The sequence below is a fragment of the Streptomyces sp. NPDC051243 genome (assembly GCF_044455405.1).
Taxonomy (GTDB): Bacteria; Actinomycetota; Actinomycetes; order Streptomycetales; family Streptomycetaceae; genus Streptomyces.
In genome coordinates, this window is the sequence record NZ_JBITES010000024.1 from 1 (window position 1) to 57,671 (window position 57,671).

A 57,671-nucleotide genomic window follows, 5' to 3' on the forward strand; every position below is an offset into this window, starting at 1 on the left:
CTGGCGTTGATTTTTGGCACGCTGTTGAGTTCTCAAGGAACGGACGCTTCCTTTGTACTCACCCTCTCGGGCTTTCCTCCGGGCGCTTCCCTTCGGTCTTGCGTTTCCGACTCTATCAGATCTTTTCTCGATCCGATTTCCTCGGTGCTTTCCAGGTTTCCGCTCTCGCGTTTCCCTTTCCGGCGGTTCCGACTTTATCAGATCCTTTCGGGCCTGACTCCCAGTCAGCGGGGCTTGCCTTCACGGCTGTTGGGCCGTTCCGACGTCTCAAACCTTAGCGGATCCGCTCGGCGATTCCCAATCGGGCCGCCGAGTCCCAATTCGAATTGAATTCGGGCATGCCGAAATCGACCCGGTCGGGAGATCGTGCTGGTGGTTTGGTTGCCGCTTTCGCGGCGGGAGGTGCTGTCGCAGAACCGTTACGGCTCCGCGGCAACCCGAAGAACTTTACGGATCCGGCTGGGGGCTGTCAAGCGTCCCCTGCCAAGATCTTTTGTGTCGGTGCCGGGGCCTGCGTCAGTCCAGGTCACTGAGGCGTCCGCCGGCGTCCGGCTGGGCGTGTTCCACCCTGCGGAGCAGGCGGGTGAGGACCTCGCCGAGGGTGGTGCGCTCCCCTGCTGAGAGGTCCTGGAGCAGGTCCTCCTCGAACACCGACGCGAGGCGCATCGCCTCCAGCCACTTCTCGCGGCCGTCAGCGGTGAGCTCGACGATGACGCGGACGCGGTTGGACTCGTCGCGCTCCCGGGTGACCAGACCCTCGGCGACCATGCGGTCGATGCGGTGGGTCATGGCGGCCGGGGTGAGGCCGAGGCGCTTGGCGAGGTCGCTGGGGCCCATGCGATAGGGGGCGCCGGAGAGGACGAGGGCCTTGAGGACCTCCCACTCGGCGTTGCTGATGCCGAGGGCGGCGGTCTGGCGGCCGTAGGCGACGTTCATGCGCCGGTTCAGGCGGGACAGCGCCGAGACGATCTTCTCGACCTGGGGGTCGAGGTCCTGGAACTCGCGCTGGTAGGCGGCGATCTGTTCTTCGAGTGTCGGCTCGCTGATGCCGGGGGTGTCGCCCATGGGCCGAGTATGGCACGGGCTTGCTTGGCGTTGAAGTTCTTTGACGTGTACTGTTTAGCTTCGAAGTTTAGCTTTGAAGTCTTCAGGTCTGCATGCAAGAAATGAGAGAGGTGAACGTGACCAGGGCGATGGGCGCAGCGATGCGCCGGATCCACGTGGGCAACGCACTCAGCGCGTTCGGGCTCGGTTTCACCGTCCCCTACCTGTACGTCTATGTGGCGCAGGTGCGGGGGCTGGGTTCCATGACGGCGGGGCTCGTCCTCGCCGTCTTCGCCGTGGCCGCGCTGGTCGTGCTGCCGTTCGCCGGGCGGGCCATCGTCCGGCGGGGCCCGCTTCCGGTACTGCTCGCCGCCCTGGTCACCGCCGCGCTGGGGGCACTGAGCCTGGGGCTCGCGGGGAGTGCGGGGGCCGTACTGCTCTCGGCGGCCGCGCTCGGGGCGGGGCAGGCCGTGATGCAGCCGGCGCTCGCGACGATGATCGTGGACTGCTCCTCGGCCGGGACGCGGTCGCGTGCGTTTGCGATGCAGTTCTTTCTGCAGAACCTCGGGCTGGGCGTCGGCGGGCTCATCGGTGGTCATCTCGTCGACGCGTCGAGCGTCTCGTCCTTCACTGTGCTGTTCGCGATCGAGGCGGCGGTGTTCCTGCTGCTCGTCGTGGTGATGTCGACGGTGCGGATGCCGCGGGCGCCGCGGATCGAGGGAGCGCCGGGGGCCGGTTCGGCGAAGGGCGGCTGGAAGCAGTTGCTCGGGAACCGGGCGATGGTGCAGCTGTGTGTGCTGGGGTTCGTGCTGTTCTTCGCCTGCTACGGGCAGTTCGAGTCGGGGCTGAGTGCGTACGGTGTCGAGGCCGCCGGGGTGTCGACGTCCGCGCTCGGGACCGCGCTGGCCGCGAACACCGCGATGATCGTGGTGGCGCAGTTCGCCGTGCTGAAGTTCGTCGAGCGGCGGAGGCGGTCGCGGGTGATCGCGGCTGTGGGCCTGATCTGGGCCGTGGCGTGGGTCGCTGCGGGGTACGCGGGGCTCGGGCACGGGAGTCAGGCGATGGCCACGGCTGCCTTCATCTCCACGTATGCGCTGTTCGGGCTGGGTGAGGCGATGTTGTCGCCGACGGTCGCCCCGCTGGTCGCGGACCTGGCGCCGGAGGGGATGGCGGGGCAGTACAACTCCGCGTTCGCCCTGGTGAAGCAGCTCGCGCTGGCGGTTGGGCCGGCCGTGGGCGGGCCCATGGGGGCCTCGCTGCCCGGGCCGTACGTCGTGACGTTCCTGTTGTTCTCGTTGGGGATCACCTTTCTCGCGCTGCGGCTGGGGCGTGAGCTCAACGCGGTGCAGGACCGGCCGTGGCTGGGGAAGAGCCGGGTGGTGGCGCAGGGCGCGGCCTCACCGGTGGGCCAGTCCCAGGCGCATGCCTGACACATGCCCTGCCCGCTGAGTGGCGCCCCTCGCTAGCGGCCCGCCCCCTGCGGCAGTGCGAACTCGCACCACACCGCCTTTCCACCCCCCGGCGTCCGGCGTGAGCCCCAGGCGGAGGCGATGGTGGCGACGATGGCGATGCCTCTGCCCGACTCGTCGGCCGGTTCGGCCCGTCGGCGGCGGGGGAGGTGGTCGTCGCCGTCGGTGACCTCGATGATCAGGCGGCGATCGGTGCGGCGCAGGCGCAGTCGCATGGGTGGGGTGCCGTGCTGGAGGGAGTTGGCGACCAGTTCGCTCGTCGCCAGGACGCCCAGGTCGTGCAGGTCGGTCGGGAAGCGCCAGCTCGTCAGGACGCCGGAGGCGAAGGCACGCGCGCGTGGGGCCGCTTCCACGCCGCCGAGGAGTTCCAGGGCGGCGTTGCGGAAGAGGTCGCTGTCGGGGCCCGTGCGGGCCGGGTGCTGGAGGACCAGGACGGCGACGTCGTCGTCGTGGTCCGCGGTGACGCCCGCTGTGCGGACCAAGCGGTCGCAGATCACCTGGGGGGTGCCGGTCGCGCCGGCCAGGGCGCGTTCCAGGGAGGCGATGCCCTCGTCCAGGTCCTCGTCGCGGCGTTCGACGAGGCCGTCGGTGTAGAGGACCGCCGTGGAGCCGGGGCTCAGGGCGATCGAGCCGGACGCGTGCATCCAGCCGCCCGTGCCGAGGGGCGGGCCGGTGGGTTCGTCGGCGCGCTGGACCGTGCCGTTCTCGTCGCGGACCAGGATCGGGAGGTGGCCGGCGGAGGCGTACACCAGGCGGCCCTCGTTCGGGTCGTGGACGGCGTAGACGCAGGTGGCGATCTGGTTGGCGTCGATCTCCATCGCCAGGCCGTCCAGGAGTTGCAGGACCTCGTGCGGGGGGAGGTCCAGGCGGGCGTACGCCCTCACCGCCGTACGGAGCTGGCCCATGACCGCTGCCGCGCGGACGCCTCTGCCCATGACGTCGCCGATCACCAGGGCCGTGCGGCCGCCGCCCAGGGTGATCACGTCGTACCAGTCGCCGCCGACCGCGGCCTCCGTGCCGCCGGGGTGGTAGGTGGCGGCGATGCGCAGGTCGTCGGGTTCCTCGAGCTCCTGGGGGAGGAGGGAGCGCTGGAGGGTGACGGCGGTTTCGCGTTGGCGGCGTTCGCTGGCGCGGAGGCGTTCGGCGGCTTCCGCGTGGTCGGTGACGTCGGTGGCGAATACGAGGACACCGCCGTCGCCTTCGGTCACCGGGGTACAGGTGAACGTGTAGGAGCGGCCGTCGGGGGCCTTGCGGGACTTGAGGGTGCGGGGCTTGCCGCTGCGCAGGACCTGGTCGAGGAGGGGGAGCAGGCCCAGTTCGGCGAGTTCGGGGAGGGCCTCGCGGGCCGGTTCGCCCGGGGGGCGTACGCCGAAGGCCGTGACGTAGGCGTCGTTGACGTACGCGAGTCGGTGGTCGGAGCCGTGGACGAGGGCGACCAGGGACGGGACGCGGTCCAGGACCTCGCGGACGGGCAGCTCGTCCAGGGCGGGGATCGGCTTGGCGTCGTCGGTGAGGTGTTCGGCGCGGGCCGCGGGGACGGCGCCCGGGTTCTCCCCCCGGCGGTCCTGGGTGACCGCCGCCGTGCTTTCGGTCCGCGCTGCGGCGCGGCGCTGCGTTCCGGGGAGCCGGGCGCTCCAGCGCGTGAAGTTCACGAATCCTTGCCTCGTGTCGTCGTCTTCTGCCGGCTCCGGACCCGGCCTGGGTTCTGAGGGGTGGCACCAGCACCCCGCGGTTGCAGCACTGTGGGAGAGCCTCGCGGGTCGAGGGCGGGCGGGTGCCCGTCCGGGGTCGTCCAGGGTCGGGATCGGTTCGGGGATCAGTCTGGCAGTGCGGCCGACCTGGCCGACACCCGTCAGACGCCTGCCCCGTCGGTGGAGTTCCTGGGTCCGGTCAGGACGACCCCTTCGTGTCGTCTCCCGGGTTGAGGTGATGCTTTCCACCGGCCGCGAGTTCGAACTCCGCTCGGGGATGTTCGAGTGATCCGAGGGAGACGACCTCCCTTTTGAAGAGCCCCGACAGGGTCCACTCGGCCAGGACGCGGGCCTTGCGGTTGAAGGTCGGCACCCTGCTGAGGTGGTAGACGCGATGCATGAACCAGGCAGGGTAGCCCTTCAGCTTGCGGCCGTAGACATGTGCGACGCCCTTGTGGAAGCCGAGGGAGGCGACCGAGCCCGCGTACTTGTGGGCGTACGTCTCCAGGGGTTCGCCGCGCAGGGTGTGCGCGATGTTGTCGCCGAGCACCTTCGCCTGGCGCAGGGCGTGCTGGGCGTTGGGGGCGCATTCCTTGCCCGGTTCGCCGGCGGTGACGTCGGGAACGGCGGCGGCGTCTCCCGCGGCCCACGCGTGCGTGGTGCCCTCGATCGTCAGCTCGGGGGTGCACCTGAGCCTGCCGCGCTCGTTGAGTGGCAGGTCCGTCGCGGCGAGGATCGGGTGGGGTTTGACGCCGGCCGTCCAGACGACCGTACGGGTCGGGAAACGCGCGCCGTCGCTGAGGACGGCCACGCGGTCCGCGCAGGACTCCAGGCGGGTGTGCAGGCGTACGTCGATGTTGCGGCGGCGCAGTTCGGTGACGGTGTAGCGGCCCATGTCCTCGCCGACCTCGGGCAGGATGCGGTCGGAGGCCTCGACCAGGATCCACTTCATGTCCTCGGGCCGGACGTTGTGGTAGTAGCGCGTGGCGTAGCGGGCCATGTCCTCGAGCTCGCCGAGCGCCTCCACGCCCGCGTAGCCGCCGCCCACGAAGACGAAGGTGAGGGCGGCGTCGCGGATCGCGGGGTCGCGGGTGGAGGAGGCGATGTCCATCTGCTCGATGACGTGGTTGCGCAGGCCGATGGCCTCCTCGACGGTCTTGAAGCCGATGGCGTGGTCGGCGAGGCCCGGGATGGGGAGGGTGCGCGAGACGGAGCCGGGGGCGAGGACGAGTTCGTCGTACGACAGCTCTTCCGTGCCGGTGCCCTCCTCCTCGGTGGCGAGGGTGGTGAGGGTCGCGGTGCGCCCGGCGTGGTCGATGGCCGTGGCCTCGCCGATGACGATCCGGCACTGCGGCAGGACGCGGCGCAGCGGTACGACCACATGGCGCGGGGAGATGGAGCCGGCGGCGGCTTCCGGGAGGAACGGCTGATAGGTCATGTACGGGTCGGGAGTGACCACGGTGATCTCGGCTTCGCCCCGCCCGAGTTCCTGTTTCAGCCTCCGCTGAAGCTGCAGGGCCGTGTACATCCCGACGTAGCCGCCGCCGACAACGAGAATGCGCGCACGTTCCTTCACCATCCCATGACGCACCCGGCGCTTGCGTTTGTCCACAGGCTCGACAATTTGTGTGACCGGAAGCCGTCGACCTCACGGTTTGGCCGAATTGCCGGAGTGCGCGAAAACTTCCCAGGTCAGTGGGTGTGCGCCGGGGGGTCGAGGGTGGCTCAATCGGGACGTAAACGACTCGTACTCCGATCGAGGGGCGCTCCGTGCGGAACGTGCCCCTTCTGAATTGACCCCCGCTCAACTATGTTCGTGTGTCGACGGGGTGTAGGGGGATGCGCTCTTCGGGTCCGTGAGTCACGCACGGCGGACCCGGGGTCCGGGCTTGTTCCGCGACGCTCCGGCTTTGCAATGACGGGGAGTGTCTCCGGGGGGAGACGTCATTACCGGGGGATCGCTTATGCATGTTCAGGATTCACGATGGTCTTCCGCGTCCGCCATCACAACAGGCGGCGGAGCGGTGGGCGGCACGATGAGCGCGGCTGCGGGCAACGGACGCGCGGACGCGCGGACGACGCCGCTGCGTGTGGACGCACAGCGCAATCTGGAGCACGTTCTGCGTGCGGCGCGCGAGGTCTTCGGCGAGCTGGGATACGGCGCGCCGATGGAGGACGTGGCGCGGCGCGCGCGGGTCGGCGTCGGGACGGTGTACCGGCGCTTCCCGAGCAAGGACGTCCTGGTGCGGCGGATAGCCGAGGAGGAGACCTCCCGGCTGACCGACCAGGCGCGTGCGGCGCTCGGGCAGGAGGACGAGCCGTGGTCGGCGCTGTCGCGCTTCCTGCGCACTTCGGTGGCGTCGGGCGCGGGTCGGCTGCTGCCGCCGCAGGTGCTGCGGGTCGGGGTCGCCGAGGACGTTGCCGGGGTCGACGAGGCCCGGGTGCCGCAGCAGCGGACGCAGCCGGGCGCGGGTGAGCTGCGGCTGGTGCCGGAGCAGTCCGCGGCGGTGCCGGCGGACGACGCGGGTGCGGCGGCGCTGCTCGACGTGGTGGGCCAGCTCGTGGAGCGGGCGCGCGCGGCGGGTGAGCTGCGGGCCGATGTGTCGGTGTCGGACGTCCTGCTGGTGATCGCGACGGCGGCGCCCTCGCTGCCGGACGCGGCGCAGCAGGCGGCGGCCTCGGCGCGACTGCTGGACATCCTGCTGGAGGGGCTGCGGTCGCGGCCTCAGGCGTGAGCCGGCCGAAGTGACGACCGTGAGCCGTTCGAAGTGACGATCGTTAGCCTTCGAAGTGACGACCGTTGCCTCGCGCACGAGCGTGACTTCGAAAGGGTGACCACGAGGCGGGGTGCTGCGCCGCCCTCGCCTCGGCCACCATCACTGGAACATGCCTGACCTCCCGGGCGCCGCACACAACTCCCGTCGGGAGAAGGCTGTTTGAGCCCTCCCCGTGCGGGCGAGGGATGTTACGACGGTGCCGGAAGTGCCCACGGACGAGTGGATGTACGCACGGGTGGGTCCTGACCAAAAGCCGATGTGGCACCCTGACCCGGTGTCCGGGACTTGTGGAGCTGGCGGCGGGGGCTTTCCGCGATGAGCGTTGACGGGTGGGACGAGTCACGCGGTGACGGGGACTCGGCGACTCCACAGGTGCCGAGTCAGGGCGGACGCGCGGATGTGCCGTCGGGCGGCTACCCGGTGGAACAACCGCAGGCCCGCGCGGAGGGCAGCGTCCCGGCACAGCGCGACCGACGCGAGGACGGCGCGCTGCCTCCGCCACGCGAACTGCCACGGTCCGACGCCGACCTGATCGGGCGGATGCGAGCCGGCGACGACACCGCGTACGAGACGTTGTACCGGCGCCACGCGGAAGCGGTGCGCCGGTACGCGCGCACCTGCTGCCGTGACGCCCACACCGCCGACGACCTCACGGCCGAGGTCTTCGCCCGCATGCTCCAGGCGGTGCGCGGCGGCTCCGGTCCCGAGCACGCCGTACGCGCCTATCTGCTCACCTCCATCCGGCGGGCCGCCGCGGACTGGACGAAGTCGGCGCGGCGCGAGCAACTGGTCGACGACTTCGCGGTGTTCGCCGCGCAGTCCGCGCGCGTGCCCGACGTGTCGGACGACGACACACTGGACCTGGGCGCGGACGTGCGGGCGATGCACGAGGCCGAGCAGTCCATGGCCATGCGGGCCTTCCGGTCGCTGCCGGAGCGCTGGCAGGCGGTGCTGTGGCACACCGAGGTCGAGGACGAGTCGCCGAGCGAGGTGGCCACGCTCTTCGGGCTCGACGCCAACGGCACCCGCGTGCTCGCCAGCCGAGCCCGCGAGGGCCTCAAGCAGGCCTATCTCCAGGCCCATGTCAGCGCCAGCCTCGCCGGCGACGAGGCATGCGCCCGCTACGCCGACCGGCTCGGTGCCTACGCCCGCGGCAGCCTGCGCACCCGTGCCGAGCGGGGTCTGCGCAAGCACCTGGAGGAGTGCGCCAAGTGCCGGCTGGCCGCGGGCCAGATCAAGGAAGTCGCCAGCGGTATCCCCGCCGTCGTGCCGGTCGCGGTCATCGGCTGGTTCGGTGCCGCCGGGTACGCCAAGGCGGCCGGGCTCATCGCCGGCGGTGCCGGGGCGGGTGCGGCCGGAGCGGCGGGGGCGGCCGCGGCGGCGAGCGGCGGATCGTCGAGCGGTGCCGGTGCCGCGGGTGGCGCCGGAGCCGCGGGCGGAAGTTCATCCGGTGGCGTCGGGGGCGGTGCGGCGGCCTCCGAAGGGCTGGGGGCGCCGCTGAAGGCCGGTATCGCGGCCGGTGTGGTCGCCGTGGGCGTGGCGGCGGCGATCGTGCTCGCGCTGGCCGGCAACGACCGGCCGGCCGACCGGGAGGACGCCAAACAGCCTCCCGTGCCCTCCCCCATCGTCGAGGAAACGCCCACTTCCGAGCCGCCGGAGAAGGAGCCCGCTCCACAGCCGCCGGCGATCGTCCCGGCCGTGAAGCCGAAGCCGACCCCCACCCCGACCCCCACCCCGACTCCGACGCCGACTCGCACGCCGAGTCCGACGCCCACTCCCACCCCCTCCGTCACGCCGACGCCCACTCCTGCACCGACGCCCCCGCCCACCCCGACTCCGACGCCCCCGCCCGCCCCGGTCGTCTACCAGTGGAGCGAGCTGTCGTACGACGTCGCGGGCGACGGCACCGAACCCGAGATGCGGATCGGCGAGAGCAGCTGGGTGTGGCAGCGATACGGCGTCTCGATCGCCGACGAGCGCTACGCGCACGGCGTCACCGTGCACGGCCGGTCCTCCGTCGCCATCGACCTCAACCGGGAGTGCTCCGCCTACGACGCGTTCGTCGGCGTCGACGACAGCACCCTGGGGCTCGGCAAGTTCTCCTTCTCGGTCTACGCCGACGGCGTCCGGCTGTGGCGGTCCCCGCTGCTCGAGGGCGGGGACCCGGCGGTGCCCGTCCATGTGAACCTCGCCGGGCGCGAGACCGTACGGCTGGTGGTCGAGCCGCACAGCACCGTCGACACCCTGCTGCTGGCGGACTGGGCGGAGTCGAAGTTCAGCTGCGTGTAGGGGTGTTCAACGCGTTCAACCCGCGCTCGCTGGGGCTCACGGCATCTGTCGGGCGGTGACATGGAGGGCGCACACGGCCTCGTCGAGGTCGCGCAGAATCTCCTCCTGGGTGAGGGCGGCACCCCGGCTGTGCTCGGCGGTGAACCGCCCGGCCCCCAGAGCGGTGCGCGCGACGGCCTCGGCCCGCTCGGCGTGCGCGCGTTCCGGCAGGAGGCGCGGATGGCCACCGCGCCAGTGTTCCGAGGCGGCGAGCAGACGTACCGCGCGCGGGTGGTCGCCGAGGCGGGTCAGCAGGTCCGCCGCGGCGTCCGCGAGGGTCGCCGCGATCAGGTCGGAGCAGCGCTTCTCGACGGCCATGCGCAGTGTGTCGGCCAGGCGGGGCAGGCCGTGCCTCGGGCCCGACTCGGCGGTCACCGTCAGCGCGTCGAGCGTGCTGAGCATCACGAGGAACTGGGGTGGTGGCGTGGCACGCTCGGTCTCCACGCGGGCCGCCTCGCACAGCGCACGCGCGCGTGCCGTGTCCTTGTCGTCCAGCGCGATCTGAGCCCGCAGCAGCAGCACGAACGCACGTGAGTCCGCCACGCCGAACCGGTCGGCCGCCGCGCCGGCCTCGTCCAGCGCGGTCAGGGCGGCCGTACGGTCACCCGAGCGGTAGGCCAGCTCGCCGAGCCTGGCGATGAGGAACGGGGTCTCCGCGTACGCGCCCACCTCATGGGCGAGACGCAGCGCCTCCTCGTACTCGCCCCTGGCCTCCTCGAAGCGGCCGCGCGACACGGCCGTCTCGCCGGCCGCGCTGCACACCTGGGCCCGCATCCAGCGGTCGCCGGCCCGGCGGCTGAGGATGCGCAGCTCTGCGAGGTCGTCGTCGATCCTCGCCAAGCCGCCCGGTGAATCGACGAGCATGTGCGTGCGGAACATCAGGATGCAGCCGGTCTCCCAGTCACCGCCGTGCGCACGGCAGTTGGCCAGCACGGCGTCCATGACAGGCCCGGTGTTCGCCGTCTCGCCCAGCATGAAGTGGGTCAGCGGCCAGACCAGGCCCGGAAGGCGGGCCGCTTCGGGGCCGCCCCGCGCGAAATGCGCCCGCACCTGGTCGAGGTACCGCCTCAGTCGATCGTCCTGCCAGTGCTCGACCGGTTCGAAGTCGATGGCCAGGAACAGATGCAGCAGGCGCAGGCTCATCCGGGGCGCGTGCCGCGGGTGGTGCTCCTGCTCCTCCCGGGCGGTGAGGAAGGCGTCCACCGGGTCGGCAGCGGGCGGGGTGCCTCGGTGGGCGGCGTCCAGGGCGAGGCACAGGCGCAGCACCCGGTCGACCCAGGCGGCGCCTTCGACGCGGTAGTTGCGCAGCCACCAGAACCAGCCCATGGCGAGGCAGAGGGACGTGGCGTCCGCTTCGTCGTCCGCCGTGAGAGCGCGGTCGAGGGCGGCGCGGATGTTGTCCAACTCCGTTTCCAGGCGGGAGATCCACGGGAGCTGGTCGGCTGAGCGCAGCAGCGGGTCGGCCTTCTCCACGAGCGCGCGCGCCCACGCGCGGTGTCTGCGCTCGGCCGCGAGGCGCAGCTCGGGGAGCTCGGCGGCGCGCTCCACGGCGTACTCGTGGATGGTCTCCAGCATGCGGTACCGCATGCCGTCGGAGCCGTCCCGCTCGCACGGGGTGGCCACGATCAGGGACTTGTCGACGAGCGCGCCGACGACGTCCGCGGTCGTCGGCCCGGCGCACACGGCCTCCGCCGCCGCGAGGTCCCAGCCGCCCGCGAAGACGGACACCTCGCGCAGCACCGTCCGCTCCGGCTCGTCCAGCAGGCCCCAGGACCAGTCGACGACGGCACGCAGGGTCTGCTGGCGGGGCAGGACCGTACGGCTTCCGGAGGTGAGGAGGCGGAAGCGGTCGTCGAGGCGGTCGGCGATCTGGCGGGGGGTGAGCAGCCGCAGCCGGGCCGCCGCCAGCTCGATGGCCAGCGGCAGGCCGTCGAGGCGGCGGCAGATCTCCGCGACGGCGTTCTCGTCGCGCAGCACGGCTTCGGCGTCGGGGCGGACGGCCGCCGCGCGCTCCGCGAAGAGGCGGTGCGCCTGGTCGGGGAGCAGGGGCTCGACCGGGCGCACCGACTCGCCGGGAACGCCCAGGGGTTCACGGCTGGTGGCGAGGATCGTGAGGCCCGGGCAGTGGGTGAGGAGGGTTTCGGCGAGGGTGGCGGCCGCGCCGATGACATGTTCGCAGTTGTCAAGGATCAGGAGCCGGCTGCGCGGGGCGCAGTGCTCGATCAGCAGGGCGACCGGGTCGTCCTGCGGGCCCGCCAGCTCGTTGGTCATGAGCACGGTCTCGCGCAGACCGAGCGCGTTGACCACCGCGCCCGGCACCGCCTCCGGCCGGTCGAGCGGGGCGAGCTCGACGAGCCATGCCTGGGGGAGCCCGGCGGCGGCTTCCTCGGCGAGGCGGGTCTTTCCAGAGCCGCCCGGTCCGGTGAGCGTGACCAGTCGGGCCCTGTGCAATTCGGAACGGATGGCGTCGAGTTCGAGTTCCCGGCCCACGAAAGAGGTAAGGCGGGGGCGGAGGTTGCCGGTGAGTTCGGGATGGGGGTTGTGGTGTGGGAGGTGTGGTTGGGGCAGTTGGTGCCTGTGGGGCGGCAGCTCGGTGGCCATGGGGTGGTGTTGGTGGTGCGGCGGCTCGGTGGGTGCGGGGTGGTGCCGGTGGTGGAGAGCCGCGCGGCCCGGCGGGCGTGGGTGCGGCTGGGTTTCCGCTTCGGGCGTGGTGTCGGTGCTCGGCTTCCAGCTCCGCTCAGGTGCCGCCGGTGTCAGCAGCTCGGTGTGCAGGGCGCGGAGTTCGGGTCCGGGGTCGGTGCCGAGGCCGTCGGCGAGGGTGCGGCGGGCGGATTCGTACGCGGCGAGGGCGTCGGCGGGGCGGGCCGTGTCGCGCAGGGCGCGGATGAGGAGGCCGTGCAGCGGCTCGTCGTACGGGTGAGCCGCGGTCAGTTCCCTGAGTTCCGGTACGACGTCCTGGGCGCGGCCGAGTCGAAGCTCCGCCTCGATACGCGCGCGGGTCCCCTCCAGGCGCAGGGCCTCCGGGCGGGTCGCGGCGGCCGTGCGGTCGGGGAGGTCGGACAGGGCCGGGCCGCGCCACAGGCTGAGGGCGGCGGCGAGGTCGTGGGCCGCGCTGGACGGGTCACCGCGGTCGAGGGCTGAGGTGCCCTGACGTACGAGGCGTTCGAACAGGAAGAGGTCCACGTCGTCCTCGGCCGCCGCGAGCCGGTAGCCACCGGGAGCGGAGGTGACGCTCTCCTTGCCGAGGGCACGGCGCAGGCGGCCGACCAGGGCGTGGAGAGCGGCCGGGGCGTCCTGGGGTGGGTCGCCGGCCCAGATCTCGTCGATCAGGGTGTCGGGGGTGGTGGGACGGCCGGGGCGCAGGGCGAGAGCTGTGAGCAGCGCGCGGAGGCGGGGGCCGCCGATGGGTATGGCGGTGCCCTGGTCGTCCTCGGCCTGGGTGACGCCCAGGATTCTGTACCGCACCAGGTCATTGTCGCGGGGGTGGATGGTGAGGGCACGGGTTTTGGTGGCGTGGGCGGGGCGGGGCGTCGGTGGGGCGGAGCGAGGGCGTGGGCGGGGCGTGGTGCGGTGTCGGTCGGGTGCGGGCCGGGAGAGGTCTCGCCCCCGCCGCCCCTACCCGTCCCATCCTGAAGGGGCTCCACCCCTTCCACCCCGCCAGGAGGCTCCGCCCCCTGGACCCCCGTCGGCCCTGAAAGGGCCACGCTGAGAGGCCCCGCCCCCTACGCGCGCCGCGCCCCCGCCCCCAACGCCCCTCTCTGCGGCGTGATCCCCGCCGGTACCGCACGCTGTCGTGCCGGCGTTCCCGTCCAGCAGGTGCCCCGGCGGGCGAGCAGGCGGCGTAGCCAGAGTTCCAGGGCGACCAGGTCGGCGAGGCCGTCCAGGGGGAGGGGCTCGCCCTCGGCCGCCGCGCGCAGGGCCTTGCGGACGACGCGGGCCTCCACCAGGCCCGCCTGCGCGAGGAGGGGGGTTCCGAAGAGGGCCATCAGGGAGTCGGCCGCCACTCTCATGCCCGTTCGTGCCGCTACCGCCGCCGACGCGTGGGACGGAGTGCCCCAGCCGGGCGGGAGGTCGGCGACTCCGGCGCCCTCCAGGACCGTACGGAGTATGGCGGCGCGGGCGCCGGGCTGGACGCGCAGCGCCTCGGGGAGGGCTCGGCAGGCGCGGACGACCTGGTTGTCGAGGAAGGGGGCGTGCAGGCGCTGGAAGCGGATCTCGGCGGCCTGTTCCAGGACGCGGATGTCCGCGGCGTGGCGGGCCAGGGCCGCACGCGCGCGATAGTCGCCGGGTCGCTGGCCGGGGCCCACGCCGTTGCGGTTTGTCGCGGCTTGCAGGCGAACCGATACTTCAGCCAGCGCCTCACCGGTCAGCCAGCGTGCCGCGGGGCCCGGTCTGGCCCAGGTGAGCGCGGCGAGCGACGCCCCTACGGCACCTCCGGGTTCGTCGAAGCGGCGGTGCATGAGGCGGTCCGCCAGGGTTTCGAGGCCTGTTCGGTACGGGGTGCGGGCCAGTTTGCGTGCCGCGCCGTACACGCGCGCGGGGACCAGCACCGAGCCGTCCGCCTTCGCCAGCGCCGCGACCGGGCGGACCAGATGACGCCGTTTGCGGTCCATCAGGAGATCCGCGAGGCGGGCCGGGTGGGCGTCCAGGACCTGGCGGGCGCCGTAGCCGGTGAAGTGGTCCGCGCTGCCGGAGGCCAGGCGCACGCGGTGCCTCGCCGCCGTCACCAGGCTCGGGCCCGGCTCGTCCGTCAGCGGGCCGTCCAGGTCGGCGTACGGCAGCGTGTCCTCGCCCCCGGTCACCACCACGTGGTGCAGGCGGGGGTTGGCCGCCAGTGTGCCCGCCCGCTCCAGCTCGGCTTCGCGGCCGCCGACCGCCAGGTCGTTGAAGGTGACCGCCAGGAGGCGTTCGCCCGCGCCTGTGCCGTGGCCCAGTACCGTGCCCGGCATGCCCGGGAGGCCTGCGGCGAGCAGGGCCAGGGTGCCGGAGGCGGGGCCGCCGGACAGGTCCGCCCCGATGCCCGGTACCGGCATCCCGCGCGCGGCACGCCGTTCGGCCGGGCCCATCCCCGGGACCGGGCCTGGGTCTATGTCGGCGCCGGGGACATGGCGGGGCGCGGACAGACGCGCGCGTACCGCCTCCACCAGGGCGTCGCGTACGGCGTCCACCGCGCTGTCCGGGTCGGCCGTGGGCGCCGCCACCGCCAGCGAGGCGACCGGCTCGTACCCGGCGATCTCGCGTGCTCCGGCGCGCAGGATCAGCGCATGCCCCGGCGGAATGCGCCGTACGCCGTCGTACGGGGTGGAGTCGTGCAGGGCCGCCGGTACGTCGGGGGCGGCGAGCAGTGCCGCCAGGTGTCCGAAGTCCAGGTTGGCCTCGATGAGGTCGGCGAGGGGGAGCGCGGCCGTCGCATACGCCGTACCGCCTGCCCAGGGGGTGTAGAACACCGGCCGCGCGCCCGCCAGATCGCCGCACACCGTGATCCGGCGGCCGACCTGGACGACGGCCGTGTAGCTGCCGGACCACGCCGTCAGATGCCGAAGTGCCCCTCCGCGAGCGGCGAACAGGCCGACCCGCAGCTGCTCGTCGCTGGCCCCGCAGGTGCCGAGCACCGCGATCCGGGTCTGCTCGTCGGCCTTCACGACGCGGACCTCGTCCGGGCGCCAGTCGCCGACCGCCCACAGCGGATCGGGGTCGCCCCACAGCAGTTGGGACCCCACCGGGTGGACGGTCTCGCCGTCGCTTCCGGTGGCCCCCGCGGAGCCGGTCCCGGCGGCCACCGCGGCGGTGCTGCTCCATCCCACCAACCACCGCATCGACGCCTCCACAGGCTGTGGACAACCAGTGCACCGTACGAACCGGTTCACCATGCTGCCATGAAGGACGCGCGCGGGAGGGGCGGCGGAGCCGCTCGAGCTCCGGGAATCGCGCCCGCGCGAGCGCCCCCGGGCCGACCGCACCACCCGAACACCCGGGCTGGGCAAGGAGATCCGGCCGGGCGGATCGACGGTATCCGTGCGGACGGAGCAAGAAGGATCCGTGCGGAGGGAGCAAGAAGGATCCGTGCGGAGGGAGCGAGGAGATCCCTGCGGCCGGAGCAAGAAGGATCCGTGCGGAGGGAGCAAGAAGGATCCGCGCGGAGGGAGCGAAGAGATCCCTGCGGGCGCGGCAAGGAGATCCGTGCCGCCGCACCGAGGGGATCGCATGACGTCTGCGACGCGAATGCGCCCCCGATACGCTCCCCCAGAACGCCCCCTGCGCCCTCAAGTTCCGTGGTCGGAGCGGTAATTACCCGGGAGAACCGGGGTCGATTTTCAGCCAAATCGGCGTCGTAGGGACAGGCTCGCGCACGCTCCGTACAAGCCCTCCGCACTACTCGCCGTGCTCGACTTGCGCGCAGTCCGGGGAACGGAGTGCGCCCCCCGGACCGTTCCGCCGCCCGCGGGGATGAAGGCGGCGGAATCCCCCAGCCCACTGGATCCAGTACAGCGGGCCGACCCACGCAGGAGCCATGGAACCGCTCCCCCGATGGCTGGAGAAGAGCGCACGGACGGGCGCACAGCCACACAGCGGGAGCACGGCACAACTGTGCGTACAGGGTGCGCACTTGAGTGCGGACCACAATCCCGCCATCCGGAAGAATGCCCCTTAACGCTTGGGATGCGGCGAACTACGCTGGGTTTACGAATGCCGCATGGTTATGCCAGCGCGGCAGCCGTCTGTGTCGAGGGGTGGCGCATGTCCAGGGAGCAACGCGGGCCGAACGAAAAGCTCGGCGCCGTTCTCGCCCTCGCGGGAATCAGCAACGCAGGACTCGCTCGACGCGTCAACGACCTTGGCGCTCAGCGGGGCCTGACTCTTCGCTACGACAAGACGTCGGTGGCGCGCTGGGTGTCGAAGGGCATGGTGCCGCAGGGTGCCGCGCCGCACCTCATCGCCGCCGCGATCGGCCAGAAGTTGGGCCGCCCGGTGCCGCTCCACGAGATCGGCCTGGCGGACGCGGACCCCGCACCCGAAGTGGGCCTCGCCTTCCCCCGGGACGTCGGACAGGCGGTGAAGTCGGCGACGGAGCTGTACCGTCTCGACCTCGCCGGACGCCGCGCAGGCTCCGGCGGCATCTGGCAGTCGCTGGCCGGCTCGTTCGCAGTAAGCGCATACGCAACGCCTGCCTCACGGTGGCTGATAACCCCGGCCGACAGCTCGGTCGCGCGCGAAGCAAGCCCCTCCGAGGGCTCCGGCGCACCGCTCAAAGTCGGCCACAGCGATGTGCAGAAGCTGCGGGAGGCCGCCGAGGACGCCAGGCGCTGGGACTCCAAGTACGGGGGCGGCGACTGGCGTTCGTCCATGGTGCCCGAGTGCCTGCGGGTGGAGGCGGCACCGCTGCTGCTCGGCTCGTACTCCGACGAGGTGGGCCGCGCCCTGTTCGGGGCGAGCGCCGAACTCACCCGTCTCGCCGGGTGGATGGCGTTCGACACCGGGCAGCAGGAGGCCGCGCAGCGGTACTACATCCAGGCACTGCGTCTCGCGCGCGCGGCGGCCGACGTGCCCCTCGGTGGGTACGTCCTGGCGTCGATGTCGCTCCAGGCGACCTACCGGGGCTTCGGCGACGAGGGCGTCGACCTCGCCCAGGCCGCTCTGGAACGCAACCGCGGCCTCGCCACCGCCCGCACCATGAGCTTCTTCCGCCTCGTCGAGGCACGCGCACACGCGCGCGCGGGAGACGCGCAGGCGGCCGGTGCCGCGCTGAAGGCGGCGGAGGGCTGGCTGGAGCGGTCCAGAGAGGGCGACAACGACCCGTCCTGGCTCGGCTTCTACTCCTACGACCGCTTCGCCGCGGACGCCGCGGAGTGCTACCGGGACCTGAAGGCACCGCGTCAGGTACGCCGGTTCACGGAACAGGCCCTCTCCAAACCGACGGAGGAGTTCGTGCGCTCGCACGGACTGCGGCTCGTCGTCTCGGCCGTCGCCGAGCTGGAGTCGGGCAATCTCGATGCGGCATGCGAGCAGGGCGTGCGGGCGGTGGAGGTCGCGGGGCGGATATCGTCCGCGCGCACCACGGAGTACGTGAAGGACCTGTTGCACCGCCTGGAGCCGTACGGCGACGAGCCCCGGGTCGTCGAGCTGCGGGAGCGGGCACGGCCGCTGCTCATGGCACCGGCCTGAGCGTGCCCGCACGCGCGTGGAGTGCGCGGCGGCTCGGCAGCCCCGAGCCGCCGTCGCACCCGTCGGCAGCGGCACGCGAGCTGACGACGTCGGCCTTCTCCCTGCCACCGGGCCGGCGGCGGCCCGCCGGAACAGCTCCAAGCAGCCACCGCTCCATCCGCACGACCGTGTCGTGGATCCCCCGCGTGCCGCGCGCCGCTGAGGCCGCCGTCGCCCACGCAGCTCATGGCGTTCTCCTCAGGGCCTGCCCAGGCAGTCCGGCGGCCGCAGCGGCTGCTCGCGGCCGGCCCTCCGGCTGCTCGGGCGACCCTCCGGCCTGCTCGGGCCGCGCTCCGGGTTTGAGGGCGTTGTCAGTGGCGCAGTGCATTATCGAAACCGGGAGGTGGAGCAGGTGCGGACGATCGCTTACGACTGTGACGTGCTCGTGGTCGGCGGTGGGATCGTCGGGCTGGCCACGGCGTATGCGATCACGCGTGCCGCGCCGGGTACGCGCGTGACCGTGCTGGAGAAGGAGCCGGGACCCGCCCGGCATCAGACGGGACGCAACAGCGGGGTGATCCACAGCGGGATCTACTACCGGCCGGGGTCCCTGAAGGCGCGCTTCGCGGTGCGGGGAGCCGCCGAGATGGTCAAGTTCTGCGCGGAGTACGGCATCGCGCACGCCGTCACCGGCAAGCTGATCGTCGCGACAGAGCGGCAGGAGCTGCCGCGGCTGCACGCGCTGGTGCAGCGCGGGCGGGAGAACGGCATTCCGGTACGGGAGCTGGGCGTCGCGCAGATCGCGGAGTACGAGCCGGAGGTGCGGGGGCTCGCCGCGATACACGTCGGGACGACGGGCGTGTGCGACTTCGTCGGGGTCGCCCTGCAGCTGGCCGAGGCGTCGGGGGCGGAGATCCGGTACGGCGCGCAGGTCGAGCGGATCGACCGGCGGGCGGACCTGGGGGTCGCCGTACGGACCACGCGCGGGGACGTCGTGCGGGGGCGGGTGCTGGTGAACTGCGCCGGGCTGTACTGCGACGAGGTGGCCCGGATGACCGGGGACGAGCCGGGCGTGCGGATCGTGCCGTTCCGGGGGGAGTACTACTCGCTGGCGCGGCCCGAGCTGGTGCGCGGGCTGGTGTATCCGGTGCCGGATCCGGCGTTTCCGTTCCTCGGGGTGCATCTCACGCGCGGGATCGACGGGGATGTGCACATCGGGCCCAACGCGGTGCCGGCGCTGGCCCGGGAGGGGTACGGGTGGGGGGTCGTACGGCCGCGGGAGGTCGGGGCGACGGTGGCGTGGCCCGGTGTGTGGCGGATGGCTCGGCGGCACTGGCGGTACGGGGCCGGTGAGCTGCGGCGGTCGGTGTCCAAGGGGGCGTTCACGGAGGCGGTGCGGAGGTTGTTGCCCGCGGTGGAGTCCGATGACCTGGTGCCCGCGGCGGCGGGGGTGCGGGCGCAGGCCGTGCTGCGGGACGGGGCGCTGGTGGACGACTTCCTGATCCGGGAGGGGGCTAGGGCCGTGCATGTGCTGAACGCGCCGAGTCCTGCGGCGACCGCGTCGCTGCCCATCGGGCGGGAGGTGGCGCGGAGGGTGTTGGCGGTGCTGGAGACGGCGTGAGGGGGCGGGACGGGCGTGCGGGACGTGGCCCGAAGTCTGTCGGGGCTGCCTCGCCGTAAAATCGGTCTCACTGTGTCTGAGTCTCTCAACGCCTCCGAAGTCCCCCGGCCCGGTACTCCCGAGCCGCCCGGCACCGACGGCGCGCATCCCCGCCATGTCCCCGGTGTGTCCGTCCGGCACACCCGGGCCAAAGGTGAGCCCCGGTTCCCGGACGGGCCCAAGGCCGATCCCGCCGGGTCGCACTTCGAGCGGCGGATCCGGAGTTTTCAGCCGCGGCGCAGCAGGGTGACCGCGGGGCAGGCGGACGCCTTGCAGCGGCTGTGGCCCAAGTGGGGGCTCGACATCGACGGGCAGCGGGTCGTCGACCTCGGTGAGCTGTTCGGGAACGGCAATCCGGTCGTGCTGGAGATCGGGTTCGGGATGGGGGAGGCCACCGCGCAGATGGCCGCCGCCGACCCCGACACCAACGTCCTCGCCGTCGACGTGCACACGCCGGGGCAGGGAAACCTGCTCAACCTCGCCGACCAGCACGGGCTGAGCAATGTCCGCGTGGCCAACGGGGACGCCATCATCCTGCTGCGCGAGATGCTCGCCCCCGACTCGCTCGACGGGCTGCGCGTCTACTTCCCCGACCCCTGGCCCAAGAAGCGGCACCACAAGCGGCGTCTCATCCAGCCCGAGTTCCTCAGCCTCGCCGCGACCCGGCTGAAGCCCGGTGCCCTCGTGCATTGCGCCACCGACTGGGAGCCGTACGCCGAACAGATGCTCGAAGTTCTGACCGCTCATCCCGACTTCGAGAACACCCGGGCCGACGGTGGTTTCGCGCCCCGTCCCCGGTTCCGGCCGCTGACCCGTTTCGAGGGGCAGGGACTGGACAAGGGTCATGTGGTGAACGACCTGCTCTTCCGCCGCGTACAGCCGTAGGAGCAGCGGGAAGAACAACCGGAGGCCGGAAGGCACCCGGAGGCCGGAAGAAAACCCGGACGCCCGGAAGGAACACCCGGACGCCTGGAAGAAACACCCGGAAGACATCTGGAAGACGACCGGGAAAACCAGCAACCGACAGCAAACCCCCATCGGCGCCAGAGCCCCTCGCGCTGCTGCGGGCGGCGCCCCTGTCTCGTTAGGGTCGATGACGTGGCCACCAGTCCCCCGTACCCGACGCACCCCACCGGTCCCACCGGCGGCGCACTGCGGCACGCGCACTGGTGGCAGAAGCGGTGGGTGCGTTACGGCGCGCTCACGACGCTGCTCACGCTCTCCGGGCTGGTCATCCTCGCCCTGGTGCGCGAGCAGACCGGCACCGAGGGGTTCCTGGTCGGGCTCGGACTCGCCGTGCTGCCCGTGCCCCTGCTCGTCGCCTCCTTCCGCTGGCTGGACCGGGTCGAGCCGGGCCCTTGGCGGAATCTGGTGTTCTCCTTCGCCTGGGGCGCCTTCGCGGCGGCACTGATAGCGATCATCGCCAACAGCTTCGCGACCCGGTGGATAGCGATAGCGACCGCCGACCCGTCGCACGCCGACACCCTCGGCGCGACCGTCATAGCGCCCATCGTGGAGGAGACGGCGAAGGCGGTCGCCGTACTGCTCGTCTTCCTCTTCCGCCGACGGGACTTCACCGGGATCGTCGACGGCGTGGTCATAGCCGGGATCACCGCAACCGGCTTCGCCTTCACCGAGAACATCCTCTACCTCGGTACCGCCTTCGGCACCGACCAGCTCTCCGGCGACCGCGGCATCGCCTCCGTCACAGCGGCGACCTTCTTCGTCCGCGTGATCATGTCGCCCTTCGCGCACCCCCTCTTCACGGTCCTCACCGGCATCGGCTTCGGCATCGCGGCGCTGTCGGGTCCGCGCCAGCATGTGCGCCGCGTTCTCCTCCCGATCTCCGGGCTGCTGCTCGCCATGGGCATGCACGCGATGTGGAACGGCTCGTCGGCCTTCGGCGAGTACGGGTTCTTCGCCGTGTACGCGGCCTTCATGGTGCCCACGTTCGGACTGCTGACCTGGCTGGTGATCTGGACACGGCAGCGCGAGCTGCGCACCGTGCGCGAGGAACTGCCCGCGTACGTCATGGCCGGATGGCTGGCCCCGAGCGAGCCCTTCGCGCTCGCCTCGATGCGGGCACGGCGGATGGCCCGGCAGTACGCACGGCGGCGCGGGGGGCCGACGGCGGCCCGGGCGGTGGCGCAGTACGAGGCCTACGCCACGTCGTTGGCGTTCCTACGGCACCGGGGGCGCCGCGGGCGGGCCGGCGCGGACTTCGCCGTACGGGAACGGGAGCTGTTGCACGAGCTGTGGGGGCGGCGGGGTTTCGCCCGCCCGGCGCTGGAGCACGCGGTGACGGCTGCGCAGGCTTGGCCGGCCTACCGGTACGCGGCGCCGGTGCCGGGCCATTGGCAGCCGCAGCCCCAGCCCCAGCCATACGGGCAGGGTTACAGCAGTCCGGCGGCGCCCTACCCCGCGTACAACCCGTACCGGACGTAGTGAAGGGCCGCGCATCGCGGCCCCGCTCAGTCAGGCGGACGCCGCCGTCAGCCTGCCCACCTCCTCCTCCGTCAGCCGCAGCTCCCCCACGCCCAGCAGTGCCGGCAGTTGCCCGACCGTGCGGGCCGAGGCGATCGGGGCCGCCACCGTCGGCTGGGCGGCCAGCCAGGCGAGGGCCACCGTGGCCACCGGGACCTCGTGGGTCTGGGCGATCTCGTCCAGGGCGGCCAGCACCCGGCGCCCCCGCTCCGTCTCCAGGTGCTTGCCGGCGCCCGCCGCGCGGGGGCTGCCCACCGTCGTGCCGGCGCGGTACTTGCCCGTGAGGAAGCCGGCCGCCAGGGCGTAGTACGGGATCGCCGCGAGGCCCTCACGCTCGGCGAGGTCCTGGAGGGCGCCCTCGTAGGTGCCACGGGAGACCAGGTTGTAGTGGGGCTGGATGGCGACGTAGCGGGCGAGGCCCTCGCGGTCGGAGAAGGCGAGGGAGGCCTCCAGTCGCTCCGCCGAGATGTTGGAGGCGGCGATGTGCCGTACCTTGCCGGCCCTCACCAGTTCGTCCAGCGCGCCGATGATCTCCTCGACCGGCACTTCCGGCTTGTCGAAGTGGGTGTAGTAGAGGTCGATGTGGTCGGTGCCGAGGCGGCGCAGGGAGGCGTCCGCGGCCGCCTTGATGTTGGCCGCGGTCAGGCCCTGGAAGTCGGGGTGCTGGCTGACCTTGGTGGCGATCACGACGTCCGAGCGGTTGCCCCGCGCCTTCACCCACTTGCCGATGATGGTCTCGGACTCGCCGCCCGCATTGCCCTCGACCCACGCCGAGTACGAGTCGGCCGTGTCGATGAAGTTGCCGCCCGCCGCCGCGTAGGCGTCGAGCACGGCGAAGGACTGGGCCTCGTCGGCCGTCCAGCCGAAGACGTTGCCGCCGAGGCAGAGTGCGGAGACCTCGAGACCGGAAGAGCCGAGCTTGCGAAGAGAAGTCATGCTCTACGTCAACCGCCGTGCTGGAGCGCCCCATTCCGGCACGGCGACAAAGTTCCCGTAAACCCTGTGGGCACCCCCCCGCCAAGCGGAGCATCTAGGCTGGGGGAAGGTTTCTTCCGTACGGGGTGAGGGCCGGTCAACTGGCCCTGGGGGGACGGCGATGAGCCGAAAGAAGGGCGTCCTGTGGCTGCTGGCCCTGGCCGCCGTCGCGTTCACCGTCACCGTCGTCTGGGGCTTCATCCGGCTCGACAACGACGTCGACAACCCCGAGGGCGGCTTCTCGGGCTGGCAGTGCGCGAGCCGGTCCGGCAGCTGCGATCCCTGACCGCTGCCACGAGCCCGAAACGCCGACGAGGGCAGACTCTGCCTCGCCGGCGTTCACGACGCGTCCTCCCGCCGGTCCGCACGACCGACGTCTCCAAGCGATCAGGAGATCGCCCCCGGGGTCAGACCGAGAGTCCCTTGCCCTGCAGCCAGGCCATCGGGTCGATGCCGTTCGTGCTGCCGTCGGGGTGGACCTCGAGGTGCAGGTGGGCGCCGGTCACGTTGCCGGTGGCGCCGACGCGGCCGATGACGTCGCCCGTGTTGACCTTCTGGCCGACGCTGACGCTGATCGACGACTGGTGCGCGTACCAGATCTCGGTGCCGTCCTCGAGGGTGAGCACCGTCTTGTAGCCGTAGGAGCCGTCCCAGCCGGCGAAGGTGATCGTGCCGGTGTGCACCGCCTTGATCAGCGTGCCCGACGGGGCGGCGAAGTCGAGGCCCGTGTGGTAGCCGGAGGACCAGTAGGCGCCGGCCTGGCCGAAGGTCGAGGTGACGGTGTACGAGGAGGTCGGCAGCGCGTACTGCTTGGCCAGCTCGGCGAGGCGCTCGGCCTCGGCCTTCTTGCGGGCCTCCTCCTCGGCGGCGGCCTTGGCGGCGGCGGCCTTCTCCTGGGCTTCCTTCTCCGCCTTGGCGGCCGCGGCGGCGGCCTCCTTCTCGGCGGCGGCGATCGCCTCCGCGGCGGCCTTGTCGTCGATCTGGTCCTGCTGCAGCTCGGCCTGCGCGATGATCCGGCTGCGCAGCGCCTCACCGGCGTCGGTGCTGGTGCCCTGAACGCTCTCCTGGGCCGTCTCCCCCATGGTGCTGAGCGCGGTGGTCGCGTCCTCGGCGGCCGCGGCGGAGTCGTCGTCGGAGATCAGCGGCAGGTCCGGCATGGTGATGGCGACCGGCGGCTTGCCGCTGTTCGCGCTGGCCATGCCGCCCGCGCCGACGGCGGCTATGACGCCGACGCCGAGAACCGTGGAGCTGCGGGCGAGTCCCCCGCCACGCTGCTTGGCGACGCGGTGCCTGCCACGTACGGGACGAATGGACTCCGCGGTGGGGTTCCACTCCTCGAACGGGCCCTCGTCGGTGCGGTAGCGGTCGTAGCCGAAGGTGTCGGTGCTGCGCTGACTCGGCACGAACGGGGCTTGCGTAGCAGGCCTGTTGGACGCCACGTGGGCGTACTCCTTTCCTTCCTTCTCGCCTACCGGGTTAGCTGACGGGTTCGGAGCAGGAAGGTCTCCTACGCGCGTATACCAACCGTGACTTCACGGTGGAATCCGCGCGATTCACCCCAGGGTGGTGGTTCCCCGGCTCCCTTGCGGGACTCGGCGCGTGAGCACGGAGCCGCCTCTTGTGACGGCTGGGACGACCGCGCTGCGTTATCGAACGTTAATAGACCCGGGGTGCGGATTCCAAGCTGTTCCACTTGATCATTAACGATTTTCGCCTGGACTTACGGGTCATGAGCGGGCCAAATCGGGCGAGTTGGCCACGGCTCAGGAGGCACACAGGTATTGACGGTATGTCAGTTGTTATCGGAGGGCGGTCGCCTGCTCACGGCAGGTGACAACGATCAAGGGCGCCGTACGACGACTTCGACGGAGACGGGGTGGGAAACACTCAGGGCCGGAACTGACTGATCAGTTCCGGCCCTGAGTCTTCAGTAGCGGGGACAGGATTTGAACCTGCGACCTCTGGGTTATGAGCCCAGCGAGCTACCGAGCTGCTCCACCCCGCGTCGGTGACTCCATAGTACGCCATCGGCGGGACCCGAAGCACACGGCTTTCCGTGACCCCTCTCTCATCGGAACGACAGGTGCGTGTTCGGCGCCTTGGCCCGCTCCTCGTATTCCGGCAGCACCACGACATCCACTCCCTCGGCCGCCAGCACCCCGGTCCCGTCCGCCCCCGTCACGAACGTGTCCGGCTCCCGCCAGGCCGTCACCACCCGCCGGACCCCCGCCGCCAGGATGAGCCGCGCGCAGGGCATGGGCCTCGAGGCGCGGCGGGTGCAGGGTTCGAGGCTGCTGTACACCGTCGCGGACGCCAGCCGAGGATCGTCCGGCGCGATCTTCGCGAGCGCCGCCTCCTCCGCGTGCACCACGAGGTCGCCGCCCTCCCTGGAGTACCCGCGCGCCAGCTCGGTCCCGTCGGCGGCCACCACCACCGCCCCGACACTGAACGCCGTCTCCGACGGCGGGCACTGGGCCGCGAGGTCGCACGCCCGGGCCAGCCAGTGCCGGTCGGCGGCGGAGGGCAGGACACCGCCTCCCGGCGCCGTGGGCTCGTAGCGCATCAGCACGACGTCCTCGATGCGCCGTGTCTCCAGCAGGCGCAGCCGTCCGCCCTGATATCCGCCCGGCCCGAACAGCCGCGGCGCGTCCGGGTCGCCGACGAACAGCGGCGCCAGCACCAGCTGCAGCTCGTCCGCGAGCCCCTGCTGGAGCAACTGCGTGTGGATCGTGCCGCCGCCCTCGACCATCAGCCGCTCGACGCCGCGCGCCTCGCGCAGGTGCGTCAGCAGAGCCCGCCAGTCCAGCTCCGCGCCCAGCGCGACCACGTCCGCCGCGACCGGCGTCCGCCGCAGTCGCTCGGCGCCCTTCTCCGTCGTGTAGACGATCTTCCCGCCGCCCGTGTGCCAGAAGTTCGCCGCCGGATCCAGCTCGCCGGACGCGCTGACCGTGACCTTCAGCGGATACTCGGGGCTGCCGGAAGCCACCCGCGTGGCCCGGCGCTCGGCCGAGTTCACCAGCAGCCGCGGGTTGTCCGCCCGGATCGTGCCGGCGCCGACGAGGATCGCGTCCACGGAGGCCCGCACCTCGTCGACCCGGTCGAAGTCGGCGGGGCTGGACAGGAGCAGGCGCTCGGCGGTGGTGTCGTCGAGGTATCCGTCCAGGGAGACGGCGGCGGAGAGCAGGACGTAGGGGTACGACGAGGGCATCGGCGCGCTCCCTTTCGGAGCCGGAGTGGAACCGGGGCAAGGCGGGGCTTGGTTCAAGTTTGAAACAAACCTACACTGGTGGCATGACGACTCGCTGGCTCACCCCCGATGAGCAACGCGCCTGGCGCGCGTACATCGCCGCCGCCATGCTCGTGGAGGACGCGCTGGACCGGCAGCTCCAGCAGGAAGCCGGCATGCCCCACCTGTATTACTCCATCCTCGCCACCCTGTCCGAGGCACCGGAGCGCCGGCTGCGCATGACCGACCTCGCGGAGGGACTGAAGATCACCCGCAGCCGGCTGACATACGCCGTCTCGCGCCTGGAGAAGGACGGCCTGCTGCGGCGCGAGAACTGCCGCTGGGACAAGCGGGGCAGCATCGCGACGCTCACCGACGAGGGGATGCGGGTCCTGGAGAGCGCGGCGCCGGGTCATGTCGAGACCGTACGGGCGCTGCTCTTCGACCGGCTGAGTCCGGAGCAGGTCGGGCAGCTGGAGGAGATCTTCACGGTGGTCGGCGAGGGGTTCCAGGAGGAGGGCGCGGGTGCCGCCGCGGATGACGTGCCGTGGCGTCGGCGTTCCTCCAAGTCCTGTTCGTGACTTGGGCGACTTGGTGACCCGCACGACAAACTTGTTGCTTCAAATTTAAAGCATGGGGTAGGGTCCTGGTCCGAGGAGCTGCTTCAAATCTGAAGCAGACGGCCACGTACGGAACCCGGAGAACCCGCATGCCCGACTTCACCGCCGCCGCCACCCAGCGCGCCCGCGTCCGGGTCCCGCTGCGCTTCCACGACGGCTACCGCGTCGACACCGAGTTGGTCACCTTCCACGGCCTCGCCGACGGCCAGGAACACGTGGCCGTCGTCCTGGGCGACCCGGCCCCCGGCACCACCCCGCTGGTCCGTCTGCACTCCGAGTGCCTGACCGGCGACGTCTTCGGCTCGGCCCGCTGCGACTGCGGCCCCCAGCTGCGCGAGGCCGTCGAGCGCATCGCCGAGCGCGGCGGCGTGCTGCTGTACCTGCGCCAGGAGGGCCGGGGCATCGGCCTCTACAACAAGCTCGACGCGTACGCCCTCCAGGACCAGGGCCTCGACACCTACGCCGCGAACGCCGCCCTGGGCCTGCCCGAGGACGCCCGCGACTACACGGCGGCCGCCCAGATGCTGACCGCCCTCGGTATCGGCGAACTCGACCTGCTCTCCAACAACCCCGACAAGGCCGACCAGTTGCGCGCCCTCGGCATCGATGTCCGCGACCGCGTCCCGACCGGCGTCTTCGCCACCCCGGACAACGTCCGCTATCTGCGCGCGAAGGTCCTGCAGACCCAGCACACGCTGCCGCTGGGCGAGCTCGCGGGGCTCAACGCGGGCTGAGCGACGGCGAGACGGCAAGACGAAGGGGCGGGCGCCCGGCATCGGACGCCCGCCCCACAGTCGTAGGTACGACGACTACGGCGTGACCTTCTCGATGGTCACCCCGCCCACACCGGCGGTCGTCCCGCGCGTGTTCACCAGCCGTACCTCACCGAAGAGCTGCCGGCCCTCGGGCACGGCCCGCGCGACGGTGACGTTCGCCGACACCTTCGCGGTGTCGCCCGTGCCGAGCTTCACCGGCGACTCGTCGACGGTGACCGAGCCGAGCGCGGTGGAGAAGAACGCGTCCCGGTAGTCGAACTCGGTCGAGCCGGACGGCACCTCGAAGCCGACGACCTCGACGGTGTACGTACCCGCGGCCGGGTTCGCGACCGAGACCGCCTCCTCGGAGTCGCCGTCCGCGGACTGGCCGACGAGCTTGCCCGCGGCGTCGTACACGTTCAGGTCGAGGTCGGAGCCCAGGTCGGAGACCTTGCCGATGGCGACGTCCAGCGACGTGGTGCCCTCCGGCACCTCGACGGTGCTGGTCTGCGTGGCGCCGTGCGCGATGGTCGGCCGCGCGGTCTTCGACGAGCCGAGCGCACCGCCCTTGAGCTTGCCGTCGACGGCCTCCAGCTTGTTGGTCACCGTCCAGGAGGCGGCGACCGGGGTGCCGACCTTGGCCTCCGGCACGGTCACGGCGGCCGGGTCGAAGGCCGCGGCGTAGACGGTGGCGTTCAGCTTGTACGGGTTGTCCAGCAGAGCCGACGTACGGCGCGCGTCGGCCTCGATCTCCCAGACGCCGGGCAGCGGGTCCTCGTAGGAGGCGATGTCCGTGGTGTTCGGGTCGTTGTCGGGGACCGTGACGCCCCACGGGCTGATGGCGCTGAACTTCGCCAGGCTGCCGTCCTTCAGACCGCCCAGCGTGACCTCGAGCGACTTCGCGCCCTCCGGGACGGTGACGAAGTACGACTTGAAGTTGTTGCGCTGCACCGAGCCGGAGGCGGTGAAGGTGTGCTGGACCGGCGTGGAGACCACGACGGTGTTCAGGATCTGCTTGTCGACGCCCACCGTCCTCGGGTCGTCGGCCTCCAGGATCACGCTCTTGATGCCCGCGTGCTTGGGCGCGGCCTGCACCTTTACGGTCACCGCCTTGTTCAGCGGCAGGTCGACGATCCTCGGGCCGACGATCGAGAAGGTGCGGGCCTTGTTGTTCGCCAGGCTCAGGATGTGCGGGAGCGACCCTGCGGGACCGGACGTACGGGTGATGGTGACGTCGTACGTCTTCTTCTGGCCCGCCTTCAGGCCGCCCTCACGGTCGTAGACGCCCGTGCCGAAGCCCGGCGTCTTCAGCGCCTGGTCGAGCGCGGTGTCGACCGGGGCCTTCACGGCGTAGTCGTGGGCGGTGGCACCCGCCTTGATCGCCTTCCAGGCGTCGACGACGTCGATGAGGCCGGAGCCCTCCTCGTACGCCTGAAGTCCCTCGATGTGCCTGGCCGTCGAGGTGAGAGCCGTGCGCAGCTTCTCGGGCGTCACCTTGATGCCCCGCTGCTTGGCGGCGCTCAGCAGCAGCGCGCTCGCGCCCGCGGCCTGCGGGGACGCCATCGAGGTGCCGTTGTACATGGCGTAGCCGGCCGGCAGCTTCCAGCCCGCCTCGGCGATGGGTGCGCCGGGCATCCAGGCCGGGATCGGGCTGACCGCGGAGCCGGGGGCGACGATGGTCGGCGTGAAGCCGCCGTCCTCACGCGGGCCGCGCGAGGAGAAGTTGAACAGCTGGTACTCGTTCGCCACGCCGGTGCCGTAGTTGGCGGCGAAGGTCTCCTTGGAGACGCCCGCGCCGACCGAGACGACCTTGTCGGCCAGACCCGGGTCGCCGATGGTGTTGGCGCCGGGGCCGGAGTTGCCGGCGGAGATGACGAGCTGGACGCCGTAGGTGTCGATGAGCCGCGTGTACAGCTCGGCACGGGCGTTGTTGCCGTCGTTCAGCGGGGGCAGGCCGCCGATGGACATGTTGACGACGTCGACGCCGCGGTTGGCGACGAGGTCGATCATGCCCTCGGTGAGCGCGACGTTGGAGCAGCCGGGGCCGAAGACGCAGGCCCGGGACGACACGATCTTGGCGCCGGGGGCGGCGCCGTTCATGTTCTTGCTGCCGAGCATCCCGTTGGCGGCGGTGATGCCGGCCACGTGGGTGCCGTGCGCGCCCGCGGTCAGGCCGATGTTGACGAAGTCGGCCTTCTTGCCGACCCAGTCGCCGCCCAGCGGGTCCATCGGGACGTCCTTGCGGACCTCCACGACGAAGTCCTGGCTCTCCGGGATGTCCGTGGCCGGGTTGTCCGTGCCGAAGTGGCCGACCTGCTGGCCGTCCTTGTACGGCTTCATCGGGGTGTCGTCGGTGAAGTCGCCGTTGTCGTTGACGTCGACGGTGACCGTGCCGGCGGCGGGGTTGTAGAGAACACCCCAGTCGTCGGTCGTGTCGCCGTCGCGGTTGACGTCACCGTCGGCGTCGCCTTCCTCGACCTTGCCCTGGTTGGTGACGGCCTCGCGGAAGGTGCTGACCTGGTACGAGCCCTCGGGGGCCTTCCAGCTCTTGCCGCCGAAGGTGAAGGACGGCCCGGAGACGGAGGTCGTCATCGCCCGCCAGGTGCCGTCGCCGTCGACGATCGGGTCGGTGGCGGTCACCCAGTCGACGATCTTGCGCTCGCCGGTCGTCGTCTTCTGAAGGGCAGGGCTGGCGAGGTCGACACCGGTGTCGAGGACGCCGATGGTGACTCCGCGCCCGTCCGCCTTCGGGTTCTTCTTCACGAAGTCGACGGCGCCCGTCTCGAAGGACGGGTTGTACGGGTTCTTCGCGGGGGTGTTCTGGTCCGGGCCGGGGTAAGTGGCCGCGGAGGCACTCGACTTGCCGCCGCCGTCGAGGTGCGGCTCCTCGAGGGGTATCTCGTCCCGCAGGTCGATCGCCTGCACGGAGGAGAGCTTGGCGGCGGCCGCGATGGCCGAGTCCGCCTTGCCGGTCGGCACGGTGGCCCGTACGTAGCCGAGCTTGTCGTACGTACGGCCCACGGAGCCGCCCTTGATCGCGTCCAGCTCCGCGGCGACCTTCTCGGTCTGGCCGGGTGCGGTGGCGATCATCATCGTGACGGTCTTGTCGCGCTGTGCCTTGGCCTCCGCGAGGAGGTTGGCGTCGTCCGAACCGAGCTTGTCGTGGGCGGACTTGACGCCGGGGTCGGCCGCGGGAGCCTGCTGGCCGTCCGCGGCGAGGGCGAGGGGTATGGGCCCGGCCGCGGAGAGCGCGGCGACGAGGCCTGCGGCCACGGCGATACGGGCGATGCGTTTCGCGCCCGATATCGGGGCCGGGTGGGGGGTGGTGGGCATGGTGATCCCTGGTGCTGAAGGAACGTAGACGTCGGCGGCCGGATCGAGCACCTTCGACCGCCGCGGTCCGGAATGTGATCCCGGATGATCGCCTAGCTTCCCTCAAGGGACCGATTTCTGTTGATAGTTCACGGAGGGGAGATCGCGGGCTGGCACATACTCGCCATACGCCACTGGGGACTTAACGGACCAGGCTGTGACATTCCTGTGTGACGAGGGGGGCTTGTGAGATCCATGAGCCTTGTCAGCCACGTGACGGCAAGTCGGTCTACACGGGCTTCACCGCACGGACGACGGCCGAGTGCATCCCGTCGGCCACGGCGTGCGTCGGGGCGATCTCCACATCGGTGAACCCGGCCGCCTCCAGCCCCTCCCGGTACTCCGCGAAGGACAGCGCTCCGGCGATGCAGCCGACGTAGTCGCCGCGCTCCCCCCGCTGGGCGGGGGTGAGGGTGTCGTCGGCGACGACATCGGTGACGCCGATCCGGCCGCCGGGCCTGAGCACACGGAAGGCCTCGGCGAAGACGGCCGGCTTGTCGACGGACAGATTGATCACGCAGTTCGAGATCACGACGTCGATCGTGGCGGCGGGCAGCGGGACGGCCTCGATGGCGCCCTTGAGGAACTCGACGTTGGTGACTCCCGCCTTCGCCGCGTTGGCGACGGCCAGGGCGAGCATCTCCTCGGTCATGTCCAGCCCGTACGCCTTGCCGGCCGGGCCGACCCGACGGGCCGAGAGCAGGACGTCGATGCCGCCGCCGGAGCCCAGGTCCAGAACGCGCTCGCCCTGGCGCAGTTCGGCCACGGCGGTGGGGTTGCCGCAGCCGAGGGAGGCGGCGAGGGCTTCGGCGGGGAGGGTGTCGCGGTCGGCGGCGGCGTAGAGCGTGGAGCCGAAGTTCTCGTCGACTTCGACGGGCTCGGGGCCGCACCCGTCGGAACCGCAGCAGTCGGAACCGCAGCAGGCGGCGCCGCCTTCGGTGACCTTCAGGGCCGCGGCGGCGTACCGCTGGCGGACGGTTTCGCGCAGGTCGGTGGGCTGATCGCGCATGACTCACTCCTGGATCCCGTGGCGTGCTGTATTGACATCTGTCTATACAAGGTTGCGCCTTGCATAGACAGATGTCAACATAGAAGTATGTCGAAACAAGAGCTGGAGGTGCTCGGCCAGGACGCGGCCGACGCCTGCTGCGCGGGCCTGACCTCCGCCCCCCTGGACGACGACCGGGCCACCGAACTGGCGAAGCTGTTCAAGGCCCTGGGCGACCCGGTGCGGCTGCGCCTGCTGTCGATGATCGCCTCACGGGACGGCGGCGAGGTCTGCGTGTGTGAACTGACCCCGGCCTTCGAACTGTCCCAGCCGACGATCTCCCACCACCTCAAACTCCTCCGTCAGGCAGGACTCATCGACTGCGAGCGGCGGGGCACATGGGTCTACTACTGGGTGCTGCCCGACACGCTCGACCTGCTCGCACAGTTCCTGAAGACGCCGCAGGCCGCCGGAGCGCCCGCGTGAGCGCGCCGCTTGCCCGGCGGGTGGCGGCCGAGGCCGTCGGCTCGGCGGCGCTGGTCGCGGTGGTGGTCGGCTCCGGCATCCAGGCCACCGAGCTGTCCCGTGACATCGGAGTGCAACTGCTCGCCAACTCGCTGGCCACCGTCTTCGGCCTGGGCGTACTCATCACGCTGCTCGGCCCGGTCTCCGGCGCCCACTTCAATCCGGTCGTCACGCTCGCCGTCTGGTTCAGCGGACGCCGGGGCGGGGACGGACCGACGGGGCGGGACGTGGCCGCGTACATCCCTGCTCAGGTCGCGGGCGCGATCACGGGCGCGATGCTGGCCGACGCCATGTTCGGCAGGCCGCTGGTCCAGTGGTCCACGCACGACCGCTCGGCCGGCCAGCTGTGGCTCGGCGAGGTCGTGGCCACGGCCGGGCTGATCCTCCTCGTCCTCGGCCTGACCCGCGTGGGCCGCGACCGACTCGCTCCCGTCGCCGTGGCCTCGTACATCGGCGCCGCCTACTGGTTCACCTCCTCCACGTCCTTCGCCAACCCGGCGGTGACGGCCGGCCGGGCGTTCACCGACACGTTCGCGGGGATCGCACCGGCGTCGGTCGGCGGTTTCGTGGCGGCGCAGTTGGTCGGTGGCCTGCTCGGACTGGCCCTGGTGGCAGGGGTGTTCGGCCGCCGGGGCACGGCCGTACGGACATCGCCCCCCGCTCACCGAGAGGCATCCGGCGCAACCTCGAACGCCGCCGCGCCCACGACCGCGACCACCACACCCTGAGCCACGCTCAACGGACCACCGCCACCGCCACCGCCCGGACGGCAACACAGAAAACAGAAGGTCACCGCCATGAGCACCCCAAACCCCAACCCCGCTTCCGACCCCACCCCCGCCCCAACCGCCACCAACACCCCCACCGAGCGCCCGTCCGTCCTCTTCGTCTGCGTCCACAACGCCGGCCGCTCCCAGATGGCCGCAGCCTTCCTCACCCACCTCGCCGGTGACGCGGTCGAGGTCAGGTCGGCCGGCTCGGCGCCCGCCGACACGGTGAACCCCGCGGTCGTGGCGGCGATGAGCGAAGCGGGCATCGACATCTCGGCCGAGACCCCGAAGATCCTGACCAGCGAGGCGGTCCAGGCCTCGGACGTGGTGATCACGATGGGCTGCGGCGACACCTGCCCGGTCTTCCCCGGCAAGACCTACCTGGACTGGACACTGGACGACCCGGCGGGCCAGGGCGTGGACGCCGTACGGCCGATCCGCGACGAGATCGAGCGCCGGGTCCGCGCATTGCTGAGCGACCTCGGCGTGCCCGCCGGCAAGGCGCTGTGACCTCCGGTCACCCCCACTGCACGCGGTCGATCAGCCCCGCCGAGGTGAACGCCGCCACCAACTCCTCGCATCCCTCGGTGAAATGGGCTCAGCTGTCGAAGTGGACGGGAACGATCCGCCGGGCCCCGAGGATCCGGGCGGCCGCCGCGGCCCGCGCGTTGTCGAGGGTGAGCGACTGACGGTCGAGGACGGCGGTACGGGCGGCGCCCGCGAACAGGACGGCGGTGTCGACGGGCCCGAACCGCTCGGCGATCTCCGCGACCGGCCCGAGCTGGGCGTTGTCGCCGCTGACTTAGACGGTGGGCAGCCCTTCCCCGCTCAGCACGAACCCGACGACCTGCCCGACGACCGCTTCGAGCTCCGCCCGCTCCCCCGGCCCGTGCAGCGCGGGCACCCCGGTCACGGAGACCGCACCGCGAGAAGCGGACAGTCGGCCCGGCGCCCTCGCTCCGGTTCCACATCGGACGACTTCCCGCAACTCACCAACGCCGGAGACCCCATGAACGCCGCACTCACCCGCCTCACCCACTTGGTCACGCCCCCGTCCGAACCAGGAACACGGACTGGGATGCGGCGCAGACACGGCTGGGCGTCGCCCTCCCCACCGACTACAAGCAGCTGATCCACACCTTCGGGGGCAGCAACTGGGACGACTACCTGTACGTGCTCGAGCCGGACTGCCCGAACCGCCACTACGACCTCATCCAGTGGGAGGACCAGCAGACCGAGGCGCTGGAATGGCTCTGGGAGGTCGAGACCAAGCCCGCTGAACTGGCGGACGGTCGGAGTCGGGTGATCCCCTGGGCCACCACCGACAACGGCGAGTGCCTCTACTGGCTGGTCCGGCCGGACCGGAGCCCCGACGAGTGGACGGTCATGGTGAACGAGGCCCGCGGCGACCGCTGGGAGCACTTCCCGATGAACTGCACCGGGTTCCTCGCCGCCGCGCTCGCCGGAGACCTGCGGTCGGCGGTGCTCTCCTCGCGATTCCCGCTCACCGAGCACGAGTTTCGCCGGCTGACGGCCACCAGAGCAGGCCACGCGCCGACGTGACCCACACCTGCCCATGAAGGCCGTCCCGACGGCCCGGGCGGAGGTCGACGCGGACCCTTCCGGGACCACACGGACCTCCTGCCATCCCCCGTCGCCTGCCCATCGACGCCGGGCTCAGCCGGGTGGTTCGGTTCCTGCCGCGTTGGACGGTGTCGGTACCACGCCGGGCAGTGGGGCCATCACCCAGTTCCCGTCCTCCCAGGCGACCGTCTCGGTGACGCGGACGGGTTTGTCCTCGGTGCGAGCGGTGCCGGTCATGTCGACCCGCCATACCCCCTCGAACTCCGAGATACGGCTCCATCGGACGTCCCAGCCCTGTCCGCCGTACGCCTTGATGCGGGCACGGGCGTCCTTGCCTCCCTGAGGATGGGCGTCGAGAAGCCGGGCCAGGCCGCTCTCGTCCGACTCGTTGAGGTACTCCACGTAGTCGTGCAGGAAACGGTCCTGGTCCGCCAGATCGGGGGAGTTCGCCTCAGCGCCGTCCCCGCCACCGCACGCGGTGAGCCCGGTGAGCAGTACCGCGCAGAGCACGGCCATGAGCAGCCCGGCGCGACGCCGCCACGAGCGGTGGCCCTGCCTCTCAGGTACGGAAGGCGCAATACGTCGCCTTCGGGTACTGCGCCACAATGCCCCTCACCGACTTCCGGTAGGTGTTCGTCGAATGCTGAGTGAGGGAGGGGACTCCACCACTCCTGCCCAGCGGCCCACGCAGTGGCTCGAAACCGAAGCAGCGCCCGACCCGACCGAAGCCGACTCAGGCGCTGCACAGCAGGTCAGAGGGTTTACACCCCGACCACCACCGGTAGGCCCTGTGGGACTCGAACCCACAACCAATGGATTAAAAGTCCACTGCTCTGCCAATTGAGCTAAGGGCCCAGGCGATGTTGCCACCCCGAGCATAGCCGGACCCGGCCGTGTCTCCGATCGGGTATCGGGGTCACGGCCGCGTCGGGGGCCACGGACGGGTGCGGGCGGGGGCGGACAGCGGTCGTGTCACCGCGCCGGAGGGAGCCTTCGCGAGCGGGCCCGCACGACCGAGTCCGCACACACCGGGTGCCGCGGGTCCACGGCGCACCGGGACCCTAGGGATCAACCGGTTCGGGCGCCCCCGCCCGCCCCGCCTCCCGCGCGATCGTCCGCTCATGCTCGGGATCGAGGAACCAGTGCCGAGCCGAGACCGCCCACCACACCGCCGCGAACCCGAGCACCACCAGCACGGCGACCGGCGCGTAGTTGAAGGTCTCCCAGGTCACCGGGGACAACTGCGGCAGCATGAACAGCACGGTGATCACGCCGACCCATACCACCGCCACCACGCCCACGACCCCCGACCAGCGGCCCAGGTGCCACGGCCCTCGCTCGAACGCGTCTCCCTTGCGCACCCGCAGCAGCGTCGGGATGACGTACGCGATGTACAGGCCGATCACCGCGATCGAGGTCACCGCCGCGTACGCCGTGACATTGATCAGATACGGCAGCCCCAGCACCAGCGCCCCACCCGCGGCCAGCCACACCGCCGCGACCGGCGTGCGCGTGCGCGGGCTGACCGTGTGCCAGACGCGGGAGAACGGAAGTGCCCCGTCCCTCGAGAAGGCATAGATCATGCGGCTGTTGGCGGTCACGGACGCCATCCCGCAGAACAGCTGCGCCCCGATGACGACGAGCAGCAGCAGCTTGCCCGCGGTCGCCCCCAGCGCGTCGAGCAGGATCTGCGCGGGCGGCGCGCCCGTGGGGGACGTGAGGGCGCCGTCGTACGACTGGATCGCGAACGTGAAGCCGAGCAGCAGCACGAACCCCGCGATCCACGACGTCCAGATCGACCGCACGATGCCCTTCGGACCGGCCGTCGACGCGTCGTGCGTCTCCTCCGTCATATGGGCCGAGGCGTCGTACCCGGTGAAGGTGTACTGGGCCATCAGCAGCCCCAGCAGCACCACGTACACCCCGCTGCCCCAGCCGGTGTTGTTCACGAACTCGCCGAAGACGAAGGACGCGGACTGGTGCTCGTCCGGTACGAAGGTCAGCGCCCCGACGATCACCGCCACGCCCACCACGTGCCACCACACGCTGATGCTGTTGAGCAGCGCCACGATGCGGACGCCGAAGGTGTTGAGCAGGCCGTGCAGGACCAGGATGCCCGCGAAGAGCAGGATCGTCCGCCCCGGCGTCACCTCGAAGCCGAACTGCAGGTTCAGGTACGCGCCCAGGAAGGACGCGGCCCCGAAGTCGATGCCGGCCGTCACCGCCACCTGGCCCAGCACGTTGAACCACCCCGTGAACCACGCCCAGGCGGCGGCCGTGCGGGGCGGGGCGAGCCGGTGGGCCCAGAAGTACAGGCCGGCGGATGTCGGGTACGCCGAACAGATCTCCGCCATCGACAGACCGACGAACAGCGTCATCAGGCCTACGGCGACCCAGCCCCAGGTGATCACGGCCGGGCCGCCCGTATTCATGCCGAACAGGTAGAGGGTCAGACAGCCCGACAGGACCGAGATGATCGTGAAGGAGACCGCGTAGTTGGAGAACGCCGACATGCGGCGGGCGAGAACCTGCGTGTAGCCGAGCTGGGCCAGCCGTTCTTCGTCCGAGAGCCCCGAGAGATTCCCGTCCGACCGCCCACTCGCTATGCCGTCATCTGTCATGCCCCCAGCAATTCCCTCACCGGGGGCGTGACATGCGTCACAGCATGGCTAAAAAATGCCCTTGTAGCCCTGCCAGCCGGTCGCGATCTTCACCCGCGGCCCGAACGACCCCTTGCCGTCACCGTTGTTGCGCCAGACATTGCCGCTGCCGTCCCGCGAAACCAGGTCGGCCTTCCCGTCCCCGGTGATGTCCCCGGCGCCGACGATGACGTTGTAGCCCGAACCCCAGCCCGAAAAGACCTTCACCCGGTCCTTCAACAGCCCGTTGCCCAGGCCGTTGTAGCGCCACAACGCCCCTGCCCTGTCCCGGGCGAGGACGTCCCCGTGACCGTCGCCGTTCAGGTCGCCGGCGCCCACGATCTTCGTGTAACCGGTCCATGCCGAACGGATCTTCTTCCCCGCGGCCAGCGTCCCGTCGCTCTTCGCCGCGAAGAGGTAGACGTCCCCGGTCGATGCCTTCCGGGCCAGCAGATCGGCCCGCTTGTCGCCGGTCAGGTCGCCGGGGGAGGTGAGGACGTTGTAGGCGTTCCAGCCGGTGCCGAGCTTCGTGTACGACATCGAGGGCTCCGGCGCCAGCCCGCACTTGACCTTGTAGCCGCGCAGCGAGCCGTCGCTCATCCGCACCAGCACGTCATTGCAGCGGTCGCTGTTCAGGTCACCGAAGGGCACCGCGACGACCGACGTCGACCAGCCGCCCCCGGACACCTTCCCGGAGAAGGTGCCCTTGCCCGTGCCCTGCTGGAAGGTCAGGGTGCCCGAGGAGTTGAGGGTGAGCAGGTCGGCATCGCCGTCGGGCAGCCCGTCCGGGCCCACGTGGTCGTGGCGCGCGGGGCTGCCGTTCAGCAGCTGCACCGAGCCGCGTACTTCCAGCGGAGCGCCGACACCGTCGGCCGGTGTGACGGTGAGCGTCCAGTCGTAGATCCCGTTCGGCAGGAACACGCCCCCATAGGCCGCCGGATCGTGGCCGAACCAGCCGACACTCAACTCACCGCGTGCCGCGTCGCCGTCCACGCCGTCGCCGTAGACCTTGCCCGTGGCGCGATTGCGAACGGTCAGGTCCCAGCCCGAAGACGGCTTCGACAGCAGCACGGTGGCCAGGGTGTCGGGCGTCGTGTCGATCTCCCGTGCCTCGACGGACGACGCCTTCCGCACCGGCCCCAGCAGCCGCAGCGGCTGCTGCGCGACGCCGGACGGTACGAGGTGCACGCACTCCTGGTCGTCGACGTACGCCGCGTTCGCGCCCGCCTCGTCGACCGTCCAGCGCACGTCGCGCTGCGAGACGCCGGTGTCGGGCAGGTCGCCGATCACGCGGCTGACAGGCGTGCCTGCGGTGACCGTGGTGAGGGTCAGCTTCCCGGCCTGCCTGTCATGCGTGACGACATACCCGTCCCCGAGCTTGGCCTCACCGCCCGGCACGGGCACGGACGCCTTCGCCGTACGGTCGTAGACCCCGGCCTTGTCGTCCCCGCACGACCAGTACACGTACCGGCCCAGCGCCTGGAGTTCGGTGGGGGTGCAGCCGGCGTCGGTGGTGACGGTCTCGGTGGTCTTCTTCGCGGTCAGGTCGTACGCGGTGACGCTGCCGGGAGTGGTGCCCGCGGTCCACAGGGTGTCGCCGGAGAGGGCGGCCGCGCCGGGGGCGCGGGTCACCGCCGGCGTACCGTCGTTGCCGATCTTGAGGACGGTCTGCTGGGTCGCCGTCGTGTGGATCAGGTACTCGCCGGAGACATCGGTGATCCGCCCGCCCGCCGGGACCCCGCGCTCCCAGAAGCCGTACGGGGCGGGCCCGTTGACCCGGAGACGGTCGTAGCCCGCGGAATCCTTCATCAGCCAGACGGCCCGGTTGTCGGCCGTGCCGTGGAGGGCACAGCCGCCCTCCTGCGCCGGGCAGTCGTACATCACCAGCTCGGTTCCGTCGTACGAGGAACGCTCGCCGAAGGTGGGCGTGCCGGTGGCGGCCACCGTCCGCACGTAGGTGTCGCGGTACCCGGCCCAGCTCTCGTCGGCGATGAGCAGCCGGCCCTGGTCCAGGGCCAGTCCCTGGATCTTGTACGGCGGCTTGGGGAGGGCCTTGACCATGGTGACCGTCGGCCTGCCGTCGGCGCCCGGGTGGATGCGCTGGACGCCCCAGTCGTCGGAACCGGTGCGGCCGATGACGACAGCGGTGCCGTCCGGTACCGCGGAGAGGGCGTCGCTGGACGCTGCGAGCAGGGTCACCGGCTCGCCACCCGCGATCGGCACGGCGGTGACCTTGTTCACGCCGCCCGGACGGTGGACGAGCCAGTCGCCGACCACCGCCAGGTTGTCCGCCGCACGCGCACCCTCGGTGCCGTCCAGCGTCACCTCGACGGGGGCGGCCGACAGGTCGGACCGGGAGAACACGGAGACCTTGGTGCTGTTGACGCCGCCGTACACGACCAGGTGCTCGGCCGAGATCTTGGTGTACGTGTAGCCGGACAACGGCGGCGTCCAGCTCTGGACCAGGCCGGTCTCCGGGTCGACGGCCGCCACACGGGGGCTGCCGTCCAGCACGGCGTAGAAGAGCATCCCGGTGGCGTCGCCCCGCATCGGCCCCCCGAGCTTCATGCCTGAGGGAGCGCCGCCGACGATCACGTCCCGGGTTGTCCCGTCGGGGCCCGCGGTGAGCAGATGCCGGACCCGGGTCGTGGTTCCGTCCTCGGCGGTGACGTCCTGGTTGGTCGCGACCACGCTGCCGAAGACACCGGCGTACACGGTATGGCCCTCGGGCACCTGGACGGTGGCCGCCGTGCCGTCCGCGGCGTTGCGCAGGACGACACGTCCGTCGCTGTAGCGGTACGCGAGGACGTCACTGCCCGTCCCTCGCGTGATCACGGTGTCGGTGGTGGACGGCATGTCGAAGGACTTGCCGTCGGCGTAACGGGTCCACACCGGGCCGGAGCGGCCCTCCAGCCAGTGGAACACTCCCTGGCGGCCCGCACCGTCCCCGCCCGAGGTGGTGTCGGCCCCGAAGAGACTCGCCTGCGTGTAGTTGCTGCGCACCTTCGCAGGGACCACCGTCTCCTGCGCCGCCTCCTCCGCCGACGCGACCGGCCCCAGCGGGCCCAGCCCCGTCGCGAGCACTGCGGACGCGGCGACCGCGATGGCGGCGCGTCTCGCGCGCGTGAGACGTACACAGGCATGACGAGCCAAGGCGAACCCTCCCCAGGAACACGAGGGGGGAGCGTGCGCTGCATCGGACCTGCTTCAGATGCCCCCGGCCCGGCCGTCGCACCCCCCTCAAAAGTGGGCTGATCTTACAGCCCTCTCACGCACTCCACACCACACCCTCCACACCACGCCCTCCACACAGCAAAGCGCCGTGGCCCCCACGGGACCACGGCGCTCGCTCACTCACTCAGTGTCAGCCGTTGCGCTTCCAGCGCGGCTTGTCCTCACGGCGCCCGAAGGAGCCGCCACCACGGTGGTCGTCACGACGGCCGTACGGCCGCTCGTGCCCGCCGGAGCGGAAGCCCGGCCGGTCGTCACGGCGGTCGCGGTTGAAGGGACGGTCGCTGCCACGGTGACCGCCGCGCTCGTCACGCCGGTCGAAGGAACGCCCGGCACGGTCGTCGCGGCGGAAGCCACCCCGGTCGTTGTCGCGGCGCTCGAAGGAACGGCCACCACGGTCACGGTCGAAGGAACGGCCACCACGGTCACCGCGGTCGTCCCGGCGGAACCCGCCCCGGTCGTTGTCGCGGCGCTCGAAGGAACGGCCACCACGGTCACGGTCGAAGGAACGCCCGCCACGGTCACCCCGGTCGTCCCGGCGGAACCCGCCACGGTCACCGTCCCGGTCCCGACGCTCGAAGCCACGGTCACGGTCGCGGTCGCGGTCGCGGTTGAACCCGCCGCGGTCGTCCCGGCGCTCGAAGGAACGCCCGCCACGGTCGCGGTCGAAGGAACGCTCGCGGTCCCGGCCGAAGTCGCGGTCACGGTCACGGTCACGGTTGAATCCGCCACGCTCGCCACGGTCGCCGCGCTCGTCGCGCCGCTCGGCCCGGTCGACGTCCTGCGCGGCCGGCTGCTCCGGCACGGCCACCTCGACCGTCTCCACGGCCTCGGCCACCGCCGCCTGCGCCTCGGCCACCGCGGCCTCCGGGTCCTCGCCCCGCTCACGCGCCACGCGGGCGACGAGCCGGTCGGCCTCCTCGCGCAGCTCGACGGCACGCCGCTGCGCCCGCTCCAGCTGCTTGGTGAGCTGGGCGACCTCGCGCTCGGCCTGCTGGGCGGCGTTGCCCGCCGACTCGGCCTGCACCTCGGTCATGGACCGGGCTCCGGTGATCTCGGCGACCTCCGGGTCGAACGCGGCACCGCCCTGGATGATGTGGCGCGAGGCGTCGACGCCCGCGTCCTCCATCAGCCGGAAGATCTGCCGGCGCTGATGCGGAAGCGACAGCGACACGACCGTGCCCGTACGCCCGGCACGCGCCGTACGGCCGGCCCGGTGCAGGTAGTCCTTGTGGTCACCGGCCGGGTCCACGTTCAGCACCAGGTCGATGCCGTCGACGTGAATACCGCGGGCCGCCACATCGGTCGCCACGAGGACGTTGACGTACCCGTCCTTGAAGTCCGCGAGTGTCCGGGTCCTGGCACCCTGCGTCATACCGCCGTGCAGCGCGTCCGCCTTCGCACCGGCGTCACGCAGCTGCTCGGCGACACGGTCGGCGCCCAGCTGGGTGCGGACGAAGATGATGGTGCGGCCCTTGCGGGAGGCGATCGCGGCGGTGACCGGCGCCTTGTCCTTGGGCTTCACGATCAGGATGTGGTGCGACATGGTCGTCACCGCGCCCTGGGCGGCGTCGACCTCGTGGCTGACCGGCTCGTTCAGGTACCGGTCGACGAGGGTCTGGATCTCGTTCTCCATCGTCGCGGAGAACAGCATCCGCTGACCGCCCGCCGGAACCTGGTCGAGGAGCTCGGTGACCTCGGGCAGGAAGCCCAGGTCGGACATCTGGTCGGCCTCGTCGAGCACGGCGACCTCGACGTCCTCCAGGGAGCAGGCGCCGCGGTTGATGATGTCGCGGAGCCGGCCCGGGGTGGCCACCAGCACATCCACGCCGCGCTCGAGGGCGTAGATCTGGTTCCCCATCGACGTACCGCCGCACACGACCTTCATCTTCAGGCCGAGCTGGTCGCCGTACGGCTGGAGCGCGTCCGCGACCTGCATCGCGAGCTCACGGGTCGGCGTGAGGATGATCGCGCGCGGCTTGTGCTTCTCGGTGCGGCCGCCGGCCAGGCGGGCCAGCGTCGGCAGACCGAACGACAGCGTCTTGCCGGAGCCGGTGCGGCCACGGCCCAGGATGTCCTTGCCGGCCAGCGCGTCCGGGATGGTCGCGGCCTGGATCGGGAAGGGGGTGGTCACGCCGTTCTGCGCGAGCTTGCGCACGACGCCCTCGGGGAGACCGAGGTCCGCGAAGGTGACCTCGGGGGTCTCCTCGACGGAGTCGTTCTCGCCGTTCTCGGGCACGACGACGTGATCAGTACTGGAAATGGACATGCGTATGCGAAACCTTCCGGAGTCTCGTCGGCACGCGCCCGTCAACTCCGTGATTCGCAATACGACCGCCTCAATGCGGTCCGCCACGGCAAGGGAGAGTACGCGCCACACGGCGCGCTCTGCAGTGGCGCCGGGCAAATGGGATCAAACGATCTACCACCATACGCACCCCCAGCCCCCCAAGGCAAACCGACGGCCACCCGTGTAGGCAACGTCACGTGCCAAGCCCGTCCGCGCAGGCCCCGACACGCACCGAGGGCCATCCATGAAAGCCGTCTCACGCACCGAGCGCCATCCGCCTAAGCCCGTCACGCACCGAGCCCCATCCGCGAAGGCCACCTCACATGCGAACGCCCCCACCGGCCCACCGGCCCCACCTCACGCCGGCGCCCCCGCGGCCGGCGCCGGCTCCCGCTGGGCCAGTTGCGGTCCCGTCTCCTCGTGAGCCGACGAGGACGGCTCGGCCTGCGTGGGTGTCGGCGTGGCGGACGTCGGCTGCTCGGTCGGCGTCGGCTCGGGGTCCGGCGTCCGGGTGGGCGTCGGTTCGGCCGTACGCGTGGGCGCCGGCTGCTCGCTCTGCCCCGGCCGCACCGGCTTGCCCCCCGTCGGAGCGGACGCGCTGGCCGCCGCGGACGGCGAAGCCGAGGGAGCCGCGGACTCCCGGGCCTTCTTCTCCCGGTCGCCCTTGCCGTCCTTGCCCTTGCCCTTCCCTCGCTTGCCGCCCTCCGCGTGGACCCCGGCGCCGCCCCCGCCACCGGACACGGCCGACCCCCCGTCGGGAGCCTCCCCACCCCGCTGCCCGGCCGACTGCGACGGCTTCGCACTCCCGCCTCCGCCGTCGTCGCCCACGCTCATGCAGCCGGCGGCAGCAGCGACGGCCATGACCGTGGCGGCCAGACGGACGGGTACGTACAAGGGGCGCACGCGAGCCACCTCCAAGGGCGGGCGAAGAAGTCAACCTGCCCAACTCCCGCCGCCCACAAGAGGACACGCGCCCGGCGGCACGGCCTCACACCGGTTACGGCACCGGCTCACCCGTAGCCGAGAGCGTGCAGCCGCGCGTCGTCGATCCCGAAGTGATGCGATTTCTCGTGCACGCAGAAATTTTCGGAAAACACTTGGCGCTTGGTCGCGCTGCGTATTCAAAGCTGATCCGCGACGTGAACAAAGGGGAGGTTCAAGTGTCACAACGTGAGGCGGAAGGCGGGCCGCTCCAAGGTCGACGATCTGGGCGCCGAGGTCGTGAAGATCTTCAAGGACGTGGACAAGTCCGGATACCACACATACGTGGAGCGCCCGCACTGGGATGCCGCACTGTCCATGCTCTGCGAACGGCTGGCGGACGTTCTGGAAGCCGTACCCAGCGTCAGGACGGTCACGGCGGGCAAGAAGTGGGCCAACCCGGACCCGTTCCTTGAGGCCATCGCCCAGGCCGAGACCGTAGGCGCCACGCTGACCAGCCTCACCGCCCACCCCAATGACGCCCTGGCCCTGGCCCAGCTCAAGGAACAGACAGGCAGCAACAAGCCGTTGCTGGGCTCGGACCCGACAGCGCCCGACCCGCCGCGTGATCGCGGGGTCGGCGTCCACCGGTACGTCCGACTCCGAAGGTCACTCTGGGCGCGTGAAGTGTCATCACGGTCTGCCGTAAACGCCCTCCGACCTGGGATCTACCCCCCTCAACGCGTCACGCCGGACCGCACGCGTATAGCACCTCGGAATCTGTACGGGTTCCAGGGCCGTCAGATGAGGGCACTGGCGTCCAGCGCGAATCTGAGCGTCCCCTCGTGGACCTCCTGCCGCAGGGCGTCTAACGGTTCACGGTCAACCCGTTCTGCCGTGGCGGTACCGAACAGCTCTGCGGTCAGGCGGATGACACTTCCGCAAACCTCCAGAGCCTTGACGGTGATCTCCGGCGGCCCTTCGAGCATGACGGCTGCTGTGTGGGTCTGAACCTCCGTCGAGATCCCCTGAAGCGTGGTCAGCATTCCCAATAGATTCCCTCTGACGCGTGTTCCTTCCTCGTCATCGGCTTGGAGGGCCGACTCCACGGTGGATACGAAGCTCAGCAATTGAGACGCTTCCGAGTTGAACCGGTGCGCTGCCGCGAGGAACGCTCTGCATGCCTCCCGGCGGGCTTGGTGCTTGTGCAGTCTGGTGCTGGACCTCGCGGTCACGAGTGCCCCACCTCCAGTAGCCAGTGCCCCGACGAGCGCACCGAGTACGGCTGCCCACCCCTGGTCCATCGTGCCCCCAGTCCTGATCGGTACGACGTGATCACCATGCTTCTTGCCCTGGGCAGGAAGCGCGAACGCCATACCGCATGACATGCCCGAGCCTGTACACGCCCCTGCCCGCACCCCACCCCGGTGCGGCGCGGGGGCTTTTCGCGTGTCCCGGGCGGACGCCGTCACCTGGCAATGAGCACATGACCCTGACGTACCGTCAGGCGGCTGCCCGGGCAGGTCTCACGAGAGATCAGAGCCGCTGACGTGCTGGCGGAAGCTTGAGCAGAAGCGGAAGCACAGCGCACGCCTGCCGACCCTGCATGACCTGTCACGCGGGCTGGGGGTGGAGCTGACGGCCCTGCTCGGAGACCCGCCCGGTGCACCGTCTACAGGCGACGCGGACCCGCCTCAGTTGGTCGCTGTGCGCCGCGCGATCACGCCCCTGCTGTTCGGCCCCGCCCCCGGAGCCGAACGGCGCTGAGCGGCTGTCCCTGCCGCTCCTTCGGCGTGAGATCTCAGACTGGACCCTGTACCACAGCGCCGAATTCGGGCGCCTCATGGAAGTCCTGCCGGGAATCATTGCCGACGCTCGTTTTGCTGCCGCTGTCGGCAATGCGGATGAGCGGGCAGCGGGACAGGCCGCCTTGGGCAAGGCTCTGCAACTGGCTGGACACCTTGCCATCCGCCTCGGAAAGACAGGTTCCCCGTCCCTCTTCCGCAGGGGGCTTCCATGAGAAATGGCGCCCCCCGTTAGCCCCGACTCGCTGAGGACGGCCGCTGAGGACGGCCGATCAAGGCTCAGCGAGCCGGCTGCCGCGCTGTCTGTGCGCACGCCCCCTGTGACGCACAGACGGGCTTTTACGTATCCCGATCACCCACCCGTCCCCGACAATGGCCCTGTGCTGGAGATGACCCGCGAAGCATTCGAAGAGCTCGTGAGCGAGGCCCTTGACCAGATCCCCCCGGAGCTGACCCGGGTCATGGACAACGTGGCCGTGTTCGTCGAGGACGAACCGCCCACCGACGACCCGGAGCTACTCGGCCTCTACGAAGGGACGCCCCTCACAGAGCGTGGCGAGTGGTACGCGGGCGTCCTCCCGGACCGGATCACCATCTACATGGGCCCCACACTGCGCTTCTGCGAGACACCGCAGGACATCGTCCACGAGGTGGCCGTGACCGTGATCCATGAGGTGGCCCACCACTTCGGCATCGAGGACGAACGCCTCCACGAGCTGGGCTGGGGCTGAACAGGGCTATTGACAGGCCCCTGCGCCATTACCCGATCGACCGAAGCTGCTTCGGCGAAGAGGTGTACGACGGAGTACCCTGCACCACCGTCACCTCGGTCACCTCGGTCTCCTCGACGACCTCCTCCCGCGACTCGCACATCCGCAGCGTCAGCGGAGTTCCCTCGTACAGCCCGAGCAGCTCGGGATCGTCCACGGGCGGTTCGTCCTCGACGAACACCGCGACGTTGTCCATCAGCCGTGTCAGCTCCGGCGGAATCCGGTCCAGCGCCTCACCGACCAGTTCCTCGAACTCCTCGCGCGTCATCTCCAGCACAGGCCCATTGTCGGGTACGACACCGCCGTACAGGAGCCGCCAACGGCCCCGCATATCCACCCCCGCGCTTGGGCATACGGGACCAATGGCCCGCGTCCCCGCCGCAGTCATGAAGGTCCTCGGTCAGCTCCCCAGGGCCCCCCGCGCCCTGGCCCGCCTCCCCAACGCCACCCGCCGCCCGCTCCCCACCCCCGAACTCGTCAGCCAGCCCCATCCCTGGGGACGCACCGTCGGCCTCGTCACGGTGGTTCTCCTCGGCGCCTGGCTGGGCCTGCTGATCGTCGGCAACGTGCGCGCACCCGTCGGCCCCATGAACACGACGATGACCCTTCGCCCCTCCCTCACCGGCGGCACGAAGATCAACGTCTCCCCCCTCGGCGCCCTCACCCTGGACAGCCACATCGCCCCCGTCCGTCTGGACGTCAACGTCGACCAGCTCGACCCCGCCCGCTCCCAGGCCCTCGTCGACCACCCCGAGCGCCTCTCCGGCCTCCAGGACGAGGTGACCGAGGACGTCGCCCACGGCACCCGCGACCTGGCCCTGCGCAGCTGCGTGGCCGTCGTCACCGGCGCCACCGCCCTCGGCCTCGCGGTCTACCGCCGCCCCCGCCGGGCCCTCGCGGCCGGCGGCCTCGCCCTCACCCTCCTGGCCGCCTCCGGCGGCACGGCGCTCGCCACCTGGAACCCTGAATCGGTCCTGGAGCCCAAGTTCTCGGGCCTGCTCTCCTCCGCCCCGTCCCTGGTCGGCAACGCGCGCAGCATCGTCACCGAATTCGACGTCTACCAGAAGGAGTTGGCCCGCCTGGTCACCAACGTGACCAAGCTCTACGACGCCACCTCCACGCTCCCCGCCTACGCACCCGACCCGTCGACGATCCGCGTCCTGCACGTCTCCGACATCCACCTCAACCCGGCGAGCTGGAAGATCATCGCCTCGCTCGTCGACCAGTACAAGGTCAACGTGATCGTCGACTCCGGCGACACCATGGACCACGGCACCGCCGCCGAGAACGGCTTCCTGGACCCCATCGAGGACCTCGGCGCCCCCTACGTCTGGGTCCGCGGCAACCACGACTCCCGCGTCACCCAGCGCTATCTCGAAGGCCTGGAGAACGTCCACGTCCTGGACGACGGAAGGGCCAAGACGATCTCCGGCCTGCGCTTCGCCGGCATCGGCGACCCCCAGTTCACCCCCGACCGCTCCAAGGTCGCCGGCGGCGACGCGGCCAACGAACTCGCGGGCGCCCGCCTGGCCACCTCCCTGCGCGACCAGCAGGCCGCCGGCACCCCCGTGGACGTGGCCATCGCCCACGAACCGGTCGCGGCCCGCCAGACCGACGGCGAGGTCCCCCTGGTCCTCGCCGGCCACCTCCACCACCAGGAGATGGAGGTCCTGCCACTCGGCACCCGCCTGCGCATCGAGGGCTCCACGGGCGGCAGCGGCCTGCGCGCCATCGAGGGCGAACACCCCGACCCCATCCAGACGTCGATCCTCTACTTCGACCGCGAGACCCGCCGCCTCCAGGCCTGGGACGAGATCGAACTGGGCGGCCTGGGCCTGACGACGGCGGAGGTACGCCGCCACCTCCCCGAGGAGAACCAGCCGGGCGCGACGGACTCCCCCAGCCCGTCAAGCCCCTCGCCGAGCACTCCGAGCCCGCCGCGCACCCGCGCCCCGTAAACCGTTTTGGCGATACCTCCCGCCATCCCATATGCTTCTCACGTCCCCGACGCGCTGAGAAGCGCCCAGGCGGGCCGATAGCCCTCATCGTCTAGCGGCCTAGGACGCCGCCCTTTCAAGGCGGTAGCACGGGTTCGAATCCCGTTGGGGGCACGCAGTACGGTGTGCGACACTGTCGTACACATCGCTTGGTCCTGTGGAGCAGTTTGGAGTGCTCGCCACCCTGTCAAGGTGGAGGCCGCGGGTTCAAATCCCGTCAGGACCGCTGAGGCTTCTCGAAGCCTCGTGGCTGGGTAGCTCAGTTGGTACGAGCGTCCGCCTGAAAAGCGGAAGGTCGCCGGTTCGACCCCGGCCCCAGCCACACAGTACGAAACCCCCCACCGGACACCGGTGGGGGGTTTCGTCGCTCACAGGGAGCCTGAGGGGGGTTCTTGAGACGCATCACCAGAGGACTGGTGACGGCTGTCGCCGTCCTGTTCTCCACACTCGCCGTGCCCGGCACGGCCCAGGCCGCGGGACCGACCGTCCAGTCGGCGTCCAGCGATCAGGCCGACTGGTCGGTCATCCGAGTACGGCTCAACTACAGCGGGGGGATCGACAAGGTCACCGCGTCGCTGCGCCCCGTCGGCAGTGCCGAGTCGGAGGCCCCGGTCGCCACGGTCACCGACTTCACCCAGAAGTACTGGGTCAGCTCGTGGGAGGGGATCTGGGCCTCCCAGCCCGTCCACCTGGACACCCTCGGCGACTACACGATCGACGTCGAGGCCACGAACACCGCGGGCGAGACCACCGTCCAGAAGAACGCGGGCACGCTGCACTACCAGAAGCAGCCCGTCATCACCGGCTTCGCCGTCACACCGGCCGAGCCGGACATCGAGCACCGGACGGTCACCGCCACCGGCGACATGGTCGTCCGCGACCCCAGCACCCGCGAGACGGTGCCGCTGCCCGGTGCCACGGTGGACCTCACGTTCGACCAGAACGACGACACGACCGCCGTCACGGACGACGCCGGCCACTTCTCCGCCACCCACGAGGTGACCGCGGGCGGCTGGACCTTCGCCCAGTACAACGGTGACCTCGGCTTCGCCACCAGCCCCTGGATCGACGTCCGGCCGAAGGCCGCGCCGACCCGGTTCGTCCTGGACGACAGCAGCTTCCATGTCATCGCGGGCGACAAGGTCAATGTCACCGGCACGCTCCAGTACCAGTACGGCACGGAGTGGAAGCCGCTGGCCGGCGTCCCGCTGGAGATGGACTACAAGGACTGCACCACCTGCAGCCCCGTCGAGTCGACCACCGACGCGAACGGCCGCTTCTCCTTCGTGCGGTCCCCGTACGGCAGCAGGAGCGTCTACGAGGTGGCCTTCCGGTCGTACCCGTACAACCCCTTCATCCAGCGAACCGCGACCGCCCAGGTCACCGTGGCCGTCACCGCACGGACGCAGTTCACGGAGTTCACGGCGCGGATCGACAAGTACGCGCAGCTCGAGGTCACCGGCTCCCTCGACCTGATCGGGCGCGACACCAGTGACCAGATCAACGTCGACATCCAGTACTCGGCCAACGGCACGACCGGCTGGGCCACCAAGAAGACCGTGCGGACCAGCTTCGGCTCGCAGTTCGTCGTCGAGCGGCTGCCGGGCTACACGGACGGCTACTGGCGACTGCGCTACGCCGGATCCACCACCAAGGACATCCAGGGCACCGTCAGCAAGAGCCTGCGCAAGAACCGCGCCCTCACCCGCGTGAAGGACGGCAACGCGTCCCCCGAGCCGGTGTACAAGGGCCGGACGATCACCGTGAAGGGCGTGCTCCAGGAGCGCCCGGTGGGCACGTCCACCTGGAAGGCCTACGGCGGCAAGAAGGTGCAGATCCTCTTCCGGCCCAAGGGCCAGAGCAGCTGGTACCAGATGGCCACCGTCACCACGGGAACGAACGGGTCCTTCAGCAAGGGCTTCACCGCCCGGCAGGACGGCACCTGGGTGGCCGTGCACCTGTATCCCGACAGCAAGCACTTCGTGGGCAGCGGCCGGGAGGACTACGTCGACGTGTTGTGACGCCCGTCGGGCGACGTGAGCGGGGGCGGGCCCAAAAGGGTTCGCCCCTTCTTTGTGCGGGATGAGATCCTGGACCGCGTATGTCTACGCACCCTGCCCCCGCCCTCGGCCCCCTGGCCCCCCGTCTGTCCGAGCTCTCCCTGCGCGACGCGCACCGGCTCGGCCGGCGGCTCGAAGGTGCGCGCAAGATCCGTAAGCCGGAGGCACGCGCCGCCGTGCTCGCCGAGATCGAGGCGGAGATCGCCAAGGGCGAGGAGCGTATCGCCGCCCGCCGCGCCGCCGTGCCCGCGGTCACGTATCCCGAGCAGTTGCCGGTCAGCCAGAAGAAGGACGAGATCGCGGCCGCGATTCGGGACCACCAGGTCGTGATCGTCGCCGGTGAGACGGGGTCCGGGAAGACCACGCAGATCCCGAAGATCTGCCTCGAGCTCGGGCGCGGCGTGCGCGGCATGATCGGGCACACCCAGCCGCGCCGTATCGCCGCCCGTACCGTGGCCGAGCGGGTCGCGGAGGAGATGAACAGCCCGATCGGCGAGTCCGTCGGCTGGAAGGTCCGCTTCACCGACCAGGTGAACCCGGACGCCACCTTCATCAAGCTGATGACCGACGGCATCCTGCTCGCCGAGATCCAGACCGACCGCGAGCTGCGCGCCTACGACACGATCATCATCGACGAGGCCCACGAGCGGTCCCTGAACATCGACTTCCTGCTCGGGTATCTGTCCCAGCTGCTGCCGAAGCGGCCGGATCTGAAGGTCGTCATCACCTCCGCGACCATCGATCCCGAGCGGTTCTCCCGGCACTTCGGCGACGCCCCGATCATCGAGGTGAGCGGGCGGACGTATCCGGTCGAGGTGCGGTACCGGCCGCTGCTCGAGGAGGACTCCGAGGACGCCGACCGCGATCAGATCACCGCGATCTGCGATGCCGTCGAGGAGCTGCAGGCCGAGGGCAAGGGCGACATCCTCGTCTTCCTCTCGGGCGAGCGGGAGATCAGGGACACCGCCGACGCGCTCGTGAAGAAGAACTACCGCTTCACCGAGGTGCTCCCCCTGTACGCCCGGCTCTCGCACGCCGAGCAGCACCGCGTCTTCCAGCCCCACACCGGGCGCAGGATCGTTCTGGCTACCAATGTCGCCGAGACCTCCCTCACCGTCCCGGGCATCAAGTACGTGATCGACCCCGGCTTCGCCCGGATCAGCCGGTACAGCCACCGCACCAAGGTGCAGCGGCTCCCCATCGAGGCGATCTCGCAGGCCAGCGCCAACCAGCGCAAGGGCCGCTGCGGCCGTACGTCGGACGGCATCTGCATCCGCCTGTACTCCGAGGACGACTTCCTCGCCCGCCCGGAGTTCACGGACGCGGAGATCCTCCGTACGAACCTCGCCTCCGTCATCCTGCAGATGACCGCGGCCGGGCTCGGCGACATCGAGAAGTTCCCGTTCATCGACCCGCCGGACCACCGCAACATCCGCGACGGCGTGCAGCTCCTGCAGGAGCTCGGCGCGATCGACCCGGCCGAGAAGGACGTACGCAAGCGGCTCACGCAGACCGGCCGCAAGCTCGCCCAGCTGCCCGTCGACCCGCGCCTGGCCCGTATGGTCCTGGAGGCGGACAGGAACGGCTGTGTCCGCGAGGTCATGGTCATAGCGGCCGCGCTGTCCATCCAGGACCCGCGCGAGCGCCCCGCCGACAAGCAGGCCCAGGCCGACCAGCAGCACGCCCGCTTCAAGGACGAGACGAGCGACTTCCTCGCCTACCTCAACCTCTGGCGCTACATCCGTGAGCAGCAGAAGGAGCGGGGATCGAGCTCCTTCCGCCGTATGTGCAAGCAGGAGTACCTGAACTTCCTGCGCATTCGCGAATGGCAGGACATCTACTCGCAGCTGCGTACGGTCGCGAAACAGATGGGCATCCACCTCAGCGAGGAGGACGCCCCGGCCGACCGCATCCACGTCTCCCTGCTCGCCGGCCTGCTCTCCCACATCGGCATGAAGGACGTGAAGGAGTCCAAGGACTCCGGCCCGGGGGGCGCGCGCAAGGACGGCGGTCGCAACGAGTACATCGGCGCCCGCAACGCGAAATTCGCGATCTTCCCGGGCTCGGCCCTGTTCAAGAAGCCCCCGCGCTTCGTGATGTCGGCGGAGCTGGTGGAGACGAGCCGCCTGTGGGCCCGCGTCAACGCCAAGATCGAGCCCGAGTGGGTCGAACCGCTCGCCGGGCACCTCCTCAAGCGCACGTACTCCGAACCGCACTGGGAGAAGGACCAGGCGGCGGTGATGGCGTACGAGAAGGTCACGCTGTACGGCGTGCCGATCATCGCCCAGCGCAAGGTCAACTACGGCCGTGTCGACCCGGAGGCCAGCCGCGAGCTGTTCATCCGCAACGCCCTGGTCGAGGGCGACTGGCGCACGCACCACAAGTTCTTCGCCGACAACCGCAAACTCCTCAGCGAGGTCGAGGAGTTGGAGCACCGGGCGCGGCGCCGCGACATCGTCGTGGACGACGAGACCCTCTTCGACTTCTACGACCGCAGGGTCCCCGAACACGTCGTCTCCGGCGCCCACTTCGACTCCTGGTGGAAGCGCAAGCGGCACGAGGAGCCGGAGTTCCTGGACTTCGAGCGCGAGATGCTCATCCGGGAGTCCGCGGAGGCGGTCACGAAGGCCGACTACCCGGACTCCTGGCGGCAGGGACAGCTGAAGTTCCGGGTCACCTACCAGTTCGAGCCGGGCGCGGACGCCGACGGTGTGACGGTCCACATCCCGCTCCAGGTCCTCAACCAGGTCACGGACGAGGGCTTCGACTGGCAGATCCCGGGCCTGAGGGAGGAACTGGTGACGGAGCTGATCCGTTCCCTCCCGAAGCCGATCCGCCGTAACTACGTGCCGGCGCCGAACTTCGCGAAGCGCTTTCTGGATACGGCTGTGCCGTTGCAGGAGCCGCTGACGACGACGATGGCGCGCGAACTGAAGCGCATGGTCGGCGTGCCCTTCGAGGCGGACGACTTCGACTGGACGAAGGTCCCGGACCATCTGCGCATCACCTTCCGGATCATCGACGAGCGGCGCCGCAAACTGGCCGAGGACAAGGATCTGGAGACCCTGAAGCTCCGCCTGAAGCCGAAGGCGCGCAAGGCCCTCTCGCAGGCCGCGGCGGCCACCGCCTCCCGCCAGGGCGGCGAGTCCCTGGAGCGCACGGGCCTGACCGACTGGACCATCGGCTCGCTCACCCGCGTCTTCGAGACCCGCCGCGCCGGCCAGCCGGTCAAGGCCTACCCGGCGCTGGTGGACGACGGCGACACGGTGTCGGTCCGCCTCTTCGACACGGAGGCGGAGCAGCAGCAGGCGATGTGGAAGGGCACGCGTCGGCTGATCCTCCGCAACATCCCGGTCAACCCGGCGAAGTTCGCGTCCGAGAAGCTCACGAACGCCCAGAAGCTGGCCCTGTCCGCGAACCCCCACGGCTCCATCCAGGCCTTGTTCGACGACTGCGCGATGGCGGCGGCGGACCGGCTGATCGGGGACTTCGGCGGGCCGGCGTGGGACGAGGAGTCGTACCGGAAGCTGTACGACAAGGTGCGCGCCGAGATCGTCGACACGACGGTCCGTACGGTGGGCCAGGTGCAGCAGGTGCTGGCCGCCTGGCAGGCCGCTGAACGCCGTCTGAAGGCCGTACGCAGCCCCGCGCTGCTGGCGAACCTCACCGACGTTCGAGGGCAGCTGGACGCCCTTGTGAAGCCCGGTTTCGTGACGGAGGCGGGGCTGCGGCGCCTGCCGGACCTGATGCGCTATCTGATCGCGGTGGACCGCCGCCTGCAGCAGATGCCGACGAACGTCCAGCGCGACACGACGCGTATGGAGAAGGTCCACGAGATGCGGGACGAGTACGCCTGGCTCCTGGAGCAGATGCCGCAGGGGCGCCCGGTGCCGCAGCAGGTCCTGGACGTCCGGTGGATGCTGGAGGAGCTGCGCGTCAGCTATTTCGCCCACGCGCTGGGCACGGCGTACCCCATCTCCGACAAGCGGATCGTGAAGACGATCGACGCGCTGGCGCCGTAACGGGGCGTGCACGCTGGGTGAGTTCGACCAGGGGGCTCACCCTCCTGTACAGTCTCTTCTCGCAGCGCAACGCACGAATGGCGCAGCGAAACCTGGTCCTGTGGAGCAGTTTGGAGTGCTCGCCACCCTGTCAAGGTGGAGGCCGCGGGTTCAAATCCCGTCAGGACCGCAGCGAAGAGGCCCGCACCGGTACAACGGTGCGGGCCTCAGTCATCGAATCGAGGCCCGCGCCCCAATGGGGGATGCGGGCCTTGTTCATGCCCAGGTCCACGCATCCAGCACCGGCCGGCCTCAAGCAGCCCGTACGGCGATCGAGGACGAGGCCCCTTCAGGGCCGAAGCGGGGGCCTGGGGGCCGCAGCCCCCAGAGAGGGCGGCCATGGCAACGCCGGGTCACAGGAGCCGTCGGCACCGCGGAGCGCCCCGCCATCTTGACGGCGTCACATTCGCTCGGTACCCAGAAATCAGGGCTCTTCCCGGCGTGGCCCCCTGGAGGTGGCGTATGGCGGCATCGGCAAGGCACGAAACGCGGGCGTTGCTCCGCGCCCACCTGTCGGCCGCCTCCGCCTATCGCCATCTGACCCGCCACTGCCCGATCTGCCACCACCTGCTCCGCCTGGCGATGGACTCCGCCCCACGCGTCCCGCAGAGGACCCCGGACGAGGCCACCGAGGACGAAAGCGCTTCCACCGCGTGACCCCCTCGGGGGCGCCAACTCCCGCTCGACGATGGGGTGCTGGAACCCGCGCGTCCCTTTAGCGCACACGGGCGGACGGCAACAAGCGCCGGGGCGTGTGACGGGTGTCACCGCATGAGTTTCCGGGAACGCGGTACTTACACCCCACCTACAACTGGTCAATTTAATATGTGCAATTGCACCAACTGACAGGGATCGGTCCGCACACGCTCCGCAACCACCCGGAGCCGCTCCACAGGAGATCCGACCCGCCTCCCCAGACTCCGACAAGCCTGCCCACAGGACACCGGCCGGCACACGCTCCGCACACAAAAAAGATCGCGCTGGACCCGGCGGAGTCCAGCGCGATCTACGACGCACCCTTGTTGCGTGCCTGCGAAGCTCTGTTCGGCTTGGGCGTGGGTCCTGTTGGGGCAGAACCCGCGTCGCTTGGAGCTAGAGTTCGGGCGCCGCGGCGAGTTGGGGGAACCGCCGGTTTGCCCGGTTATGCAGTTGTTCAGGCCTCGCTGCGCTGCTGCGGGATACCCGCGAGCAGTGCGCGGACCTCGGCCTCGCGGTAACGGCGGTGCCCGCCGAGCGTACGGATGGACGTAAGCTTCCCGGCCTTCGCCCACCGCGTGACCGTCTTGGGGTCCACGCGGAACATGGTGGCGACCTCAGCCGGGGTCAGCAGCGGCTCGGCATCAGGGGTGCGAGCGGTCATGAGCGGCCTCCTCGGGAGAACCGAACCTTCTCGGTTCTTTCCTCTAAATTCTGCACCTTGACCCGCGTTGCCCGAAATGGCGGACGCGAGTCGAGTCGGTTATAGGACGAACGGCTTGTCCTCGGCACTACAACTACACCATCTGTCCAGCCGCGTCGGCCAAACCGATGGAATTGCCCTCCCAGGTGTTCATCAGCGACGGAAGCCGATGGACCATGCCATAGCGGACAGTCACGCCACTGTGACGATCAGTCACAGTGGCGTGCAGGAGTCACAAGACCCCCCAAAGCGTGCAATGTCGAGAGAGAGCCCTCCCCGGACTCCTTGTCCTATTTTGGCACGAGGGTGGGTTAGGGGCGCAAGGGCCGCGTACGTGCGGTCCGTCACGCTTACGCGCGTTGACGCATCCTTGATGCATACGCCCGGATCGGGTTCTACGTCCCATGTTGACGAAGCATCAAGAACCTCAGAGCGAGCACGAAACCCCAAAACGGGCGTCTCGTCAAACGCCAGTTCGTTACATCACACAGTGCGTCAGATCACACCGGGCTCGGTGCTCCAGGTCACATCCGACAGGGTGCGGCAGATCACACCGGCCGCGTCAGTTCGCCGACCGCCGGTCCCGCACCGCCCGCCAACGCTCCACGAGCCGCGCGTACGCCTCCCCCGCGGCCGCCCCGTCGCCGAGCCGCAGCGCCTCGATGCCGTCCGCCACATCGGCCGCCGAGTGGTCGTCCTCCAGGTCGCCGGCCGGCAGGGTGTGCACCAGACCGCCGTAGTCCAGCTCGACCAGCGAGCGCGGGTGGAACTCCTCCAGCCATCGCCCGACGTCCACCAGGCCGTCGATGAGCGGCCCTTCGTCGATGGCGTCCTTCAGGGTTCTCAGGGCCCGCGCCACCCGCCGCCGCGCCTGCACCATCGGCGTCCGGTAACGCAGCATCGGCGGGACCTCGCCCGAGCCCTTGTCGAAGCGCCGCTCCTCGTCCGACACCAGCACGAACCAGTGCAGCGGCACCTGCCAGGTCGAGGTGCGGATCCACGGCCGGGCGTCCGGGTTGCGGGCCAGCCAGCGCTCGTAGTCCTGGGCCGCCTGGCGCCGTACGACCTCCGGCAGCACCGCGTCCAGGACCGGCTTCGGCAGCTCCTCGGCGAGCTCCCCGAGCGCCTGCCAGCCGCGCAGCCGGGTGCGCCACGGGCACACGCACAGCACCCCGTCGACCTCCAGCACGAAGGCGTCGCTGCTCTCGTGGACCGGCACCGGGACGGGCGGGGTGGGCAGCAAGTCGGCCAGGGCGCGGCGCAGTTCGTCCTGGTACGAAGGGCGGTCCGGGCGGCGGGCGTAGCGCGCCCAGTGGCCGCGCTCCGGCTCCGGGAAGGCGGCCAGCGGCTCATACACGCGCAGATAGGTCGCGTACGGGACGATCACCGAGGACACCTTGGGCACGCCTGCTCCCTCCCCCGCCGTCTGCCAGGAAAACCTGCGAAACCCGCTCACAAACATGCGGGAAAACTATGCAAATCGTCGCACGGCCTTACTCCGGGAGTAGGTGATCCTGAGCTCTGCGGGTTGGACGGGCGCTCGCGGGTCTAATCTCATGCTCACAGCCCCCGCCACCCGTACGGGAGCTCGCTCCAACCGCCGCAACGTACTCAGGAGTCACCACAGTGACCGACGTAACACACGGCGTCCTGCACACCCTGTTCCACTCGGACCAGGGGGGTCATGAGCAAGTCGTGCTCTGTCAGGACCGCGCCAGCGGCCTCAAGGCCGTCATCGCCATCCACTCCACCGCTCTGGGCCCCGCCCTCGGCGGTACGCGCTTCTACCCGTACGCGACCGAGGAAGAGGCCGTCGCCGACGCGCTGAACCTCGCGCGCGGGATGTCCTACAAGAACGCCATGGCCGGTCTCGACCACGGCGGCGGCAAGGCCGTGATCATCGGCGACCCGGAGAGGATCAAGAGCGAGGAGCTGCTGCTGGCCTACGGCCGGTTCGTGGCCTCGCTCGGCGGCCGGTACGTCACCGCCTGCGACGTCGGTACGTACGTCGCCGACATGGACGTCGTGGCCCGCGAGTGCCGCTGGACGACCGGACGCTCCCCCGAGAACGGCGGCGCCGGCGACTCC

At 70.7% G+C, this 57,671-nt stretch carries 39 protein-coding genes, 6 tRNA genes, 2 pseudogenes and 1 riboswitch (1 of these 48 running past the window's edge); of the genes and pseudogenes, 25 read left to right on the forward strand and 22 right to left on the reverse strand.

Annotated features, from left to right (window positions below; all coding sequences use genetic code 11):
- Positions 1 to 516: 516 nt before the first annotated feature.
- On the reverse strand, positions 517 to 1,065 hold the full coding sequence (locus ACIBAG_RS41945) for a MarR family winged helix-turn-helix transcriptional regulator (RefSeq protein ID WP_399112912.1): 549 nt from the start codon (positions 1,063 to 1,065) through the stop codon (positions 517 to 519).
- Between the two features lie 101 nt (positions 1,066 to 1,166).
- On the opposite strand from ACIBAG_RS41945, the gene ACIBAG_RS41950 reads away from it, so the two are divergent.
- Positions 1,167 to 2,474: an MFS transporter gene (locus tag ACIBAG_RS41950; RefSeq protein WP_399112913.1), complete on the forward strand. Its 1,308-nt coding sequence runs from the start codon at positions 1,167 to 1,169 to the stop codon at positions 2,472 to 2,474.
- A gap of 32 nt (positions 2,475 to 2,506) precedes the next feature.
- On the opposite strand, the gene ACIBAG_RS41955 is transcribed toward ACIBAG_RS41950, so the two are convergent.
- Both ACIBAG_RS41955 and ACIBAG_RS41960 read right to left on the reverse strand, forming a co-directional pair.
- The gene (locus ACIBAG_RS41955) at positions 2,507 to 4,165 is read right to left on the reverse strand and encodes a SpoIIE family protein phosphatase (protein ID WP_399112915.1); all 1,659 of its coding nucleotides are present in this window, start codon (positions 4,163 to 4,165) and stop codon (positions 2,507 to 2,509) included.
- Between the two features lie 238 nt (positions 4,166 to 4,403).
- Positions 4,404 to 5,783, reverse strand: a complete 1,380-nt coding sequence (locus tag ACIBAG_RS41960; protein ID WP_399112917.1) for an NAD(P)/FAD-dependent oxidoreductase — start codon at positions 5,781 to 5,783, stop codon at positions 4,404 to 4,406.
- A gap of 385 nt (positions 5,784 to 6,168) precedes the next feature.
- On the opposite strand from ACIBAG_RS41960, the gene ACIBAG_RS41965 reads away from it, so the two are divergent.
- Both ACIBAG_RS41965 and ACIBAG_RS41970 read left to right on the forward strand, forming a co-directional pair.
- Positions 6,169 to 6,939 (forward strand): TetR/AcrR family transcriptional regulator, encoded by a 771-nt coding sequence (locus ACIBAG_RS41965; RefSeq protein WP_399112918.1) that lies wholly within the window; start codon positions 6,169 to 6,171, stop codon positions 6,937 to 6,939.
- Positions 6,940 to 7,296: 357 nt separating this feature from the next.
- On the forward strand, positions 7,297 to 9,270 hold the full coding sequence (locus tag ACIBAG_RS41970) for a sigma-70 family RNA polymerase sigma factor (protein ID WP_399112919.1): 1,974 nt from the start codon (positions 7,297 to 7,299) through the stop codon (positions 9,268 to 9,270).
- A 36-nt stretch (positions 9,271 to 9,306) separates the two neighbouring features.
- Here the strand turns inward: ACIBAG_RS41970 and ACIBAG_RS41975 are convergent, their stop codons facing one another.
- Positions 9,307 to 12,774, reverse strand: a complete 3,468-nt coding sequence (locus ACIBAG_RS41975; RefSeq protein WP_399112920.1) for an AfsR/SARP family transcriptional regulator — start codon at positions 12,772 to 12,774, stop codon at positions 9,307 to 9,309.
- Positions 12,775 to 13,031: 257 nt separating this feature from the next.
- Complete coding sequence (locus tag ACIBAG_RS41980; RefSeq protein WP_399112922.1) at positions 13,032 to 15,125, reverse strand: asparagine synthase-related protein; 2,094 nt, start codon at positions 15,123 to 15,125, stop codon at positions 13,032 to 13,034.
- A gap of 922 nt (positions 15,126 to 16,047) precedes the next feature.
- Here ACIBAG_RS41980 and ACIBAG_RS41985 point away from each other — a divergent pair.
- The 4 genes from ACIBAG_RS41985 to ACIBAG_RS42000 all read left to right on the forward strand — a co-directional run bounded on the left by ACIBAG_RS41985 (position 16,048) and on the right by ACIBAG_RS42000 (position 21,556).
- Positions 16,048 to 17,472: an MFS transporter gene (locus tag ACIBAG_RS41985; RefSeq protein ID WP_399112924.1), complete on the forward strand. Its 1,425-nt coding sequence runs from the start codon at positions 16,048 to 16,050 to the stop codon at positions 17,470 to 17,472.
- 391 nt (positions 17,473 to 17,863) lie between these two features.
- Positions 17,864 to 19,072 (forward strand): L-2-hydroxyglutarate oxidase, encoded by a 1,209-nt coding sequence (gene lhgO / locus ACIBAG_RS41990; protein ID WP_399112925.1) that lies wholly within the window; start codon positions 17,864 to 17,866, stop codon positions 19,070 to 19,072.
- Positions 19,073 to 19,144: 72 nt separating this feature from the next.
- Positions 19,145 to 19,996: a tRNA (guanosine(46)-N7)-methyltransferase TrmB gene (gene trmB, locus ACIBAG_RS41995; protein ID WP_399112927.1), complete on the forward strand. Its 852-nt coding sequence runs from the start codon at positions 19,145 to 19,147 to the stop codon at positions 19,994 to 19,996.
- Between the two features lie 213 nt (positions 19,997 to 20,209).
- A complete protein-coding gene (locus tag ACIBAG_RS42000) occupies positions 20,210 to 21,556 on the forward strand; it encodes a PrsW family intramembrane metalloprotease (protein WP_399112929.1) in 1,347 nt (448 codons plus the stop codon).
- A 30-nt stretch (positions 21,557 to 21,586) separates the two neighbouring features.
- On the opposite strand, the gene ACIBAG_RS42005 is transcribed toward ACIBAG_RS42000, so the two are convergent.
- Complete coding sequence (locus ACIBAG_RS42005; RefSeq protein ID WP_399112931.1) at positions 21,587 to 22,531, reverse strand: aldo/keto reductase; 945 nt, start codon at positions 22,529 to 22,531, stop codon at positions 21,587 to 21,589.
- A gap of 160 nt (positions 22,532 to 22,691) precedes the next feature.
- On the opposite strand from ACIBAG_RS42005, the gene ACIBAG_RS42010 reads away from it, so the two are divergent.
- A complete protein-coding gene (locus ACIBAG_RS42010) occupies positions 22,692 to 22,856 on the forward strand; it encodes a hypothetical protein (RefSeq protein WP_399112933.1) in 165 nt (54 codons plus the stop codon).
- A gap of 121 nt (positions 22,857 to 22,977) precedes the next feature.
- On the opposite strand, the gene ACIBAG_RS42015 is transcribed toward ACIBAG_RS42010, so the two are convergent.
- The 3 genes from ACIBAG_RS42015 to ACIBAG_RS42025 form a co-directional block, all read right to left on the reverse strand.
- Positions 22,978 to 24,009, reverse strand: a complete 1,032-nt coding sequence (locus ACIBAG_RS42015) for a M23 family metallopeptidase (RefSeq protein WP_399112935.1) — start codon at positions 24,007 to 24,009, stop codon at positions 22,978 to 22,980.
- Positions 24,010 to 24,020: 11 nt separating this feature from the next.
- Positions 24,021 to 24,178, reverse strand: a riboswitch (cyclic di-AMP (ydaO/yuaA leader).
- A gap of 323 nt (positions 24,179 to 24,501) precedes the next feature.
- Positions 24,502 to 24,575, reverse strand: a tRNA-Met gene (locus ACIBAG_RS42020).
- A gap of 63 nt (positions 24,576 to 24,638) precedes the next feature.
- Positions 24,639 to 25,778, reverse strand: coding sequence for a dihydrofolate reductase family protein (locus ACIBAG_RS42025; protein WP_399112937.1), 1,140 nt, complete (start codon positions 25,776 to 25,778; stop codon positions 24,639 to 24,641).
- Positions 25,779 to 25,861: 83 nt separating this feature from the next.
- Between ACIBAG_RS42025 and ACIBAG_RS42030 the strand changes: the two genes are divergently transcribed.
- Together ACIBAG_RS42030 and ribA are read left to right on the forward strand one after the other, a co-directional pair.
- Entirely contained in the window at positions 25,862 to 26,377 is a 516-nt protein-coding gene (locus tag ACIBAG_RS42030; protein ID WP_399112939.1) for a MarR family winged helix-turn-helix transcriptional regulator, read from the forward strand.
- 128 nt (positions 26,378 to 26,505) lie between these two features.
- Positions 26,506 to 27,150 carry a GTP cyclohydrolase II gene (gene ribA, locus ACIBAG_RS42035; protein WP_399112941.1) on the forward strand — a complete coding sequence of 215 codons (645 nt, stop codon included), beginning with the start codon at positions 26,506 to 26,508 and terminating at the stop codon, positions 27,148 to 27,150.
- A 75-nt stretch (positions 27,151 to 27,225) separates the two neighbouring features.
- Here ribA and ACIBAG_RS42040 read toward each other — a convergent pair whose 3' ends face one another.
- Positions 27,226 to 30,504 carry a S8 family serine peptidase gene (locus ACIBAG_RS42040; RefSeq protein WP_399112943.1) on the reverse strand — a complete coding sequence of 1,093 codons (3,279 nt, stop codon included), beginning with the start codon at positions 30,502 to 30,504 and terminating at the stop codon, positions 27,226 to 27,228.
- 268 nt (positions 30,505 to 30,772) lie between these two features.
- Positions 30,773 to 31,552, reverse strand: a complete 780-nt coding sequence (gene arsM, locus ACIBAG_RS42045; RefSeq protein WP_399112945.1) for an arsenite methyltransferase — start codon at positions 31,550 to 31,552, stop codon at positions 30,773 to 30,775.
- Between the two features lie 87 nt (positions 31,553 to 31,639).
- On the opposite strand from arsM, the gene ACIBAG_RS42050 reads away from it, so the two are divergent.
- The 3 genes from ACIBAG_RS42050 to ACIBAG_RS42060 all read left to right on the forward strand — a co-directional run bounded on the left by ACIBAG_RS42050 (position 31,640) and on the right by ACIBAG_RS42060 (position 33,336).
- Positions 31,640 to 32,017: an ArsR/SmtB family transcription factor gene (locus tag ACIBAG_RS42050; RefSeq protein WP_399112947.1), complete on the forward strand. Its 378-nt coding sequence runs from the start codon at positions 31,640 to 31,642 to the stop codon at positions 32,015 to 32,017.
- Complete coding sequence (locus tag ACIBAG_RS42055) at positions 31,930 to 32,784, forward strand: aquaporin (RefSeq protein ID WP_399112949.1); 855 nt, start codon at positions 31,930 to 31,932, stop codon at positions 32,782 to 32,784. Before ACIBAG_RS42050 ends, ACIBAG_RS42055 begins: the two co-directional genes overlap by 88 nt.
- 69 nt (positions 32,785 to 32,853) lie before the next feature.
- Positions 32,854 to 33,336, forward strand: a complete 483-nt coding sequence (locus ACIBAG_RS42060; protein ID WP_399112951.1) for an arsenate reductase ArsC — start codon at positions 32,854 to 32,856, stop codon at positions 33,334 to 33,336.
- A 7-nt stretch (positions 33,337 to 33,343) separates the two neighbouring features.
- On the opposite strand, the pseudogene ACIBAG_RS42065 reads toward ACIBAG_RS42060, so the two are convergent.
- Positions 33,344 to 33,751, reverse strand: a pseudogene (locus tag ACIBAG_RS42065) (MBL fold metallo-hydrolase); the annotation flags it as partial.
- 203 nt (positions 33,752 to 33,954) lie between these two features.
- Here ACIBAG_RS42065 and ACIBAG_RS42070 point away from each other — a divergent pair.
- On the forward strand, positions 33,955 to 34,389 hold the full coding sequence (locus ACIBAG_RS42070) for an SMI1/KNR4 family protein (protein ID WP_399113098.1): 435 nt from the start codon (positions 33,955 to 33,957) through the stop codon (positions 34,387 to 34,389).
- Between the two features lie 114 nt (positions 34,390 to 34,503).
- Here ACIBAG_RS42070 and ACIBAG_RS42075 read toward each other — a convergent pair whose 3' ends face one another.
- From ACIBAG_RS42075 to ACIBAG_RS42105, 7 genes are all read right to left on the reverse strand, one after another.
- On the reverse strand, positions 34,504 to 34,926 hold the full coding sequence (locus ACIBAG_RS42075; protein WP_399112953.1) for a hypothetical protein: 423 nt from the start codon (positions 34,924 to 34,926) through the stop codon (positions 34,504 to 34,506).
- Positions 34,927 to 35,192: 266 nt separating this feature from the next.
- Positions 35,193 to 35,265 (reverse strand) — tRNA-Lys (locus ACIBAG_RS42080).
- Positions 35,266 to 35,471: 206 nt separating this feature from the next.
- Positions 35,472 to 37,031, reverse strand: coding sequence for an amino acid permease (locus tag ACIBAG_RS42085; protein WP_399112955.1), 1,560 nt, complete (start codon positions 37,029 to 37,031; stop codon positions 35,472 to 35,474).
- 48 nt (positions 37,032 to 37,079) lie between these two features.
- Positions 37,080 to 40,202, reverse strand: a complete 3,123-nt coding sequence (locus ACIBAG_RS42090) for an FG-GAP repeat domain-containing protein (protein WP_399112957.1) — start codon at positions 40,200 to 40,202, stop codon at positions 37,080 to 37,082.
- A 211-nt stretch (positions 40,203 to 40,413) separates the two neighbouring features.
- Positions 40,414 to 42,549: a DEAD/DEAH box helicase gene (locus ACIBAG_RS42095; protein WP_399112958.1), complete on the reverse strand. Its 2,136-nt coding sequence runs from the start codon at positions 42,547 to 42,549 to the stop codon at positions 40,414 to 40,416.
- 378 nt (positions 42,550 to 42,927) lie between these two features.
- The gene (locus ACIBAG_RS42100) at positions 42,928 to 43,473 is read right to left on the reverse strand and encodes a hypothetical protein (protein ID WP_399112960.1); all 546 of its coding nucleotides are present in this window, start codon (positions 43,471 to 43,473) and stop codon (positions 42,928 to 42,930) included.
- Between the two features lie 818 nt (positions 43,474 to 44,291).
- Positions 44,292 to 44,537 (reverse strand): hypothetical protein, encoded by a 246-nt coding sequence (locus tag ACIBAG_RS42105; RefSeq protein WP_399112961.1) that lies wholly within the window; start codon positions 44,535 to 44,537, stop codon positions 44,292 to 44,294.
- 499 nt (positions 44,538 to 45,036) lie between these two features.
- On the opposite strand from ACIBAG_RS42105, the pseudogene ACIBAG_RS42110 reads away from it, so the two are divergent.
- Both ACIBAG_RS42110 and ACIBAG_RS42115 read left to right on the forward strand, forming a co-directional pair.
- Positions 45,037 to 45,475 (forward strand): annotated as a pseudogene (locus ACIBAG_RS42110) (transcriptional regulator); the annotation flags it as partial.
- Positions 45,476 to 45,676: 201 nt separating this feature from the next.
- The gene (locus ACIBAG_RS42115) at positions 45,677 to 46,027 is read left to right on the forward strand and encodes a metallopeptidase family protein (protein WP_399112963.1); all 351 of its coding nucleotides are present in this window, start codon (positions 45,677 to 45,679) and stop codon (positions 46,025 to 46,027) included.
- A 28-nt stretch (positions 46,028 to 46,055) separates the two neighbouring features.
- Here the strand turns inward: ACIBAG_RS42115 and ACIBAG_RS42120 are convergent, their stop codons facing one another.
- Positions 46,056 to 46,343 (reverse strand): metallopeptidase family protein, encoded by a 288-nt coding sequence (locus ACIBAG_RS42120; RefSeq protein WP_399112965.1) that lies wholly within the window; start codon positions 46,341 to 46,343, stop codon positions 46,056 to 46,058.
- An 85-nt stretch (positions 46,344 to 46,428) separates the two neighbouring features.
- Here ACIBAG_RS42120 and ACIBAG_RS42125 point away from each other — a divergent pair, with 85 nt between their 5' ends.
- From ACIBAG_RS42125 to ACIBAG_RS42160, 8 genes are all read left to right on the forward strand, one after another.
- Complete coding sequence (locus tag ACIBAG_RS42125) at positions 46,429 to 48,024, forward strand: metallophosphoesterase (protein WP_399112967.1); 1,596 nt, start codon at positions 46,429 to 46,431, stop codon at positions 48,022 to 48,024.
- A gap of 80 nt (positions 48,025 to 48,104) precedes the next feature.
- Positions 48,105 to 48,177, forward strand: a tRNA-Glu gene (locus tag ACIBAG_RS42130).
- A 37-nt stretch (positions 48,178 to 48,214) separates the two neighbouring features.
- A tRNA-Asp gene (locus ACIBAG_RS42135) sits at positions 48,215 to 48,289 on the forward strand.
- Positions 48,290 to 48,311: 22 nt separating this feature from the next.
- Positions 48,312 to 48,385, forward strand: a tRNA-Phe gene (locus tag ACIBAG_RS42140).
- Between the two features lie 70 nt (positions 48,386 to 48,455).
- Positions 48,456 to 50,084 (forward strand): hypothetical protein, encoded by a 1,629-nt coding sequence (locus tag ACIBAG_RS42145; protein ID WP_399112968.1) that lies wholly within the window; start codon positions 48,456 to 48,458, stop codon positions 50,082 to 50,084.
- 80 nt (positions 50,085 to 50,164) lie between these two features.
- Positions 50,165 to 54,145: an ATP-dependent RNA helicase HrpA gene (hrpA, locus tag ACIBAG_RS42150; RefSeq protein WP_399112970.1), complete on the forward strand. Its 3,981-nt coding sequence runs from the start codon at positions 50,165 to 50,167 to the stop codon at positions 54,143 to 54,145.
- 94 nt (positions 54,146 to 54,239) lie between these two features.
- A tRNA-Asp gene (locus tag ACIBAG_RS42155) sits at positions 54,240 to 54,314 on the forward strand.
- Positions 54,315 to 54,646: 332 nt separating this feature from the next.
- Positions 54,647 to 54,841 (forward strand): DUF6274 family protein, encoded by a 195-nt coding sequence (locus ACIBAG_RS42160; protein WP_399112972.1) that lies wholly within the window; start codon positions 54,647 to 54,649, stop codon positions 54,839 to 54,841.
- Positions 54,842 to 55,337: 496 nt separating this feature from the next.
- Here the strand turns inward: ACIBAG_RS42160 and bldC are convergent, their stop codons facing one another.
- Complete coding sequence (gene bldC, locus ACIBAG_RS42165) at positions 55,338 to 55,544, reverse strand: developmental transcriptional regulator BldC (protein ID WP_003949541.1); 207 nt, start codon at positions 55,542 to 55,544, stop codon at positions 55,338 to 55,340.
- A 601-nt stretch (positions 55,545 to 56,145) separates the two neighbouring features.
- Positions 56,146 to 56,988 carry a hypothetical protein gene (locus ACIBAG_RS42170; RefSeq protein WP_399112973.1) on the reverse strand — a complete coding sequence of 281 codons (843 nt, stop codon included), beginning with the start codon at positions 56,986 to 56,988 and terminating at the stop codon, positions 56,146 to 56,148.
- Between the two features lie 221 nt (positions 56,989 to 57,209).
- Between ACIBAG_RS42170 and ACIBAG_RS42175 the strand changes: the two genes are divergently transcribed.
- A protein-coding gene (locus ACIBAG_RS42175) for a Leu/Phe/Val dehydrogenase (RefSeq protein WP_399112975.1) crosses the window boundary here: on the forward strand, positions 57,210 to 57,671 show its 5' end (the start). It continues 627 nt past the right edge of the window; the window shows 462 of its 1,089 coding nt (coding positions 1–462); it begins with the start codon at positions 57,210 to 57,212; its stop codon lies off the right edge, out of view.

Coding starts and splice junctions, on each gene's coding strand:
- ACIBAG_RS41950 (WP_399112913.1), top strand. CDS start 1,167: ATGAGAGAGGTGAACGTGACCAGGGCGATGGGCGCAGCGATGCGCCGG.
- hrpA (WP_399112970.1), top strand. CDS start 50,165: ATGTCTACGCACCCTGCCCCCGCCCTCGGCCCCCTGGCCCCCCGTCTG.
- ACIBAG_RS42050 (WP_399112947.1), top strand. CDS start 31,640: ATGTCGAAACAAGAGCTGGAGGTGCTCGGCCAGGACGCGGCCGACGCC.
- ACIBAG_RS41945 (WP_399112912.1), bottom strand. CDS start 1,065: ATGGGCGACACCCCCGGCATCAGCGAGCCGACACTCGAAGAACAGATC.
- arsM (WP_399112945.1), bottom strand. CDS start 31,552: ATGCGCGATCAGCCCACCGACCTGCGCGAAACCGTCCGCCAGCGGTAC.
- ACIBAG_RS42030 (WP_399112939.1), top strand. CDS start 25,862: ATGACGACTCGCTGGCTCACCCCCGATGAGCAACGCGCCTGGCGCGCG.
- ribA (WP_399112941.1), top strand. CDS start 26,506: ATGCCCGACTTCACCGCCGCCGCCACCCAGCGCGCCCGCGTCCGGGTC.
- ACIBAG_RS42005 (WP_399112931.1), bottom strand. CDS start 22,531: ATGACTTCTCTTCGCAAGCTCGGCTCTTCCGGTCTCGAGGTCTCCGCA.
- ACIBAG_RS41980 (WP_399112922.1), bottom strand. CDS start 15,125: ATGCGGTGGTTGGTGGGATGGAGCAGCACCGCCGCGGTGGCCGCCGGG.
- ACIBAG_RS42075 (WP_399112953.1), bottom strand. CDS start 34,926: ATGGCCGTGCTCTGCGCGGTACTGCTCACCGGGCTCACCGCGTGCGGT.
- ACIBAG_RS41960 (WP_399112917.1), bottom strand. CDS start 5,783: ATGGTGAAGGAACGTGCGCGCATTCTCGTTGTCGGCGGCGGCTACGTC.
- ACIBAG_RS42085 (WP_399112955.1), bottom strand. CDS start 37,031: ATGACAGATGACGGCATAGCGAGTGGGCGGTCGGACGGGAATCTCTCG.
- ACIBAG_RS42060 (WP_399112951.1), top strand. CDS start 32,854: ATGAGCACCCCAAACCCCAACCCCGCTTCCGACCCCACCCCCGCCCCA.
- ACIBAG_RS42105 (WP_399112961.1), bottom strand. CDS start 44,537: ATGCTGACCACGCTTCAGGGGATCTCGACGGAGGTTCAGACCCACACA.
- ACIBAG_RS42025 (WP_399112937.1), bottom strand. CDS start 25,778: ATGCCCTCGTCGTACCCCTACGTCCTGCTCTCCGCCGCCGTCTCCCTG.
- ACIBAG_RS41965 (WP_399112918.1), top strand. CDS start 6,169: ATGCATGTTCAGGATTCACGATGGTCTTCCGCGTCCGCCATCACAACA.
- ACIBAG_RS42010 (WP_399112933.1), top strand. CDS start 22,692: ATGAGCCGAAAGAAGGGCGTCCTGTGGCTGCTGGCCCTGGCCGCCGTC.
- ACIBAG_RS41970 (WP_399112919.1), top strand. CDS start 7,297: ATGAGCGTTGACGGGTGGGACGAGTCACGCGGTGACGGGGACTCGGCG.
- bldC (WP_003949541.1), bottom strand. CDS start 55,544: ATGACCGCTCGCACCCCTGATGCCGAGCCGCTGCTGACCCCGGCTGAG.
- ACIBAG_RS42040 (WP_399112943.1), bottom strand. CDS start 30,504: ATGCCCACCACCCCCCACCCGGCCCCGATATCGGGCGCGAAACGCATC.
- ACIBAG_RS41985 (WP_399112924.1), top strand. CDS start 16,048: ATGTCCAGGGAGCAACGCGGGCCGAACGAAAAGCTCGGCGCCGTTCTC.
- ACIBAG_RS42125 (WP_399112967.1), top strand. CDS start 46,429: ATGGCCCGCGTCCCCGCCGCAGTCATGAAGGTCCTCGGTCAGCTCCCC.
- ACIBAG_RS42160 (WP_399112972.1), top strand. CDS start 54,647: ATGGCGGCATCGGCAAGGCACGAAACGCGGGCGTTGCTCCGCGCCCAC.
- ACIBAG_RS42055 (WP_399112949.1), top strand. CDS start 31,930: ATGGGTCTACTACTGGGTGCTGCCCGACACGCTCGACCTGCTCGCACA.
- ACIBAG_RS42095 (WP_399112958.1), bottom strand. CDS start 42,549: ATGTCCATTTCCAGTACTGATCACGTCGTCGTGCCCGAGAACGGCGAG.